Below are 46,192 nucleotides of genomic sequence, written 5' to 3'. Positions count from 1 at the left end.
CTGCCGGATCCGTGCCCTCCTCGGCCCTCGGGGGGAACAGGTGGGCGAGGTCGCGTTGGATCTCGGCCTTGGGCATGCCGTCCCGCGTGGGCAGCATGGCGATGAGACCGCCCGGCACCCGGACCCGCAGTTCGCGCTTGCCGGCGCCGCGCAGCACGACGTCGACGTCGAAGCGGTAGTGGGTGTAGTCCCGGACCACCTCTTCGTCATGCTCGATGGTCGCGGAGACACCGCCGTCGACCTTCGTCTCCGACTCGGTGCCGATCTCATTGGGCTGCCGGCCGAGCAGGGCGTCCTCGCCGACGCCGCCACCGCCCTCCAGGCCCGCGCCGAGGTAGCGGCCGGACGAACGGTCGCGGCCGATCTCCTCGTCCTCGTCGCCCTGCTGGTAGCGGCGGGCCTTGAACAGCTCACTCTGGTCGAGCAGCCGGCCGGCGGAGACGAGGTCGAGGCCGACGGTGACCTTCCGGCCCGACACGTTCACCGTGTACTCGTGCGCGAGCAGACGCGACACGGAGGTCCGCAGCATCGTATGGCTGGTGTCCTGCTCGTACACGAGACCGGCCCGGGTGCCGTGCCCGACGGCGGGCACCTCGCCGACCGTGGACGAGGCGAGGTCGGGCAGCGCCCGGCTCGGGATGGCGACGACCTTGGCCCACTCGCGGATCACGCGGGCGGCCGGCATGTCCCATGGGTGCAGTTCCTGGAGCGTCTCGGCGACACGCCGGGGGGTGAGGTCCCCCTGCGACGTGGTGGGCGTGATGGTCCGGTCGAGGTGGGCCCAGCGGGGCACGGCCGCCGCGCCCGCCGTCTCGGGGGCGGGCGGACGGGCCGACGGTTCGTCCGCGTCGACCACGAGGCGCGAGGACACGAGCAGACGCACCGACCCGGCGATGTCCTTCGTCTCCGAGCGCCACGTCCACGGCTGGTGCGTGTGCCAGGCGTTCTCCACCACGTGACGGCGGCCGATGAGCCGGGCGAAGAGACCGACCGTTCCCACCGTGCCGCGGCCCAGGGTGCTCAGGACCTCCGGCATCTGCCGGCTGGTCCCCATCTGCACGCGGAACGTCAGCGGATGCTCGAACTCCTCCGAGCCCACCCGGGTGTTCGCCCGGTAGATGTCCACGTACTTGGACATCCGCGTCTCGGAGTCCGCCTTGCGGCCGTGGACTCCCGCGGCCAGGTCGACCCCGCCGTGCCCCTGCTGGTTGCTGCTCTCCTCGTGCTGCCCGCCGCGGCCCGCGACGTTGACGCCGACGCCGTAGGTGGTGCCACGGGCGTTGACGGTCTTCTCGTCGGTGGTGCTCTCCGCGCGCAGGGTGAGCTTGGTCTCGCCGCGGGAGCGGTGGGACGTCGCCTCGTGGATGCGGGTCACCTCCACGTGCACCCACAGGTAGTTCGTCGTACCGGCGAAACCGGAGGTGGGGATCCAGGTGGTGATCCCGCCGTCCGTGAGCGCGCTCCACCGGGTTCTGAGCGCTTCGGGGCGGAAGGCCGCCACGAGCGCGGGCTCGACCTTGGTGGGGTGCAGGACGCCCCGGCCCTTCAGGGTGCTCAGGATGTGCGGCAGCACGTCGCCGGAGTCCATCAGTTCCGGATGCACGGCGGTCCGCAGTACCGAGCCGCCCACGTAGGTGCGCAGCGGGGGCTCGGGGACCGGGCTGTGGACGGCGGGCGTGAGCGCCGACGAGGACGGGCCGGGGTCGACGGGCGCGGCCAGCGGGGCCGTCGCCTCGGCCGTCGCCTGCGGGACCTTCTCCTGCGTGACCTCCGTATGCGTAACTTCCGTATGCGGGGCCTCCGCCTGCGGAATCTCCTCCGGTTCCGTCGGCCGCGGCAGCAGCTCGGCGGGCAGGACGTCCTCCCGTCGGCGGTCCGGGACCAGGACGTCCATTCCGTCACGGACCCTGATCATGCGGGTGCGCTCCTCAGGAGCCGCGCCGTTCTGCCACCACGTGAGGGTCACGGAGTACACGGCGTCGGCACGCACGGTCGACGCCGCCTTGTAGGTGGCCCGGGTGACGTCGATCGACCCGTAGTCCTGCTCCCGGGTGCGGTTGACCAGGTCCCACGAGATGTCCCCGTGGGCCTGGAGGACCACACGGCCGCCGGGCGCCCAGACCTCCCGGTGGGGGTCGGTCGCTCCCTCGGCGATCTCCACGTCCTTGCCCGTGTCGGAGCCGAAGCGCAACTGCGGGCCGAGTCCGGCCTGCAGGCCCAGCGCCACGCCCCGACGGGACTGGACGGCGTTCTTGGAGGCGGCCTGCGCGTACTGCTCGATCTCCGTGGGGCCCTCGCCGGCCATGGTCCCGGCCAGGCTACGCGTGCGGTACCCCTGCAGGCGGATGGTGAGGGTGGCCACTCGCCCGTCCACCCTCGGCAGGACGATCACCCGGCCGGTCGGTTCGGTGAGCTGGCCGAAGTACGCCGCGAGGTCGCCGGGGCGCAGCGCCGCCGACAGCTCTTCGGGCACCGGCCGCCGGGTACCGGCGTGCTGGGTGTAGAGGCTGGTCGCCAGATGGACCAGTTCGGGGCTGTGCAGGAACGCCGGGTAGAGGCCGGCCGTCCCGTTCTCCAGGCGCAGCCTGCCCTCGGCCGCTTCCGGCCACCGCCGCAGGAACGCGACGGTGCCCATCGCCGCGGCTTCGTCGGGTGCCGCGGGGGCACGCGGTGTGTGCTCGTGCGGCACGACCACCTGTGCCATCAGCTCACCGGGCTTGTCGATCCACCAGGTACGGGCCGGCCGCCGCCCGTCGTCCCGGGCCATCGAGAGCTCGTACACCACCTCGTAGCGGTGTTCGTCGACGTTCCCGTCGGTCTCCAGCCGGCGGTAGGACTTGGCGACCGAGGTGAACGACTCGCCGCGTCCGAAGCCCACGCGCCCCACGAGCCGGACGCCGCCCAGCTGAGCCCGCACCATGTCCCCGAGGCTGATCCGCACGCCGCCGCCGGCCCCGCCCTGGACACCGAACGAGGTCTCCACGTGCGAGGTGACGGTCTCCCCCATCGCCGCGCGGGTGTTGTACGTCAGGTCGTAGCTGATGGAGCCACGGTGCTCCAGCAGATGGGCGCGCACCGACAGCAGGTAGCGGCGCCCGCCCACGAGGACGGGGTGCCGCACCCCCGCGACCAGATTGGCCAGATCGCCCTCCAGCGCGGGACGGCCGAACAGCGTGGAGAGCTGACGGTCCACGAGGGCCTGGTCGTGGCGGCTGGCACCGCCCCCTTCCCGCTGAAGCGCCCAGCGGAAGTGGTCCTCGACCAGTTGGGCACCGGGCAGGGCGGTGGCGACGGCGTAGCCGAGGCCGCGGCGCGTGGCCAGGGCCATCGGTTCGACGGGCCGCCGCGGGACGGCTGTGCCGGCTGTGTCAGCTGTGTCAGCTGTGTCAGCTGTGTCAGCTGTGTCAGCTGTGCCGGGCGTAGCGTGCGGCGGGGGCGACAACTCCCCCGCCGGCGTGTCCAGCCGACGGGGCCGCTCCATGATCCGTTCGGGTTCGGCCTGCGCCTCGCGCAGCAGGGCCCGCACATGCGGTTGTGCCGCGATCGGTCCGGGCAGTACGGCCGGTGCGAGCTGCCGCAGTTCGGGGCTGTGCACCGCCCCGAGCGCGTACTCCTCCAGTTCCCGGGCGCCGTCTCCGTCGCGCCAGCGCACGACGAGCTCGGCGTCCACGACGGCTTCCACCGGGTCCAGCCGGCGGTGCGTGGTGCTCGTCCAGTCCAGCGTCACCTTCAGCCGCGCGTGGTAACGGGCGTACGGCTGCGGGCCGTTCGTCCGCATGATGGAGTGCGAGAGGGACTGGGACGACAGGCTGTGGCTCCACCGGCGCGACCAGTCGACGCCCAGTGAGGCCAGGGGGGCGAGCCCCTTGATGGAACCGGTGCGAGGCTGGTGCACGGCGGGGTCCACCAGGCCGACCACGTTGGCGACGACCGCGTAGGCGATGGAGCTCTTGCCGCCGCGGCCCCGCACTCCGGTCCGGCCGGTGCCGAGGTCCTGACGGGTGACCATGTCCGTCAGGCCCGTCAGCCGCAGCCCCTCGATGCCCGCGCGCAGGCGGAAGTGGCCGGAGAACCCTCCCGTCCCGCGAAGCCCGCTGCCGACGACGATCCGGTTGCTGACATCGCCGCTGGTGAACATCCAGCGGCTGCGGTTGCGGAACGCCGTCTCGTTGACGAGCAGTTGGGCCTGGCGGGTCACTTCCGCGGTGGTGCCCGCCGACAGGCCCGCGCCGCGCAGCACCTGCTGCAGCCGCAGGACGACCGGGTTGAGGTCGACGGCGTTGAGTGTCTCGGAGGACACGTGCGGCCGGGGGCCCGGCGACGGTTCCGCGGTGACCGCGTCCTCGGGAATGGTGCTGAGCGGACCGCGGTCCGGGAGAGGGGAGGCGGCTCTGGGGACTTCCGTGATGGCGTCCGCGGAATCCAGCCCGAAGTCGGACTTGACGGACTCGGCGTACTCGGCGAACTTGACGGACTCGGCGTACTTGCCGGAATCATCGGACTCGGTGGACTTTACGGACTCGGCGAACTTGCCGGACTCACTGGACTCGCCGGACTCGTCGGTCCCGAAGGGCTCGGTGTGTGCGGTGGGTTGGATGGAGCTGTCGGGGAACTCCACGACCAGGCCGCGCGGCAGGGACACCTCCTCGCGGAGTTTCAGCTCGGCCCCGTCGACGTAGACCTTGACCTTCAGACCGGCCTCGAACGGTGTGTTGTTGCCCACGAACAGCTTGTGACCGGTGATCACGTTCTGCTTCAGGCCGACGTTCGTGAAGACTGAGGAGACGCCCTTCATCTGTCCTGCGGCCACCACGGCGCTGGCGGCCTGCAGGGCGACGTTGATGGCCGCGAAGCCCATGGCTTCGACGGTGTTCGACCGGGCCTGGGTCACACTGCTGGAGACCGCGGTGGAGTTGAACCGCACGATGTAGCGGCGCACCCCGTCCGAGTCCATCTCCACCGTGGCGGGCCGGGGATCGTGCAGGACCGGTCGCAGCCACACGGTGCTCCCGCCGGCCGTGACCACCCGGCCCGCGTTGAGCAGTCGGTTCCACGCCAGGGGATCGGACTGGGCGAGGATCTCGGTCAGGTGCGGTGTCAGCTCCCGGGCCAGGCGCCGGTCGGGCAGCGCGTCCGCGACGGCGCGGGCGTGCCGTGCGGCGCTCTGCGCGTCCCAGCCGTCGACCTGACGGACCGTGAACTCGCCGAGCATTCCGAGCCGGGTGAACCAGGGCACCTGCGCGGCCTCGGCCACCTGGTCGACGACGCCGTCGCCTCCCGAGGGCGGGGACTCCGGCGGTTCGGTGGGCTGGTCGGCCCCGGTGCTGTCGGGGTCGCCGAAGAGCCGGGCCACGGCGGCAAGGGACTCGTTCTCGATACGACCGGCGACCACGGGCGCGGCGCCGAGCAGGCTGCTGTCTTCGACAGAGCCTGACGCCAGCGGCGTGCCGTGGGCGTACGGGGCGTAGACGTCGGTGATCTGGCGCAGGTGGTCGTCGGTGAGGGCGAACGCTTCGGGGGCGTCACCGTGCAGCCTGCCCATGAGGCTGAAGTCATGCCCGTTGTCCCGGTCGTCGTGCACTCCCAGACCGTGGACGAATTCGTGGACGAGAGCCAGCGGATGGGCATCGGCGAACCACGTTCGCTGGTTCATACCGTGCCCGCCGGCCGGCGTACCGGGCACAACCTCCGCAATACCGTGGGCGGCCTCCGGTGCGGCGACGAACTCCACGCCCACGTGCAGCACCGGTCCGGCAGACGGGGCGCTTCCTGACTGCGTCAGGTCCGGCTGCAGGGCGGGCAGCCGGTGCCCCCGCTCGTTGACATACCGCTCGATACCGTGGACCAGACCGGTGCGGACGCGGTCGAGCTCAGCTTCCGAGGCCCCCTCGCCGGCGACCAGATGGATACGGCGAACCAGGGACAGAACCGGTGGCCGACCCGCGACCCCCTCGTGCCACGACCAGGCATAGCCGACGTCCGTCCGCTCACCCGACGCCGGCGGGCGTGCCACGGTGCGGCGGCCCTGACTATCGTCAACGACCTTGAAGGGGTCGACACGCGGGTTCTGCAGAGTCCTCCACCGGTCCGTATCCACCTCGCCGGCCCTCACGACCGGGCCGCGAGACGCCGCACCCACACCTACAGGCAGTTCGGCGCCCGGCGGGTCCCCGGCCTCCAGGTCGTACTGCACGGCGGGCGACCGGTCGAAGCGGGTGTCCGGGGCTGCCGACTCCTCGAACGCGATCCGCACGACGGCGCTGCGCATCCGTCCCTGACTCGACATCCCCAGGGACAGCAGGGCGTCGTCGGGGGACGATCCCCGCCCGGCCGAGGTGACGGTGAAGTCCTCCACGCCCAGGCCCTGCGCGGCGCGGCCCATCGCGACGATCTCCGAGGAGATCCGGTCGGCCAGGAACTGCGCGACGGCGTCCGCCCGTGTCTGTGACGTCTTCCTCGAGCCGTTTCCGTACCCCGTGACGGCCACGACAGCGCGTCGACCGGTGCGTCGGCCGTCGACCGCGGCCGCGACCACCCGGCCCGCCAGCTCCGCAATCGACTCCATCGCCTCCCGGGAAAGCGTCTTGCCCCCCCGCGGGAACGCCACGACGGTGGTTGGCGCAAAGTCCGGACTGCGGGCGGGACGCCCATCGGTCCAGACGACCGTTCGAGTCCGGGGGTCCCAGGTGCCGGTCATCCTGGTCCGGCTGTCCAGCACCCGTACGAACGCCGTCGATTCGATGTGGCCGGCGAAGGCGATCTCGTCCTCGCTGCCCAGAGACGTCTTGTTCTGCCGCCGCAAGGTCGCGGTGACGTCGACACCGGTCGGTTCGGAGTTCCGCCATGGCTCGATTTCGTAGCGGTACCGCCGCTGGTTGAACCACAGTTGGCTGTCCCGGGTGGTGGAGACGAACTGGGACTCCGCGTTCTCCTTCACCCAGTCGTCGACCTTCACGAGGTTGTCGATTCTCCGCCCGGCGAACCCCGTGCTGAACACCTCCTCCGGCGGCAGCGTGGAGAAGTGCCAGAGCGTCTCGCCCGGCCTGCTCTCCACCACCTGCTTTCTGTCCCCTCGGTGCACGAGGGCGTAGTCCACAGGAGGCGGCACATCCGCCAAGGCACCTCTGTCACCATCACTCCGCCTCCCCTGCACGGCATCTGCGGCGGCGATGTCGCCGTCAGCACCGCGGCTGGGACCGGCGACGTGCTCCCCCGGCAAAGCGCCCAACCAACCGTCGTCACGACCGTCGTCCGATGTACGCGAAGGACGGCTGCCGCCCACCAGCCGGTGCGGTCCCTGTCCGAGCGCTGCACGGGCGATACGATCGGCCTGGTCCGGGAAGTTGACACGCCGCCATAGTCCGTCCCCACCCGCCTCGTTCACAGCACGACGACGAGCCGACTCGAAGGCGGCGTCTTCCAGGGAGATTTCGGCCTGCCGCAGGCGTCTGTTCACCTCGATCCGAAGATCCGCTTCCCTGGGCAACTCGCCGATCTGCCCCCCGTCGATGCCACCGTCGGCAACAGCAGGAGAAACCAGGCCGCGCTGCTCAGACACCGCCTGACCGTCCCGGTCCCGTACACCTGCATCAATGGGGGTAGCGGACGGGGCGGCAGCAGGCACAGCCCCCCGCCTCCCAATCCCACCATGAGGCTCCACGCCCTGAGAGCGGGAGGAAGACTCATCTATCCGGGCATCGGGCACGACCATCCGCACGGCGAGGGACCGACCGCCCAGCCACCAGCCGGTGCCGTCGTCCGGCGGGAGAGCGGACAGGTCCAGGGGGCTTCCGTCGAGAAGACGGAAATACGCCTGTGCCTGTCGCGGCATGGCCACGATTTCCTGGGGATACCCGGCTATGGGCAGGGGACGGGTGACGACGATGCCGCGCACCAGCGGCCTCAGGTCCGCACGCGAGGCGAGGTAGCGCAGGGCCGCTTCCCAGACGACGTCGGGGCGGTCGTGGAGCGCGATGCTCTGGGCCGTCTGCGTGAGGGGCAGTTCGCCCTCACGGTTGTAAAGGCCGCGCACCAGGCTGTGGACGACCCGTGCGGTGAAGGCGACCGTCTCGTCCGCGGACCTGTTCTTGATGACGGGCTGGGCCTTGCGCACCCAGGACCCGTCGGATCTGTCGGTCACACCGCTCACGCCCGGCAACTCGCCGATCATGTCCCCGAGGCCGAGGTACGCTCCCACCGCCCGGTACGCGTACGGGCCGGTCCTGAGCATGACCGAGTTGCGCGAGACGATGGTCGTCGGCGTGAACCAGTTGGTTTGTTCGGGGTTCTCCTCAGCGTAGAGCTCCCGCTGTGTCTGGCTGTACTTCTCGGCGATGGCGTTCTTCGCCGCGCCGGCGAACGGGTGACCGGCCGGCATGATCAACATGGAGTTGGTGAAGGAGGTTCCGGTGGCACCCGTGCCATACGCGTGCGGGCTTGTCACGGTCTCCTGGAAGGCGCGCAGATCGGCGATGTCGTTGTCGCCGTCCGTGTAGAGACCTCCGAAGCGGTCAAGGATCTCCAACCGCAGGATGTCACTGGCCGCCGCCCATCCGGTGCCGACCTGCTTGGCCGTCTCGGTGGCGAACTGGGCGTGCAGGTGCATGGGCCACTGCTCGTGGAACACCTCGTTGATGTTGACCAGCCGAATGTTGTTGTCCCAGGACCAGTGGACCATCTCCCGTACCGCGGACTGGTAGGGGTCCTCCGTTCCGTGGCTCTCATCAGTCGCCGCATCGACGGCGCTGCGCGGCAGGTCCGTCCACAGGACGAACGTCGCCTGCCGGCCGAAGGCGTGTGCGGCCCGCCCGAACCGTCTCCAGAAGGCGCCTGACACGCCCGAGTCCCGCAGCGGACCGCCGAGCCAGATGGCATGGACGACGGCGGGAATGCGGAGGTCACCGGGCCGCAGCCAGGGTATCTGCCTGTTGGGTGCCCACTGCGTGGCCCAACGGCGGTAGTGACCGTAACTGGTTCGCTCCGCCTCCCGGACCAGGTGCTGGGGATTCATGGCTATCGCGTCCAGGAACCCGGCGACGTTGTCGGGGGCCGGGCTTCTGTCAGGACCGTGGTACGCGGCGACCTGGGGATCGTGGAACACCTCCGCCACAGGATGCGGCCTGGTGAGCCCGAACAGGTCCGGCCCGAGCGGGCCGGGGTCCTGGATCCGCCCGATGTCGGGGACCTGCGTCCGGGAGATCTCGTGGAGGCGTCCGGAGATCTCGTCGGGTCCCATGTCGTCGGGGCGGGCCGGACCGCTGCCTTGCGCCTCCCGGCGCAGGATCTCCGACACCGGCAGGGGTGCTTCCGTCTGCCCGCCGCGCCAGCGAGCCGGTATGTCGGCCGCCGTCGGTCCCGCCAACGGCCGGTGGGCGGGGAGCGGGTAGCGGACATGGACCGCGACGATCCGCAACCGGTCCTTCGAGCGCAGGGAGGAGGGGACCGACCTTGCGGTCGGTTCATCGAGATCCCCGCCGCGGCTTTCCGCGTTGAAGTTGAAGTCGGCCAAGGACAGACCGGCGTCCCGATAGCGGCTCTGGCCGAGTTCGGCGGTGATGAGCTCGCTCAGTTTCCTGCGGACCGCGTCGGCGCGACGACGGCCGTTCTCCAGGGCCGCGCCGGCGGGCGATTTGCTGCTGTACCCGACGACCTCGATGACGACGGACCCGAGCGTTCCCTCGCCCCGTCCTCGCGCGGCCGCCTCCACTGTCGCCCGTGCCACGGTGAGCAGGGCGTCGGTCGCTGTCGAGGACAGTGCACGGCCACTTGTCTTGACGGGAACGACCGTGGTATTGCGGGGCACGGAAACTCCCGCCCCCTGCAAGGGTCGGACCTCGCCGTACGGGCGGTCTCCGCCCGGGAGCGGCGTACTGCGGCTACCGCCGCGCATGCCGACGGGCCCGGCGCCCTGGAGGGTGAGCGCCAGCGCGTCCGCCAACCGCGACAGGCCGAGATGACGCCGGGACTGCGGCAGACGCTGCCACGCGGCCAGGATGTCCTCGTGCGAGGCGCTGGCGGGCCCGCCTTCCGTGCGGCTCAGCGCCGCGTCCACCCAGACCTTCATCTGCTCACGGAACGCGGAGCCCGGTGTGGTCAGTTCGGTGTAGCGCGCGCGGTCCGCCGCACTGCCGCTGGTCACCCCCACCGCCCGCCAGTGGGCTTCGGCCAGCTCCCGGGCACGCTCGCGCATCGCCGACTCGGGGTCGAGGGGCGTCCGGCCGTCCTCCGAGTGGACCGCGTCCATCCCCGCGCGGGCCACCTCCGCGACTTCCTGCCAGTACGCCTCGGTCGGTCCCGGTTCCGGTTCCGCCGGATCCCGGTCGTGCCCGATCACCAGTTCCGGGGGCCGTTCGTCCCCGTAGAGGGCGAACGCACGGGTCACCAGATCCGCGGGCAGTCCGCGCAGCGCCGGTTCGGCGGCGACGGCCTCGGCGAACCGTGTCCGCGTGGCGGTCGAATCCGGCCGTCCCCCTCGGAGACGGCCGGCCCTGGAGCCGTCCGTCCTGAGGGGGCCGTCAGTGGATTCCCCGGCCACTCGGCGAGCCGTCTCGGTGGCGAGAGCGTCGCCGCCGATCTGCCGAGCCACGGCGACCGCGCCCCAGTCGTGGGGTTCCCAGTCGTGCGCGCGGGATGGGTCGCTCAGGGCGGTGCGCACCAGGTCTTCCACGGTGCTTCGGTCGCCGGCCTTGAGGTTTTCCCACGCCTGACCGAAGACGTCCACGCCCTCGTCCCCGAGTGCGTGTCCGGCGTCGAGAAGGCGGGCCACCGTGTGCGGCTGCTCGCCGCCGGCTCCCTGGGCGTGCACGAGCGTGTGGTAGTCGCGCGTCGCGGCGGCCAGTCGGCCGGCCCGGTCGACGGCTGCGGACGCCGCGGCGAGGGTGGGCATACGCCGGCCGGCCGGGGCCTTCCCCTTGTCGCGCGTGCCGACCGTGCTCCTGTCAGCCGTCCGGCTGCCGTCCGGCGCCGGGACACCTGCTCCGGTACGCACTCGCTCGACAAGGGCGCGTGACGCGGTGAGGAGAGGATGGTGCGCCACGGTCTCCAGCGTCGGGGGCCCCGAGACGTACTGCGAACTGCCGGTCCACCGGTACTTGTTGTCGCTGGAGCGGGTGCTGCTGCTCGCGAACACCACCAGGTCCATCCGGCCGTCGTCGGCCAGGATGTAGAAGATGGCGGCTCCTCCGCTTCCCCCGTCCAGGTGGACGTGCAGGGGGATGTGCGCCTGGCGGGCGCCGGTGTCCTCACGGACGCCCTGGCCTTGTGCGGCCGCGTTCAGCACCTTGTGGTGCTCGTCCGTGAAGTCCTGTGGGCCCACCCGGGCGAAGTGCACCCGGCCCGAAAGATCCCAGGTCGACTCGTCGTTGGGGCGGAACCTGCCGAACCGCCGCGCCCGCTGCGCGTGAATCTCCGCGAGGGCGTCCTGACGTGTGGTGAGGACCTGGTGCCAGGCGTGCGAGGCCGCGGTGCGCACCTCGTGGAAGGACTCTCCGAGGGCTACGTCCACCGACTGCAGGTAGGCCGCGAAGGTCCGTTCGAAGGCGGCCGGCCCGAAGTGCCGCTCTTCGGCGTCCGTGTCGCCTGTCCGGGCGATCTCGTCCGGCTGCGGCACCTGCTGCTCGAAGAACGGGCGGGCCGTGTAGGCGGCCAGGCGGTCGGGGTACTCGCCGATCTCCTCGGCAAGCAGCGGGACGGCTCCCAGCAGGGGCAGCAGCTCCGGGTGATCCGCGATCTGGTCGGCGATCCGCACACCGTGTGGTCCGGTCAGCAGGTCGGTCACGTCGGACGGCAGCGCAGGGCGGCCCGCGTGCGGCCCGGTCCTGGCGGCAGGGCGCGGCCCGGCGGGACCGGCCGGCACGGCGGCGGTTCCCGGGTGCGGTCCGGGAGACTCACCACGGCGGGCGGCGGTGTCCGCCCCGGCGGACGCCACCGCTGCCGTGACGGCGGGCCTCTGCGGCGTGACTCGGGCCCAGAGTTCGGCGTCGGAGCCGTTCAGGAGGTCGGCCCGGAGCCGCTGGTCCAGGCCCGCGAGCCGGTCCAGCGCGTCGGTGAAGTCCGGTTCGTGCGCGGCGCGCCGCTGCCACGCGGGACGGGACAGCAGGGCGGCGGCCAGGTCAGGGTGCCCGTCCATGACCGCCAGGAGACGGGCGCGGCGCAGGATGTGCGAAAACAGCTCCGGATCGAACCCCTCCGGGTGCTCTGCCAGGGCGCGGACCACCTCGGGACGCTTGTGCAGTGTCCTGCGCAGCCGGAAGTTCAGGGCCCCGGCGAGTTCGGGGTGGCTTTCGACGACCTTCCACACCGGGCTCCCGGCGGCGGCCTCGTCGAGCAGAGCCCGGTTGGCCCGGAGTGCCTCGAGCACGGCGGGTTTGGTCCGCAGCACCCCGAGCAGCTCCGGTCTGGCGGCAAGGATGCCGGGCAGTGCGCGCAGGCCCACCAGGGCGGCCCGCAGGCTCTGGCCCTGCTCCGGGGAGGCGAGGTCGTCCGCCAGGCCGGCGTTCTGGTCGATCAGCCTCAGCACGGCCGGTGACGTCAGCGGTTCGCGCACCTCCGGCGGGGTGTGGGCGAGGGCCGTCACCAGCGCCGGGGCGCGCAGGGCGACGGGCAGCACGGCGGGCGTGAGCACGGTACCCAGAAGCTCCGGGTGCGCGGCCAGTTGTTCCAGCAAGAGGGTGTTGCTCGTCAGCTCGTGCCACTGTGCCGCGTCCGCCGCGATCCCGGGGCGCTGGGTGAGGATCTCGGCCAGCCCCGGCACACCGGCCACGGCGCCGACCGACGCCGGCTCTGCCACGGCGGCCCGCAGCCTCGCCGGCACGGCGATGAGGGCCTGGATCACCGGTTCGCCCGCCGCGTGCAGCGCGACCACCACATCGTTCGAGCGGGCCAGCTCCACCGCGATCCCGGTGTCGGCGGCAACAGCCCGCGACAGCACAGGACTGACCGCCAGCAGGTCAGTCACCGGCTTGTATTCCTGCTGCATGTGAAAGTGCGACGCCCACAACCGCTCGAAGGCGGCTGCGTATTCGGGATTCCGCTGAACCTTGTCCAGTATCTTATTGAGTTCGGTATCGAAGTTAACCCAGTGGCTGACATAAATGTCGAACACCGAGTCCTCGCGGGCCAGCAGTGCGGGCAGACGGTGATCCGACAGAAGCTTGTGCAGTTTCTCGGGGGAACGCCTGACGGCGTCGAGGAGAGAAGGCCTGATCTGCAGCAGCGCCCGCAGGTCAGGCATGGAGAACACCGGCTCGGCCAGGTAGGGGCGGTCAAGCACGGCCTGGCGCAGCTCATCGGTGGCGAGCACTGCGCCGTACTCCTCCAGGATGCCCTCGTCGAGCGGCGAGCCGGAGGCGGCCAGCGCCTCGCCGACGGCCTCGGGAGGAGTCCGGCTCTCCAGATGGGGCCGCAACCGCTCGACGACCGCAGTGTGTTCCGGGTTCAGCACGAACCCTTCCGCATTCAGCAGTGCGGGGCCTGTGTCCACCACGGCACGGAGCAGAGCCGCGGGGGAAGCACCGGTCTGCTCACCACTGGCCAGCGCGTCGAACTCCCGCTCACGCCTCGTCCATTCCTCCGCGAAGCGGGGGCGCGCGATCGCCTCGCCCAACACGTCGGGTCGCCGCACCAGTGCGCGGGCGGTGGGGGCTTTCCCCCTCAGCCGTTCGTCCAACAGCCCGAACAGAGGGCCGTCGGTGAGCAGCCGCTGCCAATGCGCGTACGTGAGCTTGCCGAAGGCGGGCATGAGGGCGCGCAGCAGGCCGGGATTCGCCTTCACGTTGTCTGCCAAGGCCTCCCACTGCGTATCCGTCAGCCGTTCCAGCCCCTCCCAATGGCGGTGAATGAGCGCGGACAGGGCTCCACCGCTGGCCCGTATCACCTCGTGCACCACGGACTCCGGGTCCGCCAGTCTCGTCATCAGGTCCGAGGACTGAATCATCGCCGCGACGGTCCACGGATCCTGGACCAGTTCGTCGGCGGGCAAGATAAAGATAGGGCGTGGGTCCTGGAGGGCGAGGGAGCCCATCACCGGCGCGCGATACAGCAGTTCTCCGAACTGTCGATCGGTTGCCGCAAGGTCGCTGATCATCCGCTGGAAAAGCGGTGTTCCTCTGGGACTGAAAATCTGGTACACGGGGAATTGGCGGGCTGCGGCCAGGGCGACGATCATGGCCGCTGTGTCATCGTCGGGCAGCATGATGTCCGACGGCAGGTCCAGCAAGCCCCGTATGCGATGCGGCTCCCACGTGACCGCTTGACTGCGGGCCAGCAGCCGGAGCAGGGGGAGTTTACCTTCCGCCTTCAGCAGCCCCAGGACAGTCTCCTTCGTGAGGACCGCGTCCCACGCGGGCGAAGTTCCCCGCAGTCGGGACAGCAGCTGTGCCGTGCCCAGTTCGTCGACGTTCTGCGGCTGCTGGGGGGTGGGCTTCGGCTCCCATTCATCGCGTTGCTTCGGGCCGCGCTCGTTGACGAGTTCCGCCTCCAGCTCCTCGTCGGACACGGCGTCGTAGCGCGTCGGATCGTAGGACAGGGCAGCCGCGACCTCCGGGTTGCGTACGGCCGCCTCCATCGCCTTCTGGTCTCCCAGGAGGCGCTCGGCGAAGGCCGGTACGGTCTCCAGGACCTCGGTGAGTCCCGGGGAGGTGCTGAGCACCTTCAGCACCTGTGGGTTGGCGGTCACCGATGTGAGAGTCCGCCCGGAGGTGAGAGCCACGTGCATCTGCTCGGGGAAGCCCCGCAGCACGAGGCGCAGCCGGGTGTCCGTCAGGACGGTCCGGAAGTTGTCGGCGGTGAAACTCTCGTGCGAGGCCGTGCGGAACGTTCGGGGCGTCAGGTCCGGGCGGCACGCTCGGGTGATCAGAGCTGAGGTGAGGCCTGCCTCGGCTCCGAGCTGCCACAGCACCTCGCGCGCTTGTTCCCGTTCCTGAGAACGCACGGCACCACCGAAGTCCGGGAAGTTCGAGGCCAGGAACTGGACATCACGCCCAACGGCCGCGACGTCGCGCACGATATCCAGTCGGCCATCCAAATTCCGCAGCAGGTTGAGGCTAAGTACCAGGACCAGTTCTCGCAGACTCGGTTCTGCCTCGAGCTCATCGAGCACTTCGACCCGGTTCAGAATGTCCGCGACGTCCTTCTCCGTCTTGAAGCGCTGCTCGTCGTACCACGCCTGACTCGTCCAGACGAGTGAGTTCAGGACGCCAGGGCGAGCGTCCAGGCGTGCGACCAGCTCCGGGTGGTGGCCCAGCAGCGCGTACAGACTGGTCTGCTGGCAGACCGCACGGAGCACGTCCGGATGTCGCACCAGCTGTTCCCGCAACGGGCCACCGAGTTCGAACACGCTCTTCACGGTCTGCACGACTTGGGCCTGCTGCGGCTCGGGCAGACCCGGCAGTCGCTCGAGCACCCGGACCGCGGCATCCGCCACGGCGGTGCGGGAGGCCATTTGCCTCGGCAGCTCTCGCTCTACCATCTGGCGAAGTGCTCTGCTCGGCGTGGCCTGCGGGATGCCGCCGCCCTCGTGCCCTCCGGCGGCGGAGCCGGCATGCTGGCCGGGCCGGACGGCCGGGGTCTGCGGGGGGCGGCTCGGTCCGGCCGATGAGGACCCGGCCGTGTCGGGACCGTTGCCGGACTGCTGCCGGGACGACTTCTTCTGCTGCTTCTTCTTCGCGCCACCGGACAGCTCCATGCTGTGATCGGCAGGTGTGGCGCCCGGGATCTCCCGCAGTGCACGGGCGGCGACCGTGTGGGCCGCCTCGACGTCGGGTTCGCCCCCACCGGCGTGCAGCGCGCGCGCCACGTCTTCCAGCGCCCGCTGGTACGGCAGGCGGGCGGCGACCGACTCGGCGTCAGTGCCGATGATCAGCGGCACGCGCACATGCTGCTGAAGAATGAAGGCCGCGCGCTCGGCCGTCTCCGGTCGCATCCCTGCCGGCAACTCGTCGCGAGGGAAGACAGCCGCCCCGCCCTCTTGCTCAGGGCCGGTGAAGAGCCGAGGGGAAGACCCGCCCCGCAGTTGCTGCCGGCCTGCCGGATCGGGCAACACCGGATGTTGCTCGTGAACGTGGACGATGGCCTCGTCCAGGGTGCGGTTCCTGTCGCGCGGGGCGGGGGCATCGAGGACGTTTCGAACCTGCGGGTCCTGAAGGGTACGGGCGCTCCACTCCGCCAGGAAACCGGAGTCCGGCCCGCGCAGCTGTCCCACCCGGGCGAGCACCGCCCGATAACGCACCATCTGGTTGAAGGGCGGCTTCCCCGACTTCTCCCACCCCTTGAAAGTTGATTCACTGACACCGTGAAACAGAGCGACGACCACCGGGTGTAGTCCGCCACGCAGCTCAACGCGGCCATCGTGATCGGGTAGGGCGGGCAGGTCGCGCTGCACCGGATGTTGCTCGTGAAGGTGGACGATGGCCTCGTCCAGGGTGCGGTTCCTGTCGCGCGGGGCGGGGGCATCGAGGACGTTTCGAATGTGCGTGTTCTGAAGGGCGCGGGTGCTCCACTCCGTCAGGGCAGCGGAGTCCGGCCGGCGCAGCTGCCCCAGCCGGGCAAGTGCCGCCCAGTAACTGGCCGCAAAGCCAGAGGGTGGCGCCCCCGACTCCTCCCATCCTAGGAGAGTTGATTCGTCCACGTTGAGAAGCCGACCGATGACCTTCGGATGAAGTCCGCCACGCAGTTGCCGGCGGGCATCCAGAGCGGGCGCGTCGGGCAGGACAGGCAGGATGGGGTGCTGCTCGTGGAGGGCGAGGATGGCCTCATCCAGGGTGCGGCCGCTTCCGTCCGGGGCGGGATCGCTGAGGGCGTTCTGAATGTGCGGGTTCTGGAGGGTGTCGGCGATCCCCTCCTGCAGAGTGCCCTCGGCGACCCCGCGCAGCTGCCCGATCCGAGCCAGCACTGCCCGATAACGGACCGCATCGCCCCATCCGAGGGACGCCCCCGACTCCACTGCGGAGAAAACCCGACCTTCGATACCAAGAAGCGCACCCATGCTCTCTTGGGAAGAACCGGCACGTAGTTGTCGGCGGCCGGCCAGGTTGGGCAGGTCGGGCAGAGCGGGAAACGCCGGCTGTGGGGCGGGCCGCCGTCGTGGTGCCGGCGCGGCAGGTTGATCAGTTTGGCGCTCTTGGTGGTAGCGGTTGTGAAGGCGGTGAATTTCCTCCGCTGTGAGCGTGATGCTCTGGGAATTGACGTGGTCCCAGACACCACCCAGCGTGGCATCGGGATGGGACTCCGCGATGCGGAAAACGGCGTTCGTCTGATCCCCGGTGAGCGGCGCGATCCAGGGACGCGCCCAGGGCACGCTCTTCACAGGGCGGGCATTCCAGGACACATCCGTGTGCGGGCCGAGCACCGCCCGTGCCGCCCGTGACGGCGGGTTGATGATGGCGTCGACATCGATAGGCGTCGGACGGTCGGACACCTCGGGCCCCGGAGACTCCTCGGGCTCCGGAGATCGCTCGAAGGCCTCCAGGAGGAAGTTCCTGTCGTCGCCGGCAGCGTCCGTACCGTCGACGTCCATGCCGTCGTCGCCGTCAGGAGTCCGGTCGTACGGTGACTGTCTGTCAGCCGGTGGCTCGCTCAGTGAACCAGGCAGTGCGAGGGCAACGGGCTCGGGCGACGGGGAGTCGCCGAACAAGCCGTGCTCGAAGTCCTCATCAGATCCGTCCTCAGGGACGTCACCAGCGGTGTCGACCCGGGCGCCACCGACGGCATCGACCGGGGTGTTCCCGAGGACGGGTGCCGCTGCGAGGACCTGGTCCGCGAGGGCGTCGAACTGGTCCTGGGGGAGGCTGTTGAGCCAGTCCATGGTGTCCTGCCAGTTGTCCTGGCTGGGCCCGGCGAGGGACTCGGGCGGTGGGAGGACGCCGAACGAATCGGGGTCCGGACTCCCGTCGGGTGTGCGCGAAGGGCGGCTGCCGCCGCGCACTGCCGAGTCGGCTCCGACCGCTTCGACGGCGATCAGTGTCGCCTTCTCCTTGGGACCGATCCTGTCCCAGTACGAATGCCTCGCGCGGGCGGCCTCATGGGCGGCGACGAACTCCTCGTGCGTGAGGCGTTCCGCGCCCCAGCCCGCAAGCTCCTTGGAAGCCCTCGACTCCAGATCCGCTTCGGCCTCGGTGCTCGAAGAGGTCCGGTCGGGCAGCGGGCGGTCGGAACCGGCCGACCGGGGCCGGCGGGCGGAAGCCCTCTCGGGTTCCGGTGCGTCGGTGGACGGGGCGGCGGGACGCGTCGTCTTCGGTCCGGAGGAGTGGACCTGTCCGTCAGGGACGTGGGCGTCGAAGCGCTCGCGCAGGTCGGCGGCGAGGTCCCGGGCCGCGCCCTCGCCATGGACGTGGTACTCGCCCGCGACCAGGTGCAGCATGCTCTCAAGGGGCTCGGCAAGGGCCTCGTCCCGCTCGAAAGTCTCCCTCAGGCCGGCGGAGTCGTGCCCGGTGCTGTCGGCGATGAGACCGATGGCACGGGAGTAGGCGTCGGCTCGCTCGGTGGCGCTGTCGGCGGCGAGGCGGCGGTGTGCCTCGGCGACCTGCGTGCGCCAGTAGTCGTCGGCCCATGACGTGAAGGGCTCGCCGGAGTGCGGGCGCTCAGGGGACTTCTCGGCACGGCGCGCCCGAGCCTGCTCCTGCGGCATCGCCGTTTCGTGACCGGCGGCATCGGCGGCGCCGCCCGCCGGGCGGGTGCGAGCGGGGGCGTCGGTGCCAAAGGTACGGGCGGCCGACTCGACGGCCGGGGCCTCGCGCGGGAGACCGTCGCGGTGCGCGGGTTCACCCGGCTTGGGCGTGGCCTCGAGGGCCGGGATGCCTCGGTCGGCTTGCGCGGCGGGTGGCCGGTCCCCGGGCGGAGGGGGCGGGCCGTCGGACTCGGCGGCGGGCCTGACCGGGGCGGCGGCGCCGTCGGCCGTGGCTGGGGAGCGGGCTTCGGTGGCGGTCGCGGCCCTGCTCTCGGTGGCCGGCTGGGCGGCGGTGTGCTGCGCGATGAGGGCAGGGAGTTCGCCGGTGAGAGCGGTGCGGCGGGTGGTCCAGGCGGGCAGGCGCGCATCGAGGCTCCCCGGACGGGCGCTCGTACCGTCGGCAGGTGCCCGGGTGAAGGTGCGGTCGAAGAGGTCGGTGACGCGGTCCGTGTGGTCGTCGATGACGCGTTGGCGGGCTTCCGGGGTCAGCGGGATGCCGGTGGTGCTGCTGTGGCGGGTGACGGCTTGGCGGGCCTGATCCGTCGCCTGCTGGGCGGCGGTGTTGCGGGCGACGGCGAGGGCGACGTGGCGTTGCGCGGCCTGCGGGGTGACGGTGTCGGCGACGATGCCGGTGGCGCGCCCGGCCTGGTCGGGTGCGGGCGCCTCTGTGCGGGTGGCGGCCCATTGGTCGAGGCGGTGGTGCACGCTGCCCACGAGGGCGCTGGCCGCGGTGCGCTGCGCGGCCATGTCGGCGCCGTGTACGCGGGGGCCGTCCGCGGTGAGTTCGAAGGTGCGGGAAAAGTCCCGTCCCAGACCGCCCGGACCGGTGAGGGCGGCGCGCCAGGAACCGCGGGAGGCGTCGGCCACCTGCTGCACGACCGGCGGGATCGCGGCTTCCTTGGCCTGCTGGACCTCCACGTGCAGGGGCAGTTCGGCCAGCCGCTGCCGCTGCCGCTCCGCCCACGTCTGCTCCGCCGTCTGGACGGGGTTCTGTTGTGCGGGCTGCCTCGGCGCCTGCCCGAGCGAGTCCGCCGTCTGCGGGACGGCGGCGGTACGGTCGGCGGTCCCGACGGCCGGACGCTCCGCACCACTGGGCGACGTGCCGGTCGCCGCGGCCGTGGGGGTGGCTGCGGCTGTGGCTGCGGCTGTGGCGTGGGCCGTGTGCCCGGACGGATGACCAGCTCCGTTGACGGCCGTGCCGGTGGCGGTCGCCGTGCCCGTCGCCCGGGTGATGGCGTCGGCAGGGGATCCGAAGATCTCCCGGTGGTCGGCGACGGTCTGACGGGCCCACTGCTCCCGCAGGATCTGCCGGCCGGTCTCCGACAGGGCGCCAGTGCCGGGCGCCTCGCTGTGCGTCGCGCCCCGGGGGACGGTGCGGTCGAACGCGGCCAGGGAGTCGCTGTGCCGCATGTCGCTGCCGGCGGTGGTGTCCATCAGGTCGTGGACCGGCTGCTGATTGCGCGTCCACAGGGCGTCGGCCTGGCGGGTGAGCCGCTGGGTGAGACCGACGGGGTCCTGTCGTACCGCGGACGGCCCGGTGCGGGCGACGGCGCTCTCGGCCTGGGCGCGGATGCCTGGTTCGAGGGTCTGCCAGGCGGAGCGGTGAACGCGGCCGGCCGCCCCGGGACGGGACAGGGCGTGGGCGCGGGCGTCGGCGGCCGCGGTCCCGGGGGACTCAAGGGGGGTGCGGGCCCAGGTGCCCCAGTCGGAGTCGAAGCGTCCGGCGAGGTGCTGGACGACGCTCTCGACGACGGCCTGACGCGTGAGGTCGGCGGTGATCTCCTTGGGACCGCGGGGGGCTTCGGCGGGGAAGCCGGCGTACTGCCGGGCGACGTGCTCGCGGGCACGGGCGATGACGTCGGGGGGCAGGTACGAGCCGGCGGCAGCCGCCCAGGGTGACGCGGCGGCGTCCAACCCGGCCTGCACGGTGTTCTGTTCGGGGGTGCGGTCCGCCGTCGTGGCCGCCCTGCCCGAATCCCCCGCTGCTCCGCCGCCCCATCGCCGACGCAGCCAGGCGCCGTCGTGGACCGGGCCCTGCTGCTGGCCGGTGTCGTCCTGTTCACGGTCGAACGTCCAGGAACCGCCGTCGTCCGCGAACGGCGTGCCGTCGAACTCGGGTGTCTTCGGGAGGTCGAAGTGCGTGTCGATGTCGGGGGTGTGGCCGCCGAATCGCCCCCATCCCTTCCAGCCCCGCCCCTGGAGGTTGCCGACCGCACCCGACGCTGCTCCCAGGCCCACCGTCATACCGTCGTTGGGGCTGCGCTGGGCGAGGTCCGTCAGCACCGTCGACCCCACGCCCACCGCACCACCGATGGCCAGCTGCCCCAGCAGATGGGAGGCGAACTTGGGCGCCACCATGTGCCCCACCTCGGACAGCAGACCACCCAACGCACCACCGATCCCGCCGCCCACGACGTCCGACAGGAAGTTCTCCAGCGACCAGTGCGAACGGTCCTTCGTGCCGTACTTCTGAATGAACTGGATCGCGAAGTCCGAGAAGGCCATGAAGCCCACACCGGTGAGAGTGCCGAGCAACAGCGATCTCAGGATCTGCCTGCACACCGCCTGAACACCCTTGACCAGCGCCCCGACCGCCTCCGGCATCCCGAAGAAGAGCAGCTCCCCAATGGCCCACATCGTCCACGCCATCTGCACCAACAGCATGAGCTTCGCGTACTGCACCTGAACAGAGTTCTCCCTCAGCAGCTCCGCCAGTTCCTTCGACGACCCCGCCAGACCCGGCAGCGCCTCGGCCATCTCCCGGGTGAACACCTCGTACTGCTCACCGACCCTGCCACCAACCGCGTTCAGCACACCCTGCGTCGCCGGACCCAACGACTCCGCGATCGCCATCATCTGACGTGCGCTCTCAAACCACACGTCCGAGAATTCGCGGAGCTTGTCCTCGTCAGTCTTGATCCACTCCTCACCCACCGTCATCTTCGCCATTGGGCCGAACGCGTCCGGCAAATAGATCGTCACCGGAGACACTCCCGCTCGCTCATCACACGACCCGGTGTGGTCACTTGTGCGGGGCCGGGTGGGTCGGCGACGTGTCGCCGCCGCCTGTCCGGCCGTGCAGCTTCTGCGCGGCGGCCGTGGTGTCGTCCTCGACCTTCTCGAACCCCTTGGCCGTCGTGTGAATACCAGTCTTCACATTGTCGAGGAGTTCGCCGTACTGGCCCAGTCCATCGACGAGGGAGGGGCCCGCTGCCAGGTACTGAGCGAGCATCGAGCGCCCGGTCGGCTCGGTGCCGAAGAACTCGCGGTAATGGCTGTCCGCGTGCTCCAGGATCTCGACGACTTGCCTGACGGCGCTCAGCAGGTTCTCCATGTACGGCAGATTGGCCTTGACCGCGTCGGTGTCGACGTACAGCGCGTTGTCACCCATGGCCCTGCTCCTTCGACTGAGGTAAAACCGACTCACTCATGGACTCCACCCGACCGGGTGGGCGGCACGGTGTGGAGCCCGTCCGAGGTCCGGTCCGCCACGAAGCCGCTGAAACTCCAGCGAACATAACCCGCCAATTTGACGGCTCGACGTTTTCAGCCGCTGCCTGGTCGATCTCGGCCCGTACGTACGCGCTGGTCTTCCCGAACGGCTCGACCCCGCACCCGACTCGCGGGTGAGCCTGGCATCCTGACCGACAACCCCTGCGCCGACGCCGCCGGGCACCTCGGGCGCCGGCCGACGGCAAGGGTCCGTCAACCGGATGACGGCAAGGTCAACCGGATGATGGCAAGAGCCGGCCCGCCGGCCGGCGTCCCCTCGCGCAAGCCGGCGGCCTTTTGGGCAAAATCGGGACCGAATTTGTTCGATGAGGCATGGGAGTCGCCCGCCAGGACACTCTTTTCCGGGTTGACCTTGCCGTTCGACACCGGCCGCTGAAAGGCTCGTGGGCCTGTCCGGCCGATCCATCAGCGGTTCCCCGCCCTCACGGGCGGCGAACCCCGAGCACACCGTGATGACTCATGACGATTTCCGATCCCCTTGGCACCTCTGATGAAGACCACCAGGAACTGAAAAGCAGGATTCTCGCCGTGCGTGAGACGAGCGCCGTGCGCGATCGCCTGAAATCGACGACGTGTCGCTGGTGTGGCGTGCCGATCGAGTACAACGGCGTGGGGCGGCCGCGGCAGTACTGCCGGGACTCGCACCGCAGTCGGGCCAGCGAATTGCGTACCGTGCAGCGCCTTGCGGGACTCCCCGTCGAGAAGGGCGGGCGGACCACTGAGCCTGTCCGCGAGGTCATCGAGCGTACCGAGACCCAGACCCGCACGACGGTGCGCACCGGTCCGGCACGGCTGCGCATGCCTCAGTCGCCTCCGGAGTGGGCAGTGGCACTGCACCAGCTGCGCAGGGCCGTGCGCGGTGGCCGCTTCCCCGGGTTCGACGACCTCCTGCTGCGTGACCTGGAGGAGACGATCCGTGTCGTGCGCGAGTGCCGGACGGGAGCGCTGGACACCACCGGCGACTGAGGGATCGCCCGGTGCGCAATTCCCCTCACCCGTAAGGGAAACCGGGTCGCCGGCCGGCCGGGTCGGGTACGGTGGGCCGAAACCCGCGCCGTCGGAGCCAACCCGCGCCGTGGGAGATCTCCGGCTTGCGGTGACCGTCGGCCCATGACTGCCAGAAGGAGGCGATCAGCGGATGTACACCCTCTCCGATCTCGGTCGCCTCGCCCAGCGCACGATCTGGGTTCCGGGTCGCATCGCGCACGGCTGCTGAGCACGCCGTTCCGCTGTGCCCGTCCGTGGCACATTCGACACAAGCGGCACAAGCGGCACATCCGGGGTTTCCCGTGACCGCCCTCCGACACATCGTCGTCGCGTGCCGGTGCGCGCCCCGCATCTCCCACCTGGCGCGTCCGCATACAGAAAGCTGCCCGACATTGGCGAACATGATGAATTCACCGATCACCCACCGTGACGAAGGCCTGTCATGGTAGCGGCGCGTATCACCGTCAACGGGACGAAGACGCCGATCTCACCGGCCGCGCCCCACACCACCGCGCTGGAGTTTCTGCGTGAGCGTGGTCTCACCGGCACCAAGGAGGGCTGCGCCGAGGGTGAATGCGGGGCCTGTTCGGTCCTGGTGGCCCGTCCCGGCACGGACAAGCCCACGGACTGGGTGGCGGTCAACGCCTGTCTGGTGCCCGTCGCGGCGCTCGACGGGCAGGAGATCATCACCTCCGAGGGTCTCGCCACCGCCGGCGAGCCCGGCACGCCGCCCGCTTTGCACCCGGTGCAGGAGGAGATGGCGGTCCGTGGCGGCTCCCAATGCGGTTACTGCACACCGGGGTTCGTGTGCAGCATGGCCGCCGAGTACTACCGGCCGAACCGCTGCGCGCGGACGGAGCCGTCCGGCGGTCCCGGCGCCGAGCACGGCCCGAACGGTTTCGATCTGCACGCGCTGAGCGGAAACCTGTGCCGCTGCACCGGTTACCGGCCCATTCGCGATGCCGCGTTCGCCGTCGGCATGCCCACCGACGACGACCCGCTGGCGCTGCGTCGCGAGCAGGCCCCGCCCTCACCGATCGCCACCGAATACGCCCAGGACGACAGGGAGTTCCTTCGCAGGAGCACCCTGGCGCAGACGCTGCGGTTGCTGCGCGAGCGGCCTGACGCGGTGGTGATCGCCGGCTCCACCGACTGGGGCGTCGAGGTGAACATCCGTTCCCGGCGGGCGGATTGCGCGGTCGCCGTCGACCGGCTCCCCGAACTGCGGGAGTTGCGTGTCGCCTCGGACTCCATCGAGATCGGGGCGGCGCTGACGCTCACCGAGATCGAGGGCCGCCTCGACGGCGATGTCCCGCTGCTGGCCGAACTGTTCCCGCAGTTCGCGTCCCGGCTGATCCGCAACAGCGCGACCCTCGGCGGCAACCTGGGGACCGGCTCCCCCATCGGCGACAGCCCGCCGGCGCTGCTCGCGCTGGAGGCGTCGCTGGTGCTCGTCGACCCCGACGGTGAGCGCGCGGTCCCCCTGGCGGACTACTTCACCGGCTACCGGCAGAGCGTACGCAGGCCCGGCGAGCTGATCCGCGCGGTGCGCATCCCGCTGCCGCTGTCGCCGGTCGTGGCCTTCCACAAGATCGCCAAGCGGCGCTTCGACGACATCTCCAGCGTGGCGGTCGCCTTCGCGCTCGACATCGAGGACGGGACGGTCCGCAAGGCGCGCATCGGCCTGGGCGGCGTGGCCGCCACCCCGATCCGCGCCCTCGCCACCGAGGCGGCCGTGGAGGGCAGGCCATGGACGGCGCAGACCGTCGAGGCCGCGGCCCGGGTGCTGCGGGCCGAGGGCACGCCGCTGAGCGACCACCGTGCCAGCGCCGACTACCGCCGCGCCATGCTCGGCCAGAGCCTGCTGAAGCTGTACGCGCGGACCACCGAGGCGGTGTCGTCATGAGTCATCTGTCCGAACGTCCGGAAAACCCCGTCGTCGGCGTCCCGATGCCGCACGAGAGTGCCTCCCTGCACGTCACCGGTACCGCGCTCTACACCGACGACCTGGTCCATCGTACGAAGGACGCGCTGCACGCGTACCCGGTCCAGGTGATGAAGGCCCACGGCAGGGTCACCGCGCTGCGCACCGGCTCCGCGCTGGCCGTGCCCGGCGTGGTCCGCGTGCTGACCGCCGCCGACGTGCCCGGTGTCAACGACGCCGGGATGAAGCACGACGAGCCGCTCTTCCCCGACGAGGTCATGTTCCACGGCCACGCCGTCGCCTGGGTGCTCGGCGAGACGCTGGAGGCGGCCCGGCTCGGGGCGGCGGCCGTCGAGGTGGAACTCGACGAGCAGCCCGCCCTGGTCACGCTGCGGGAGGCGATCGCGGCCGGCAGTCATCACGGCGCCCGGCCCGTGATGGTGACCGGCGACATCGACGCCGGCTTCGCCGACTCCGCGCACGTGTTCACCGGCGAGTTCCAGTTCTCCGGTCAGGAACACTTCTATCTGGAGACGCACGCGTCGCTGGCGTACATCGACGAGGCCGAACAGGTGTTCGTCCAGAGCAGCACGCAGCATCCCTCGGAGACGCAGGAGATCGTCGCGCACGTCCTCGGCCTCGCCAGCCACCAGGTGACCGTGCAGTGTCTGCGGATGGGGGGCGGGTTCGGCGGCAAGGAGATGCAGCCGCACGGGTTCGCGGCGATCGCGGCGCTCGGCGCCACGCTGACCGGCCGGCCGGTCCGGTTGCGGCTCGACCGGACTCAGGACCTGACCATGTCCGGCAAGCGCCATGGATTCCACGCCAGTTGGCGGATCGGCTTCGACGCCGACGGCCGTATCCAGGCTCTCGACGCCACCCTGACCGCGGACGGCGGCTGGAGCCTCGACCTGTCCGAGCCGGTACTGGCCCGCGCGCTGTGCCACATCGACAACACGTACTGGATTCCCAACGCGCGGGTCGCCGGTCGCGTCGCCAAGACCCACACGGTCTCCAACACCGCCTTCCGCGGCTTCGGCGGGCCGCAGGGCATGCTGGTGATCGAGGACATCATGGGCCGGTGCGCGCCGCTGCTCGGCCTGGATCCCATGGAGCTGCGGGAGCGCAACTTCTACCGGCCGGGCCAGGGCCAGACGACGCCGTACGGGCAGCCGCTCACCCAGCCCGAACGGATTTCCGCCGCCTGGCAGCGGGTTCAGGACGCCGCCGGCATCGCCGATCGCCGGCGCGAGATCGCGGCCTTCAACGCCGCGCATCCGCACACCAAGCGGGCGCTCGCGGTCACCGGCATCAAGTTCGGGATCTCGTTCAACCTGACCGCCTTCAACCAGGCCGGCGCCCTCGTGCTGATCTACAAGGACGGCTCGGTCCTGATCAACCACGGCGGCACCGAGATGGGCCAGGGCCTGCACACCAAGATGCTGCAGGTCGCCGCGACCACGCTGAGTGTCCCGCTCGACAGGATCCGGCTGGCCCCGACGCGGACCGACAAGGTGCCCAACACCTCGGCCACCGCCGCCAGTGCCGGGGCGGACCTCAACGGTGCGGCCGTGAAGAACGCCTGCGAGCAGTTGCGCGAGCGGCTGTTGCGGGTGGCCGGCACCCAACTCGGTACGCACGCTTCGGATGTGCGCATCGTCGAGGGCGTCGCGCGCAGCCTCGGCAGCGACAAGGAGCTGGCCTGGGACGACCTGGTGCGCACCGCGTACTTCCAGCGGGTTCAGTTGTCGGCGGCCGGTTTCTACCGGACCGAGGGGCTGCACTGGGACGCGACGGCGTTCCGGGGCTCGCCGTTCAAGTACTTCTCCCACGGCGCCGCCGCGGCCGAGGTGGAGGTGGACGGCTTCACCGGCGCGTACCGCGTCCGGCGGGTGGACATCGTGCACGACGTCGGCGACAGCCTGTCCCCGATGATCGACATCGGTCAGATCGAGGGCGGTTTCGTCCAGGGCGCGGGCTGGCTGACACTTGAGGACCTGCGCTGGGACACCGGCGACGGGCCGGGCCGGGGCCGGCTGCTGACCCAGTCGGCGAGCACCTACAAGCTGCCGAGCTTCTCGGAGATGCCCGAGGAGTTCAACGTCACCCTGCTGGAGAACGCCACCGAAGAGGGTGCGGTCTACGGCTCCAAGGCGGTGGGTGAGCCTCCGCTGATGCTGGCGTTCTCGGTGCGTGAGGCGTTGCGGCAGGCCGCCGCCGCGTTCGGGCCGAGCGGGGTCAGCGTGGATCTGGCCTCGCCCGCGACGCCGGAGGCGGTGTACTGGGCGCTCCAGGAGGCCCGCCGCGGCGATGCCTCCCGGACCGGTACCAGCCGCGACGGGCCTGCCGACGACGGGCTTGCCGACGACGGGTCTGTCGGCGACGGCCTTGCCGACCGCGGCGGGATCCGTACCGACGCGACAGCGCTGAACGGTGCCTGACATGACATGGATCGCCGCGGTCGCACGGTTGCGGGCACGCCGGGAGTCCGGCGTGCTGGTGACCGTCGCGGCCGTGCGCGGCCATGCCCCGCGCGAGGCCGGTGCGAAGCTCGTCGTGGGGCGGACCGAGACATGGGGGTCGATCGGTGGCGGCAACGTCGAGGCCGTCGCGATCGACCATGCCCGGGAGCTGATCGCCGCGTCCAAACCCGAACCGCAGCTGATCGATTTCGCCCTGAACGACAAGGTGACCAACCGGCATGGCGTGCAGTGCTGCGGTGGCACGGTCTCGGTGCTGCTCGAACCACTGCCGGTGGTCGGCGCGGTGGCGGTGTTCGGCGTCGGGCACGTCGGTCTCGAACTGGCCCGCATCCTGGCTCGGCAGGACCTCGACCTCCATCTGATCGACACCCGGTCCGACATCCTCACCAAGGAGCGACTCGCCGTACTGGCGGACGCGGTGGCGCAGGTGCATGTGCATCACACGCCGCTGCTGCCCGAAGAGGTGCTGGAGGAATTGCCGCACGGCACCCACGTCCTGATCATGACCCATGACCACGCCGAGGACGCCGCGCTGTGCGACGCCGCCTTGCGCACCCCTCATCTCGGCTCCGTCGGGCTGATCGGGTCGGCGGCCAAGTGGGCGCGGTTCCGCGGACGCCTCGCCACCGAGGGCGGTCACGACGAGGAGGCCATCGCCCGGATCAAGACCCCGATCGGGCTGCCCGACATCACCGGGAAGGCCCCCGCGACCATCGCCCTGAGCGTCGCCGCCGATCTGCTGCGCACCCTCGAAGCCGAGAAGAGCTGACGGCTCGCGCCGGCCAGGACTCCGGGATAGAGCCGCAGCCAGGACATACGACTCGGCTCGGCTCGGCTCGGCTCGGCTCGGCTCGGCTCGGCTCGGCTCGGCTCGGCTCGGCTCGGCTCGGCGAGGGTGTACCGAAAGACCGCCGTGGTTCCTGTTCGTCCTCACTCGCCCGCGGACCGGCCAACCCGTCGCGCGGCCGCGCTAGCCTGCGCATGCGCCGGCTAGCGCGCGATTCTCCCGGACGGGGCTTGCCGTCTCTGGTGCTGGGACGGGACGACCTGACGAGCCGGGCCGAGCACATGGTGATGTGAAGTGGACAACATGAATGTCAGTCAGGTGCCGCAGCCTGGGGACTCCGCGCCCCGTCCCGGGACCGGGGACGGTCCGAACGATCCGAAGGGTCCGAAGGCTCACGCCCGCGCCGACGGTGACAGCGTGCTGTGGGGCGAGGAACTGCCGTGGGTGGACGACGTGTCCGGATCGGTGGGTGCCTCCTCCACGGCACCGCACGCACCGCTCGACCGGCCGGCGGCGGATCCCGGCACGAGTGCGCGGCAGCAACATCCCGCAACCGCCGCGGAGGGCGGCGATCAGCCGTCGGCCAACGTGTCTGCCGCGGCCGAGTCGCGGCGGCGGGGGCTGAGGCGTCCGGCAGCGATCGCGGCCACCGTCACCGGCATCGGCGCGATCGCCGTGGCCGTGGCCCTGGCCACCCAGCACGGCGCGGGCAACCGGGCCGACGCGACCCCGGCCGGCCGCGCCGAGGTCCACGCGAACGCCACCGGCGCGGCCCCGGGCGCGCTCGGCGCTGCCGCACCGGACACATCACCATCCCCGCACCACGGCGCGTCCTCGGCGTCCGCCGGCCCCGCGCCCGACGGCAGCGAGTCCGCGCTGTCCGCGAGCCCGTCTCCCGGCACGACGTCGGCTCCCGCCGCCACGGGGCACGACGCCCGCTCCACCGCACCGCACACGCCCCGGCCGACGCACCCCATGCCCCAGAAGCCGAGCGCCACCGCCACCACCGCGGAGTCGCCGTACGTGATCCAGGCCACGGCCGTGCTGACTCCCGGCCAGTCCGTGACGTGGGGCAAGGCGCGGTTGGCCATGACATCGGACGGGAACCTCGTGGTCACCGATGAGCGGGGGGTCACCCGCTGGGCCTCCCACACCTCCGGGTCCGGCCTGCAGACGGTCTTCCAGGACGACGGCTGCATGGCGATCTACGACGCGCAGGGCACCGTCCAGTGGTCGTCGTACACCAACGGCCACCCGGGCGCGGTCCTGGAGATCATGCCGGACGGAAACGTACGGATCCGGCTCGGCGACACCGTGCTCTGGCAGACGGGCACCGGGCATTGAGCGAGGGTCCGGGCGGCCCTGCGAACCTTGAGGGCACTGGATCCGATGCCCCGGTGGACGCCCGGCCCCGCGCGCGCATGGCCGCCCGGCGGGCCGGGGACGCCTGGCTCCTCCACCCCGCGGGAGCGCTCGACCAGCGGTCCTGGATGTACGCGGCGGGGCTGGCCCGCGACCCCGAGTACACCCTGGCCGTCGTCGACGTTCCGCGTGACGCCTCCCCCGGCTTCCTCCACGATCTGGCGCAGGTCCTGCCCGCCGGTGGGACGGGCCTGCGGCTGGTGTTCGGCCGCACGCCTCCGGGCGGCACCGCACAGGCCGGGCAGTGGCTGGCGACCCGGTCCGGCCGCATCGTCGTGGCCCCGCTCGGCCGGCCCCGGCCCACCGCGGAAGGTGCCCTCTTCGTCGGCCCGGACCGTGGACAGGGCTGGATCCGGTACGACCCCGCCGGAGGCGCGTCGTTGGAGGGCCACCGCTTCCCCCGCCCCGCGTGGGAGTACGACCTGCCCCCGAAGCCGTTCGCGGTGGCCGAGCGGACGGTGGCCGAGCCGGTCCCTGCGGGGCTGTGGCTGCGCCCGGCTCGTACAACACCCCAGTCTGAACGCCACCGGGCCTTTTTGACGACCCGCCTGAGCAGCAGGCCCGACGCGGTCACCGTCGTCGTCGGCGAGCCCGGTGCCGACCCCGTACCGCTCGCCGATGTCGCCCGGTTCTGCCGGTCGCTCCCCGAACACGTCAGGCTCTCCGCGCGGTTCACCCGCTTCGGCCCCGTCGCGCTGCCGGCGGACATGCCGTTCGGTACGGCGTTGGCCGCGGAGGCCGGGATGACGGTGCACACGTACAACGGGCTGCTCGTCGCCCCCGGTTCCCCGGCGACGGCTGGCGCGACCGTCATGGCGGTCGGCCCGGACGGCGCCCTCGGACGGCCGATGATGACCCGGGAGTCCGTTCAGTTCCCCCCGCTCGCGCCCGGAGAACACGAAGAACACAGAAAGCACGGGGAGCACAGGGGTCCGGTAGTGACTGATCATCAGTGGCCGTTGCAGGACCTGCCGTTGCTGCGCACCGGCGTCCACCGGCACGGGCCGGACGCGGTGATCGAGGTGGTGCTCAGCGGCCTGTGGGTGCGTGGTCCGCAGGAGCAGGCCGTCACGGTCCCGCGGTTCGCCCCGGTGGACGAACGACACGAACTGGTGATGTACAGCAGCGGCGACTCCCGCACGGCCGACGAATTCCGCCGGATCGCCGAGGCACTCGCCCGAAGGGTCCGGGCGGAGCGTGGCGTGCCGGTTCAGGTGCGTGCGGTCGGCCCGTGGAGCCACGCGGAGCGACCGCCGGTACAGGCCGTCGAGACGCCGGTGGCCTCCGTACCGGCACAGGGGCCGGGTGCACGGAAGGGAGAAACATCGCAGGAACAAGCACCGCAAGAACAAGCACCGCAGGTACGAGCACCGCAGGAACAGGCAGCGCAGCACTCGGCGTTCGGTCACCGTCACGAGGAAGCGGTCGCCTTCGCCTCGGCACTGCTGCGCCGGCAGCCGGCCCTCCTCGGCACGGGCGAGTTCGCCGACGCCGTCGCTGAACTGGCCATGCTGCGGCTGTACATGCTCGCCGACGGGGACCTCCCCTTCCCAGCGGGGCTGAACAGGCTCCCCGTCTTCGCCGGACCGGTGGCTCTGCGGGCGTCCCTCACCGATGCCGGCCTGTCCTGGTACACGGAGCACGCGACGGTGGTGGCCCATCAGGGTTGTGCCACCACCTTCTCCGGAACTCCCGGGCAGCCGGGAAACACGGACTTCGTCGTCTGGTCGGTCACAGGGCGTCGTACGGCCGTGCTGGAGGCGGGCGATCCGGATGTGGTGCTCTTCCCGCCCGGGACGTCGTTCGCCGTGCTGCGCGTGCGGCGGGCGGTGCCGGGGGAACGTGATGTCGTCTTTCTGCGCGAGCTGGACGCGCCGGACGGGCGGCCCGACCCGGACGCGGACCGGGCGGCACTGCGTCGGCTGGAACCGGCCCTCGCCGACTGGCGGCGCGACGAGAGCGCGGGTCCTCGCCGGTCCGGTCCGCCGGGCCGCCTCTTCCCGCCGCCCGGCCTGGGCACCGCGAACCGACTCGCGGCCGCGGCGCGGATCGGCGGTGCGCCGTTGGCCGGCGGAACTCGTCCCGTTCGTACACGGCCGTCTTCCTGAACGGCTCGACTCCGTACCGGGCCCCCGGGCGGAGCCGGGCTCCGTCGCCGGCCCTGGACCGTGAACACCTGCTGCTCGCGGCGGGTTCGGGCACCGCCTGATGCGCTTTCGACCGCACCGGAGCGGACCAAAAGGCAACCCGCAAGGGTGTCCGAACTGCGTTACGTTCCGCGAGTGATGGAGGCCCCAGTAGTGCAGCGGCCCGCGTCCCCGGCTCCGACCGGCAACGCGGCGGCGGGCTCGCCCGGCCGTGCCCCGCGGAAGGTTCGCGTACGCCGTCGATCGCGTCCGGTCCTGACGGGTGAGGCCCGGTGAGCGCCGGGCGTTCGGGGCGCCGCGAGTCCGCCCGGCAGCGCGGCGGCGGCAACGGTCCCGCGGTTGTCGAGGTCACCACGATCGAGACGGCTCCTGTTGAGACGGGTTCGGCCGGGGCGCCGGGGCCGTTCGCGATCCATCTCGTGCATGGCGCGGGCCGCCCGCCGAAGCTGTTGCGGGAGGCCGCCGCCCAGTTGGGCGGTCACGTCCTCCAGGGCGAGGTGGGCATCGTCGTCGGTGCCGGTTTCGAGGACGCCGCGGCGCTCCGCGACCGGCTCGTCCCGCTCCTGCGCGAGGCCGCCGAGGCGGGCGTCACCACCGCGCGGCTGGTGATGACCGGCGGCGCGGTGGACAGGCCCGACGGTCCCGCTCCCGCGCAGTTGCTCAGCGACGCCGCGCGGATCGATGTGGCGGCCCCTCGCGGTCTGGTCCTCATCGGGCCGGACGGCACCCTCTTCGCCCCCGACCTGCCCGACGGGACCGGCGGCTGGTGGCACTTCTCGCCGGACCACCCCCCGCGCCGGATCGGCACCCGCCATCCGGCTCCGCCGTGGCAGGCTGCCGCGGAACACGTCGAGCCGGCCCTCGTCGACGGTTACGCCGTCGAGCAGATACCCGCGGGGCTGCTGGTGCTGCCCGCCGGAACCCCGTCGCTGAGCACGGCCGCACTGCGGTACGCCCTACCGCCCCTCCCGGGCGGCCCGGTGGTGCTGGTCGGCGCTTCCCGGGATGTCCGTGTCCCGGCGGACGCTCTCGCCGCGGTGATGGCCGCCCTGCCGGCCCCGGTACGCGAGACGGCGCGGCTGGTGCCCGGCGACGGTAGCGATCTGCTGCCCCTGGCACAGGACACCGCCGATCTGCTGGACGCGCCTCTTCAAGTGTCCACCGGGGTACCGCTGTTGGTGGACGTCTCCGGCGGAGCGACGGAAGCCGGTGCCGAGGCACGGGTCTTCGTCACGGACGCGCTCGGCGATCCCGCCTGGCGCCCTTACGTCGATGCCGTCACCTGCGTGCCCTCGGCGTCCGGGCCGGCTCGGGCGCCGCGCCTCGGTGTGTGGCGCCCGCCGGCCGACGGTCTGCGCGCGGCGTTGGAGCCGGGCACGATGCTGCTGGACCGCAAATGGCAGGTGGTCGTCACGCGTTCGGGGTTGTGGATCGGCCCCACCGGCTCCACCGTGCCCGCCGAGACCGCGACCCGTCCGGTGGATCCCGAGGTGATGGCCGTGGAGATCGGGCTCGCGGACGCCCCGTTCGACGCCTCCCTGACCGAGCCGATGGAGCGCCTGCTCGCGGGGCTCGACGAGGACATGCGCGGCCGCACCCTGGTCCGGGTGCACGGCCACGGGTCCTCCGGTGAGGCCGCGGAGGAGTTGCGGCGGATCGCCGACCGGCACGGCGTCGCGTTGGCCCCCTCGGGGTGGCTGACCGGACTCACGGACGGCAGTTCCGGCGCGGCCTCGCTCGACACGGCGGAATCCGGTAGGGCGGAATCTGGCACGGCGGACGACGCCGGCTCCAGGGCCCGGACCCCTGAGCACGACGCGGGGGCGAGCCCCTGTACCGGGCACCCCGCAGCCGACGAACCCGCGTCCGACGACCCCGTATCAGCCGACCCGGTATCCGCCACCCCCGCACCGCCGCCCGGGGATCCGGAGGAGTGGGACGGCGGGAACGGACCCGGCGAGCCGCCCGTCACCACGCGTCCGCAAGCCGTCGCGGTCACCTTCACCCCGCCCGCCCTGGCGCCCCACACCGATCCCGTGGTGCCCACGTTCTCCGCCGAAGGGGCCACAGCCGGCTCCCCCTCCGGCTCCAACCGTCCGACAGCGGACGGCCCTTCCGGTCCTTCCGGCCTTCCGGAATGACGAGGACGGTCCCGGCGGGTCCCGTCCGGGGCCCGGTGACCGGGTCGTCCCCTTGCAGCCGACCAGCCCACGCACGCTGACGAGAACACCGACGAGGAGAAGGACGGATGCCACCGACACAGCGGCACGGAGGTCCGCGGGTTCTTCGGGCCCTGGCCATGCCGATGCACGACACCGACCACGACGGGTCCGCCGCGTCCGCCGCTCTGGCACAGGCGCCGGCGGCCATGACCGCCCCGGTACCGGCAGTGGCCGCGCACCGCAACCCCGTGTCCGAGCCGTCCGGTGCGGCGCCGGACGGGGCTGCCGCGCAGCCCCGCGCGTCCCGGCCGGACGCCCGCGAAGCGGGCGGCGGCAGCCGCCCGGCCGGCCTCACCACACGGATGCGGCACTGGCCCCTGGCCGCTGCCGCCGCCGCTGTGGTCGCCGGAGCGGTGCTGGTCGCCGTTCCGCTGGCGCACAGCGACAGGACGCAGACCACGAGTGCCGAGGAAGCCGACCAGCCCGTGGCGATCGCGGATCCCGGCACCGACGACACGGTCCCGCCCCCGCCCCAGCCCGGCACCGAGCCGCCGGCCCGTTCCGCCACGAAGCCCCCGGCCAAGCCCGCCGCCCACCCCAAGGATCACCACCCCAAGGACCATCACCCCAAAAGCCCTCAACCCAAGGCCCATCAGGCGGGCCATGCCTCCTCCCACTCGGCGGTTCCGGCGGCCTCGTCGCGGCACGGGAGTTCCGGGTCGGCCACCCATGCGAAGCCCGCGGCTCTCTCCGCTGCCGCCGCTCCGCGCTCGAAGCCCGCCGCGAAGCCGGCGGCGGCGCCGCACAAGTGGTCCACCAAGGTCGTCCAGGCGACGACGGTGCTGCATGCGGGCGACTCCATCGCCTCCAACCGCATGCGCATCACCATGCTGCGCAGCGGCGCTCTGGTGATCTCGGACGAGAACGGCGTCATCCGCTGGTCGTCCAGGACCACCGGGAGCGGCAACCGCGCGGTGTTCCAGGACGACGGGAACCTCGTCGTCTACGCCTCCGACGGCCGCAGTCTGTGGACGTCGAACACGGCCGGCCACAGCGGCGCCCAACTCGTCATCCAGAACGACGGCAACGTGACGATCCAGACGCGCACCGGCGCCCTGCTGTGGGCCGCCGGCACCGCGCACTGACCCCGGCACCCTTCCGGCGCCCGCCCCGGTCCCCCTGCCGTTCGCGGCAGGGGGACCGTTCGCTTCGGTGGAGAGCCCCCGGGCGACAGCCGGCGCAGCGGCGCACTCGGCTCAGACGGCGCAGCTGGCTCAGACGGCCAGACGGCCAGGCGGCCAGGCGGCCAAGCGGCCAAGCGGCCGAGCAATCAAGCGGCTCCCGCCGAGCGCACCGGTTCCGCGGGCGCGGCAGGGGCGGGAGGGTACTCCTCCCACGGGAGACCCACCACGTACTGCCGCAGCAGGCGCGCCGCCTGGGAATGGTCCCCCGCGGTGCGGAACGCCCGGACCAGGTCCGGCTCGTCGCCCGCGCTGCGCGGCGCGATGCGTGCGGCGAGGCCGTCCCCGCCGGGCGTCGCCCCGGGGACCATCTCGTCCACGTTGACCAGCCGCACCCCGTGGAGCAGCGCCCACTCGTAGAGCCGCCGCTCCTCCGGCGCCGCCGGGCCGCCGGAACGGACCGCCTCGATGCGCTCCCTCGGGACGTCCGTCCACAGCACGACCTCGGCCGGCCCCCGGACGGCGCCCACGAGCGCCTCGAACCCCCCACCTCCGCCTTCTCCGCCGATCAGTTCCGTGGACACCCCGCCCAGGCGGACCACATGGACGTACGGCGCGGGCACATGGACGTCCCCTGCGCCGTCGCCCCGGTCCGCCGGATGGGCCATCATGTCGGCCTCCACCAGCTGCCGCCGCAGAACGTCCGGCGCCAGCGCGGTGAGGTCCGCCGGCACGCGGTCCGCCGGGTCCGGCATGCCTGGCACCGCGAGCGGGTCCGAGACAGCGGGCGCCGCCGGGGCCTCGTCGAACGCCACTTCGACGGTCACGTACCGGCCCCCCGGCGACAGGGCCGTGCCGTCGGCGGAACCGGCACCGAGCGGCGCCGGGCCGACGACAGGGGTGTAGCCGGAAGGCAGCGCCGCCGCCTCCGCCGCGCCGCCGATCCTGCGTTCGAAGACGGCCCGCACCGCCTGTGCGAAGGCGGGGCTCGTGCGCTCGGCCCGCCGCGGGCCGGGCGCGGCGTCCCCGTGGTCGGTGAAGCGGACTTCGGCCCTGGTGGAAAGGCCGGTGGCGGCGCGCCGCCGGGTCTCGGCGAGGTAGTGGTCGGCGACGCGCTCGAGCCACCACGACTCCTCGCGGGACACCCGCGTCGAACCGCGCTCGGCGGACACACTGTGCCGCAACGGCAACGCAGAACGAGGCGCGTCCGCGCCGACGGTGGCGGTGCCGGTGCCGGCAGCGGTCTCACCGGCGGGGGCGGAAGCAGGAGCGGGCCGGGGGGCCTCGGGCACGGGCGGCAGGGCGAGGCGCGCGGCTGCGGCCGGGGCGGTGGGGCCGGCCTGCGCCTCGGCGCGCATCGGCCGATGGGTGAAGGCCGCGTCCGGGCGGTCCCGCAGCACGCCGGACACCAGCCGCCTGACGTACGACGTTCCGCCGCTCCCGGCCGCCCGGCGCACCATGGCCAGCCACGCGTCTGCGTTGTTGCGCCGCGCCGCGCCCGTGCGGTCCGCGAGGGGGGCGGGCCGGAAGACGGCGTCGCTCCGCAGTCCGCCCGTGCTCCCGGCAGTGCCGGTGGCGGCACCGGCCGGGGCGGGGACCTCGTTCCGATTACGCCAGGGGACGTCCGTGCGGATCCGCCCGTCGGGTCCGATCCACTGGTCGGTCGCGGACTCTGCGCTCGCCCGTCCGGCAGGCGTGGCCAACCGGACGTGCGCGTCGAGGTTGTGGGCGATGTCGCGGGCGAGTAGCACCGGGTCGAGGGAGCCGAAGGCGAGGGCGGGCGGCGTCGGGGCGACGGTTTCGGCCGTGGTGTCCGGGCGGGCCCGGTGGTACGCCTGCACGGTGGCCACGATGTCGGCGTTGCTGTCCGCGAGCAGCGTGCGGGCGCCGGGGCGGGGCCGCTCCGGCAGGTCGGCGTGCTCCCGCTCGAAGCGGGCCAGGGCCTGTGGCGGCGCCGCCGCGGGATCCTGGCGCAGATACGCCTGGTGGTCTTCGCGCAGGGTGTGCACGGCCCAGGCGAGGGTGGCCCGGTGAACACCCAGGGCGAGCCGGTCCGTGTCGAGGGTGAGGGCGAGTCCGCGCGGGCCGGTACCGACCCGGTCGCCCAGCGCCCTGCTGACCACCAGGTCCGCGCGGGCCGCGTCGGCGCCCGGTGCCCCGGCCGCGTCGAGCAGCAGCGGGGCGAGTTCGACCGGTGCCAGGGACTGTGCGCGCAGCCACGCCGAGATCCGTGCCGGGCGGCTCCGCGCCTCCGCGCCCGTCTGGGCACGGAGGGCGTCGACGTCACCCTGCGCGAGTTCCACGTACATCTCCCCGTTGATGGGTTCGCTCGTCCAGGTGCGCAGCCGCGTGGGGGACACGAAGAGGTGGTTGCGGTGTTCCTCCGCGTCCAGGTGCACCTGGACGCGGAGGCGGACGAGGTAGGTCGGCGCCTGTTGCTTGACGTGCTGTTCGCGCCGGTAGTTGGCAGCGGCGGCGGCGCCGTGCGTGGCGCCCGTCGCCCGGTTCTGGCTCGTCGATCCGGAGCCGGTGTCGGCGGCCGTGTGCGGCAGGACGCCGCCCGCGTTCCCGTTGCCGCCGCCGGTCGCCCGCCAGTGGTCGGTGGACGCGGAGACGGTCGTACCGCTCTGGTGCTTGCCGTACCGGCCGGTGCCGGTTTCCTGGACCTCGCCGAGCACCTGGAGGTCGTAGGCGACGCTGCGCAGGTAGAGCTCCACGCCGTGCGCCGATCTGCCGGGCTGGAAGAGGTGGGCGGCCAGCCGTACGCGCTCGTTCGGTCCCACCCGGCCGAGCAGGTTGGTGAGATGGCTGCGCATCATCAGTGTCGGGAGGGCCAGGCTGCCGCGGTAACGTGCCGGGTTCTCACCGTGGCCGAAGACCCGCGCCATCAGCCGCCGGGCGGCGGGCAGTGCGTCGTCGAGCACCACGCCCTGCACGGCCGCGTCGCCCGGCAGCCGGGGCAGCGCGCCGAAGTCCCGGGGGACGGAGGGCGTGGACGGACCGGAGTGCGTGGAGTGCGGTTCGAACCGGGCGATGCCGGCCGGCAGGTGCAGCAGGGTGGTGCCCTCGGACTGCACGGTGCGGGTGCCGCCGAGGCCGCGCATCGTCCGGAAGGCGCCCACCGCGAGTTCGTTCAGGGGCCGGTTCGGCAGGTGCAGTCGTGTGGCGGTGACGGTGAAGCGGTGCGGCACCCGCGCCTCGTACAGGCCGTTCCAGGAGTAGACGGTCTGCCCGGAGACGCCGGACTCGGAATGGGTGACGCCGCTGTGCCGGGTCGTGCCGAAGGCCGCCGAGGCACCGCCGCCTCCGTGCTCGCGGCCGGAGCCGAGCTTGGCGACGGTGAATCCCTGACCGGCGTCGCGGGATGCGCTCGTCGAGGAGTTCACGTAGTGGTGGCCGTAGAGCTCCAGGCCCGCCTCGGCGCGCTCGCCGAGCACCTCAAGACCGGGAAGCAGCTCCGCCTGTACGGTCACCTTCACCGCGTCGGTGAGGAACCAGCCGATCTGGTTGGTGAAGAAGAACTCGACGCCGTTGCCGGACAACAGGTCTTCCAGCGCGGCGTCGCTCCGGCCGCGGGAGAACAGCGCCTGGACGGCGTCGATTCCGCCCTGCAGCCGGCCGAGGTGCCGGCCGGTGCCGTTCCACAGGTCGGGCCGGCGGGTCAGCAGTCCGGGGGCGGCCCGGTCCAGGGCGTCGCGGATCATGTCGGCGGTGGAGTGGCCGCCCTGATGGTCGATGCTGACGACGCTCGCGTGCCCGAGGATGTTGCCTCCCGGGTCCTGCCGGGTGAGGTATTCCGGAAGGCGGAGCGAGGCCAGGGGGTTGGCGCGCGCGTCGAGGGGAAAGCGGTCGCCGAACGTCTGCTCGAACGCCTCGCGCGTCTGCCTGTCCCACACGGTGAGCCGGCCGGTGTCGGAGCTGCCGGGGCCGTTGTGCCGCTCACTCAGGACCTGGGCGAAGTGTGCCGGCTGCTTCACGTCGGCGGCGCCCTCCACGTCACCGGCCTTCGCGCCGTCGCCGACTGTCGCACTGTCACCGGCCGCCGCGCCGTCACCGGCCGCCGTCCTGTCGCCGTGCCACCGGGCGAGCACAGCCGCCACCGTGTTCCCCTGCAGCGGCAGCGAGCCGTCCTCCCAGCGGCTCATGGCGTCCCGCAACTGTTCGTCGGAGACCGGGAGTTCACCCTTGCCGTAGAGCGCGAGCGCTTCGGGCTCGGGCAGCAGGTACATCATCTCCCGGTCCTCGACGGCGGCCCTGCGGATGTCGCGCGAGCTCCACATCAGCTTGCCGTGCTTCTCGGACAGGGCGGTCAGTTCGAGGTCGACCCGGGTCCGGTAGAGGTACACGTGCGAGAAGCTGAGGTGGACCACCTCCCGGGCACCCTGCAGCCCGTAGCTCTCCGACACGTTGTGCTGCCAGTGGTGGTTCATGTCGACACCGCCGTTGGTGTTGACCGTACCGGCGGCGTTCGGCCCGCCCGCGGTCACGTCGGCCTGGATCCAGGTGAGACCGCGTGACGTCGAGGTGGAGGTGGTGGCCTGGGCGAGGAACAACTTGATCAGGCCCTGGACGAAGGGCCGCGTCGAAGCACCGACGAAGTCCGACCGCTTGAGCTTCGCGCCGAGGCCGATGGCCGCGTGGCTGTCCCGCAGCAAGCCCGGGTCGAACGGCTGGTCGGTGAGGATCGGCGCGCCGATGCCACGGGCGCGCGCCTCCTCGCCGGGTACGTGGGTGTCCTGCGCCGCCTCCTTCAGGTGGGCCCGCAGCGAGGCGACCATCGAGTCCATCACCCGCGCCCCCCTGCCCTGTGGGCCGTCCAGGTGGGGCAGCAGCCGGTGCAGCGCCTGCCGGGTGCCGGTGGTGTCGAAGTGGAAGATCACCGCCTGGTCGAGGACCGTCCCCGCCGTGGTGTCCCTGGTGCCCTGCGCGAACCCCTGCTTGCCGTCGCCGAGCGGCAGCGTCCGGACGATCGCCGGCTGGTCCGCCAGGACCACGGGGGCGGGATCGCGGCGTCCGGCCCGCAACTGCCCGCGCAGCCCGCTGTGCTGGAACTCGATCCGCGCGGTGTAGGTGCTCGTCACTTCGGACCGGAGAACGTCGCCCGAGCCGTGCTCCATCAGCTCGGGCCGGCCGCTGAGGTAGAAGGCGGAGTCGGAGGCGCTGCGTCCGGCGCTGAGCGCGATCCCGCCGGCGCCGCCGAGCAGTTGCCGGAAGATGCTCTTGACCCGGAAGTTGGCCGACACGGTGTGGCTGCCCGAGACCGCGGTGGACGCGGTGTCCATGCCGATGGCCAGGTTCACGATGTGGTGGTCGTCGGCGCTGTTGAGGAACCGGGTCGGCTGCGACCGCTCCGCGGTGATGGTGATCCGCGCCGCGTCCACGTCGAACTCCATGCCGGCCGTGCCGCGCCGCCGGTGCAGCACCAGCGTCAGGCCGTCCTGGTGCATCCGGTCGTGGTGCACGGCCAGGCCGTCGTTCAGGAACTTGCGCAGCAGGTCCTCGTTGTCGACCCGGCTGTCCAGCCCCGAGCCCAGCTCCCACCACGAGCGTCCGCCGAGCCGGTTGCGCGGGGCGTCGGGCAGCAGGAAACCGTGCGGCCGCAACTGCTCGGCGATCCGGTCGTACAGCTGCCGGGAGGTCGACTCGGGCACCTCCACCACACCCAGGCCGACGCCGGTGTACCGCTCGGCGGTCAACTGCCGCGGCAAGGGGCGCGGCGCGAGCTGTTCCGGTGTCGGCGCGCTGGTCAGCGCGTCCTCGCGGTAGGTGACGAAACCCCGGTCGGGCGTCACGTGCTCGCGCAGCGACGTCCGGTCCACCGGGAAGCCGTGCCGGAAGGCCTCCGGCTCGGGCAGCCGCAGCAGCCCGTTCCCGACGACGCTCCCGGTGTAGCGCGCCCGGTCCGCGGGGTCGCTGCGCAGCGAGACGACCGCGCGGTGGGCGAAGGTGGCCCAGTAACCGGCCGTGGGTCCCGTGTAGCGGGGAACCATGACCCACAGCCCGGCCCGCCCGGCTCCGCTGCTGTCCCCGTTGGTCCAGGTCTGCGAGACGCTCGTCGACAGGCCGATGCCGAGGTCCGGGTCCTTGAACGGGAACGGGGTGACGTCGAGTTCGGCGGAGGCCGGGGTGAGCGTCGTCGACTGGGTGAGGGAGTGGTCGCCCGACGTGCCGTCGATGGCGGTGCGCGAGTTCTCGATGTGCGAGAGATCGCTCGTGGCGCCGACCCGGGGCTCCCGGCCCGGGGCCAGTCGTTGGGTGTGCACGGCCACCGAGGCGACCGGGACGCCGTGCCGGTCGTGCAGCCGGAAGACGTAGCCGTCCTCCGAGTTGACCGCAGCGTCGAGGAAGGACTGCAGGTTCCACAGCCGGTGCAGCAGTTCGTTGCGGAGCCACGGGTCGGAGGACACCGGCGTGCCGCCCTCCTCCATCCGCTGCACGATGTGGTCGAAGAGCGTGGGCAGTCCGGTCAGGCCCGACACGAAGTGGTGCGCGGGCAGCTTGTCGCGGAGCACCTGCGTCCCGGTCGCCACCACCTGCTCCGACGCCGCCTGGTCGAGGTACGACTTCGCCACCCAGATCTGGGCCCGGTCGTCCGGGCTCCCCGGCACCACCCTGGTCTCCGCCACCTCCTCCCATGGACGGCCACCGTGCACCGGGCGCAGCCGCACGCTCCAGCGCGGCTCCCAGGAGATCAGTGTGGCACCGTCCCGGTTGTCCTCCACACGGCCGCGCTCGGCGTCGGCGGTGTGCGAGGTGGACCGGCCCGCGGCGTTCGCGACGCCGGAGACTCCGGCGCCGACGGAGAGCAGATGTGCCTTGGTGGAAGGCAGACCGATACCGAAGTTGGCCGACAGCCCGGCGCGGGTCACGCTCGTCGCCCCCGCCTCGCGCTGGACGTGCGCGCCGGTCGCCAGGGCGGCGCTCACCGTCCCGGTGGCCCGCACGCCGCCCTCCCCGGGAGGTACGCCGTCCTCTCCAGGACGCACGACGGCACCGCCCGGCTGCGCCACGATCTCGGGCCGTGTGAGATCGAGGGTGACCAGCGCCTCGACCTTCCCCAGCGGAACCAGCAACCCGTCCCGGTCGCCGTCCGAACTCCTCAGCAGATAGGGGTAGTTCGACAGCAGCCGTTGCGGCAGCCGTTCCCAGACGGGCTCGGGCACGGTGTGACCGCTGCCGGCGGCGAGCCCGCGCAATGTCCGTACGACCTCGGGCAGCTGCGGCAGCCCGGCTTTGGGCACGCCGATCGAACGGAGGCGGTCGGGGTGCGGCCCCACGGCCGTGCCGTTGCCGGACGGCTCGGATCCCGGCGGAGGAACGGGCACGGCGGCGGGCTGAACCGGCGTGTGGTGGAGGGTCGCTGCCGCATGGTCCGACGTCACGGGGCCGCCGGCAGTCACCGCGGCGGCCGGGTCGGTGTGGGCCGGGAGGGTCGGGCCGGCGTGGGCCGGGAGGGTCGGACCGGCCGTGAGGGGCGCGGAAGCCACCTCCGAATGGACCGCGGCCGGCACCTCCGCGCGCACGCCCGACGGCACCTCCGCCCGCACGCCCGACGGCACCTCCGCCCGCACGCCCGACGGCACCTCCGCCCGCACGCCCGACGGCACCTCTGCCCGGACGTCCTGCGGCGCGTCGAGGCGGATCCGGTAGGCGGTGGTGTCGGTGGAGTCGCGGGGTGCGGCGTAGAGATACCTGCTGTCGGCCCGCAGCTCGTACGCGGGGGCGGCCGTCTGCACCGTGGTGGATTCCGTCGCCGCCTGCTGGAGCCGGGGCGCCCGCATGAGCTGTCCGTCGCTCGCGCGCAGGACGTAGCCGCTCTCCTGGTGGACGAAGTCCCGCCCCTGACGTGTCCAGCCGTCCGGCGGGAGGGTCTCGTTCCCAGGTGTGCTGATCCGGCCGGCGGTGCTGACCTCGTAGGTCCGCGGCGCGCTTCCGTCGTGGGAGGCGGCACGGGTCACCGTGTACCACTGCTCCCTGTCCTTGCCCTTGCCTTCGAACACCGCGGCGATCTCGCTTCGTGCCACCGGCTGCGCGCCGTCCGGCTGCCGGTGGGACGCGCCACTGGCGCTCGCTCCCTGCGTGTGCGCGGGCAGGTGCGCGGGTGCGCCACCCGGCAGGCCGCCCGCCGGCCTCGTACCGAGGTCGGCGCCGAGCCGGTCGGACAGGACGCGTGCCGGGTGGGCGGGGTCGGTGAGGGCGAGGCCGGGACGGGGTTTCGTGAGCAGCTCGGCCGCGACGGCGTGGAGGATGTCGTCGTGCAGCCGTGCGTACTGCTCGGCGGGCGAACCGGCGGCCATGCCGCGCCGGTCGATCGCGGGGGGTCTGTGGCCGGTGGTCACGACGGTGGCGGCCTGCGCGAGCAGCTTCTGCCGGTCCGGCGCGTCCACCTCGTTCACCGTGGCCCGTGAGGCGGTGAACACCTCCGCCCAGCGATCCGACACGTCCTTGCCCGCGGGGACGACGGGCAGGGAGGGTTCCGGCGTTGTCCTCTGCTCGGTCGTGGTGCCGGGGCTGAGGACGTCGGGAGTGATGGTGAGGGTGACGGCAGAGGTACCGGTGGAGGTATGAGGGGAGGTTTTCGTGGGCTTGTCCGTGAAGCCGTCGTCGGTGGAGGTGTCCGTGAAGCTGTCCGTGAAACCGTTGTCGGTGAAGGTGCCGTCGAACTCGGGTGTCTTCGGGAGGTCGAAGTGCGTGTCGATGTCGGGGGTGTGGCCGCCGAATCGCCCCCATCCCTTCCAGCCCCGCCCCTGGAGGTTGCCGACCGCACCCGACGCTGCTCCCAGGCCCACCGTCATACCGTCGTTGGGGCTGCGCTGGGCGAGGTCCGTCAGCACCGTCGACCCCACGCCCACCGCACCACCGATGGCCAGCTGCCCCAGCAGATGGGAGGCGAACTTGGGCGCCACCATGTGCCCCACCTCGGACAGCAGACCACCCAACGCACCACCGATCCCGCCGCCCACGACGTCCGACAGGAAGTTCTCCAGCGACCAGTGCGAACGGTCCTTCGTGCCGTACTTCTGAATGAACTGGATCGCGAAGTCCGAGAAGGCCATGAAGCCCACACCGGTGAGAGTGCCGAGCAACAGCGATCTCAGGATCTGCCTGCACACCGCCTGAACACCCTTGACCAGCGCCCCGACCGCCTCCGGCATCCCGAAGAAGAGCAGCTCCCCAATGGCCCACATCGTCCACGCCATCTGCACCAACAGCATGAGCTTCGCGTACTGCACCTGAACAGAGTTCTCCCTCAGCAGCTCCGCCAGTTCCTTCGACGACCCCGCCAGACCCGGCAGCGCCTCGGCCATCTCCCGGGTGAACACCTCGTACTGCTCACCGACCCTGCCACCAACCGCGTTCAGCACACCCTGCGTCGCCGGACCCAACGACTCCGCGATCGCCATCATCTGACGTGCGCTCTCAAACCACACGTCCGAGAATTCGCGGAGCTTGTCCTCGTCAGTCTTGATCCACTCCTCACCCACCGTCATCTTCGCCATTGGGCCGAACGCGTCCGGCAAATAGATCGTCACCGGAGACACTCCCGCCCGGCCGTCTCGCGCCGGTTCGGGGCCAGGGCACTGCCGTCGGGCTGTGCGCCGTCGGCAGGGCATGCGTCGGTGGGACTCGCCATCCGGAACTCCATCGTTCGCAGGGCGCACGGACGACTGCGGGAAAGACGTCTCCGCAGGTCGGGGCGTACACAAGTGACGCCGGGCGGGCCGGCATCGCGGGAGCGATGGGCGCGCCGACGCGGGCACTGGCGGCTGTCACACCGGTTGCGGCGGCTCGCCCGGGTGATGCGGAACGGCACGGAGGGTGCGGGGAGGGGCGTCCCGGCCTCTCCCCGCGGGATCGTGCGAGTCGTTCCCGGGGTCAGTCGCGGCGGTCGCCGCCGCGGTTCGGCACCCCGTTGTCCAGGTACTCCCGCACCCCGTCGGCGGGCTGCGGCTCGGTCGGCAGGAGTGCGCCGAGGTCCGCGCTGCCGGTGAGCACCTCGGACGGTTTGAGCTGGAACGGCAGGTCGCCGAAGACCAGTTCGTCCACCTGTTCCAGTGCCTGGGCACGAGCGTCCGCGATAGCGGTCCGCAGGATCTCGCCGAGTTCCTTGGGGGTCATACGGCGGAAGGCACCGGTCGGAAAGTCGATCTCGGTGACCTCACCGCGCGCGGTGACCGTGACCGAGACCACCTTGCGCGGCGCTGTGACCGTGGCGGACATCTCGTTGATGCGCCGACGGTTCTCGTCGATCTGGCTCCGCTGCGTGCGGTAGTCAGCCAGCAGCCGTTCGATCTCCTGCTCATATCCGGACACTGCCGAACCCCATTCTCCACACGAATGCCGGGTGAGGACGCCTGGTCCGGGCTTCCTCCTCGGGAGGCCCATCAAAAGGTAACGCCGGTGTTAACTCTTCCTCCACCGTTCATTGACAACCAGGGACACACAGGCACTTCGGCTGCCCGTAGATACACGGCCTCTTCTGCGCCACCGGATCACGGAGGCAAATATTTTGGTCGTGTCCCCGTTCGTGGTGTAGCCGATCACGGTTGAGGTGTGCGCGGGCGCACGTCTGCTGGGTTTCGTGCTCCCTGAGCATGGGTCGGCCACCGTGCAACTCTCCGTAGTGAACTGGCAGTTCGACGAGGAGGTGCACGGTGGCTCTGTCCCGGCATGACCTATTGCGGTTGCTGGAGTCACTGCGTTCGGCGGACGGGGTCGAGTTGGTCCGGTCGGTGGCGGAGCGGATGCTTCAGGAGCTGATCGAGGCTGAGGCCACCGCGAGGATCGGCGCGGGGTGGAACGAGCACACCGACACCCGGACCGCGTTGCGCACCGGGCACCGGGCACCGGGCACCGGGCACCGGGACAAGACGTTGACCACGCAGGCCGGCGACCTGGACCTGGCCATCCCGAAGCTGCGGTCG

General features: G+C 71.8%; 14 protein-coding genes. 9 read left to right on the top strand and 5 right to left on the bottom strand.

Features of this window, described 5'->3' with window-relative positions; all coding sequences use genetic code 11:
- The 3 genes from ACGFYV_RS17445 to ACGFYV_RS17435 all read right to left on the bottom strand — a co-directional run.
- Positions 1–21,643 (bottom strand): hypothetical protein (locus ACGFYV_RS17445; protein WP_393879251.1); only part of this gene is annotated, 21,643 nt, incomplete at its 3' end.
- 40 nt (positions 21,644–21,683) lie between these two features.
- Entirely contained in the window at positions 21,684–22,052 is a 369-nt protein-coding gene (locus ACGFYV_RS17440; protein WP_393879250.1) for a hypothetical protein, read from the bottom strand.
- Positions 22,053–22,366: 314 nt separating this feature from the next.
- Positions 22,367–22,540, bottom strand: coding sequence for a hypothetical protein (locus tag ACGFYV_RS17435; protein ID WP_393879249.1), 174 nt, complete (start codon positions 22,538–22,540; stop codon positions 22,367–22,369).
- 93 nt (positions 22,541–22,633) lie between these two features.
- On the opposite strand from ACGFYV_RS17435, the gene ACGFYV_RS17430 reads away from it, so the two are divergent.
- The 8 genes from ACGFYV_RS17430 to ACGFYV_RS17395 all read left to right on the top strand — a co-directional run bounded on the left by ACGFYV_RS17430 (position 22,634) and on the right by ACGFYV_RS17395 (position 35,231).
- On the top strand, positions 22,634–23,140 hold the full coding sequence (locus tag ACGFYV_RS17430) for a hypothetical protein (RefSeq protein WP_393879248.1): 507 nt from the start codon (positions 22,634–22,636) through the stop codon (positions 23,138–23,140).
- A 463-nt stretch (positions 23,141–23,603) separates the two neighbouring features.
- Positions 23,604–25,067 carry a xanthine dehydrogenase small subunit gene (locus ACGFYV_RS17425; protein ID WP_393879247.1) on the top strand — a complete coding sequence of 488 codons (1,464 nt, stop codon included), beginning with the start codon at positions 23,604–23,606 and terminating at the stop codon, positions 25,065–25,067.
- Positions 25,064–27,526, top strand: coding sequence for a xanthine dehydrogenase molybdopterin binding subunit (gene xdhB / locus ACGFYV_RS17420; protein WP_393879246.1), 2,463 nt, complete (start codon positions 25,064–25,066; stop codon positions 27,524–27,526). Before ACGFYV_RS17425 ends, xdhB begins: the two co-directional genes overlap by 4 nt.
- Before the next feature lies 1 nt (position 27,527).
- Positions 27,528–28,337, top strand: coding sequence for a xanthine dehydrogenase accessory protein XdhC (gene xdhC, locus ACGFYV_RS17415; protein ID WP_393879245.1), 810 nt, complete (start codon positions 27,528–27,530; stop codon positions 28,335–28,337).
- Positions 28,338–28,658: 321 nt separating this feature from the next.
- Positions 28,659–29,699: a hypothetical protein gene (locus tag ACGFYV_RS17410; RefSeq protein WP_393879244.1), complete on the top strand. Its 1,041-nt coding sequence runs from the start codon at positions 28,659–28,661 to the stop codon at positions 29,697–29,699.
- A gap of 53 nt (positions 29,700–29,752) precedes the next feature.
- Positions 29,753–31,885: a hypothetical protein gene (locus ACGFYV_RS17405; RefSeq protein ID WP_393879243.1), complete on the top strand. Its 2,133-nt coding sequence runs from the start codon at positions 29,753–29,755 to the stop codon at positions 31,883–31,885.
- A 311-nt stretch (positions 31,886–32,196) separates the two neighbouring features.
- A complete protein-coding gene (locus ACGFYV_RS17400; protein ID WP_393879242.1) occupies positions 32,197–34,065 on the top strand; it encodes a hypothetical protein in 1,869 nt (622 codons plus the stop codon).
- Between the two features lie 107 nt (positions 34,066–34,172).
- Positions 34,173–35,231 (top strand): hypothetical protein, encoded by a 1,059-nt coding sequence (locus tag ACGFYV_RS17395; RefSeq protein WP_393879241.1) that lies wholly within the window; start codon positions 34,173–34,175, stop codon positions 35,229–35,231.
- Positions 35,232–35,416: 185 nt separating this feature from the next.
- Here the strand turns inward: ACGFYV_RS17395 and ACGFYV_RS17390 are convergent, their stop codons facing one another.
- Positions 35,417–44,800, bottom strand: coding sequence for a hypothetical protein (locus ACGFYV_RS17390; RefSeq protein WP_393879240.1), 9,384 nt, complete (start codon positions 44,798–44,800; stop codon positions 35,417–35,419).
- Positions 44,801–45,143: 343 nt separating this feature from the next.
- Entirely contained in the window at positions 45,144–45,581 is a 438-nt protein-coding gene (locus ACGFYV_RS17385) for a YbaB/EbfC family nucleoid-associated protein (RefSeq protein WP_393879239.1), read from the bottom strand.
- Positions 45,582–45,922: 341 nt separating this feature from the next.
- On the opposite strand from ACGFYV_RS17385, the gene ACGFYV_RS17380 reads away from it, so the two are divergent.
- Positions 45,923–46,192: transposase (locus ACGFYV_RS17380; RefSeq protein WP_393879238.1), on the top strand; the 270-nt coding region annotated here is incomplete at its 3' end.

It is taken from the genome of Streptomyces sp. NPDC048297 (assembly GCF_043201585.1).
Classification (GTDB): domain Bacteria; phylum Actinomycetota; class Actinomycetes; order Streptomycetales; family Streptomycetaceae; genus Streptomyces.
Note: the sequence above shows the minus strand (reverse complement) of the source record. Positions and strands in the feature narration are given on the sequence as shown.

Coding starts and splice junctions, on each gene's coding strand:
- ACGFYV_RS17440 (WP_393879250.1), bottom strand. CDS start 22,052: ATGGGTGACAACGCGCTGTACGTCGACACCGACGCGGTCAAGGCCAAT.
- ACGFYV_RS17430 (WP_393879248.1), top strand. CDS start 22,634: ATGACGATTTCCGATCCCCTTGGCACCTCTGATGAAGACCACCAGGAA.
- ACGFYV_RS17425 (WP_393879247.1), top strand. CDS start 23,604: ATGGTAGCGGCGCGTATCACCGTCAACGGGACGAAGACGCCGATCTCA.
- xdhB (WP_393879246.1), top strand. CDS start 25,064: ATGAGTCATCTGTCCGAACGTCCGGAAAACCCCGTCGTCGGCGTCCCG.
- xdhC (WP_393879245.1), top strand. CDS start 27,528: ATGACATGGATCGCCGCGGTCGCACGGTTGCGGGCACGCCGGGAGTCC.
- ACGFYV_RS17410 (WP_393879244.1), top strand. CDS start 28,659: ATGAATGTCAGTCAGGTGCCGCAGCCTGGGGACTCCGCGCCCCGTCCC.
- ACGFYV_RS17395 (WP_393879241.1), top strand. CDS start 34,173: ATGCCACCGACACAGCGGCACGGAGGTCCGCGGGTTCTTCGGGCCCTG.